59 protein-coding genes and 1 tRNA gene (2 of these 60 only partly in view) are annotated in these 55,941 nt (G+C 62.5%); 35 read left to right on the top strand and 25 right to left on the bottom strand.

Going from position 1 to position 55,941, the window contains the following annotated elements:
* Positions 1–100, top strand: the 3' end of a protein-coding gene (locus G9U53_RS17665; RefSeq protein ID WP_165638967.1) for a putative quinol monooxygenase. It extends 224 nt beyond the left edge of the window; 100 of the gene's 324 nt are visible here — the last part of the coding sequence; its start codon lies off the left edge, out of view; it ends in the stop codon at positions 98–100.
* Between the two features lie 138 nt (positions 101–238).
* On the opposite strand, the gene G9U53_RS17660 is transcribed toward G9U53_RS17665, so the two are convergent.
* The 5 genes from G9U53_RS17660 to G9U53_RS17640 form a co-directional block, all read right to left on the bottom strand.
* Positions 239–487: a hypothetical protein gene (locus G9U53_RS17660; RefSeq protein ID WP_165638966.1), complete on the bottom strand. Its 249-nt coding sequence runs from the start codon at positions 485–487 to the stop codon at positions 239–241.
* Between the two features lie 370 nt (positions 488–857).
* Positions 858–2,771, bottom strand: a complete 1,914-nt coding sequence (locus G9U53_RS17655; protein ID WP_165638965.1) for an ABC transporter ATP-binding protein — start codon at positions 2,769–2,771, stop codon at positions 858–860.
* The gene (locus tag G9U53_RS17650) at positions 2,772–3,623 is read right to left on the bottom strand and encodes an ABC transporter permease (protein ID WP_047272016.1); all 852 of its coding nucleotides are present in this window, start codon (positions 3,621–3,623) and stop codon (positions 2,772–2,774) included. It abuts the gene before it with no gap.
* A gap of 1 nt (position 3,624) precedes the next feature.
* Positions 3,625–4,578, bottom strand: coding sequence for an ABC transporter permease (locus tag G9U53_RS17645; protein ID WP_165638964.1), 954 nt, complete (start codon positions 4,576–4,578; stop codon positions 3,625–3,627).
* Between the two features lie 36 nt (positions 4,579–4,614).
* A complete protein-coding gene (locus tag G9U53_RS17640) occupies positions 4,615–6,252 on the bottom strand; it encodes an ABC transporter substrate-binding protein (RefSeq protein WP_165638963.1) in 1,638 nt (545 codons plus the stop codon).
* 662 nt (positions 6,253–6,914) lie between these two features.
* Here G9U53_RS17640 and G9U53_RS17635 point away from each other — a divergent pair.
* From G9U53_RS17635 to G9U53_RS17620, 4 genes are all read left to right on the top strand, one after another.
* A complete protein-coding gene (locus G9U53_RS17635; protein ID WP_165638962.1) occupies positions 6,915–7,955 on the top strand; it encodes an FAD-binding oxidoreductase in 1,041 nt (346 codons plus the stop codon).
* Positions 7,956–8,424: 469 nt separating this feature from the next.
* Positions 8,425–9,612, top strand: coding sequence for an ATP-binding protein (locus tag G9U53_RS17630; RefSeq protein WP_042924931.1), 1,188 nt, complete (start codon positions 8,425–8,427; stop codon positions 9,610–9,612).
* Positions 9,609–10,328 (top strand): M50 family metallopeptidase, encoded by a 720-nt coding sequence (locus tag G9U53_RS17625; protein ID WP_054188435.1) that lies wholly within the window; start codon positions 9,609–9,611, stop codon positions 10,326–10,328. Before G9U53_RS17630 ends, G9U53_RS17625 begins: the two co-directional genes overlap by 4 nt.
* Positions 10,329–10,501: 173 nt before the next feature.
* The gene (locus G9U53_RS17620; RefSeq protein ID WP_047272023.1) at positions 10,502–11,338 is read left to right on the top strand and encodes an NAD(P)-dependent oxidoreductase; all 837 of its coding nucleotides are present in this window, start codon (positions 10,502–10,504) and stop codon (positions 11,336–11,338) included.
* A 54-nt stretch (positions 11,339–11,392) separates the two neighbouring features.
* On the opposite strand, the gene G9U53_RS17615 is transcribed toward G9U53_RS17620, so the two are convergent.
* Both G9U53_RS17615 and G9U53_RS17610 read right to left on the bottom strand, forming a co-directional pair.
* Positions 11,393–12,400, bottom strand: coding sequence for an NAD(P)H-dependent glycerol-3-phosphate dehydrogenase (locus G9U53_RS17615; RefSeq protein ID WP_003940093.1), 1,008 nt, complete (start codon positions 12,398–12,400; stop codon positions 11,393–11,395).
* Between the two features lie 97 nt (positions 12,401–12,497).
* Positions 12,498–13,226 (bottom strand): FCD domain-containing protein, encoded by a 729-nt coding sequence (locus G9U53_RS17610; protein WP_030536531.1) that lies wholly within the window; start codon positions 13,224–13,226, stop codon positions 12,498–12,500.
* 133 nt (positions 13,227–13,359) lie between these two features.
* On the opposite strand from G9U53_RS17610, the gene G9U53_RS17605 reads away from it, so the two are divergent.
* The 4 genes from G9U53_RS17605 (at position 13,360) to G9U53_RS17590 (ending at position 16,920) form a co-directional block, all read left to right on the top strand.
* Positions 13,360–14,748 carry a gluconate:H+ symporter gene (locus G9U53_RS17605; protein WP_003939838.1) on the top strand — a complete coding sequence of 463 codons (1,389 nt, stop codon included), beginning with the start codon at positions 13,360–13,362 and terminating at the stop codon, positions 14,746–14,748.
* Positions 14,749–14,760: 12 nt separating this feature from the next.
* A complete protein-coding gene (locus tag G9U53_RS17600; RefSeq protein WP_003940404.1) occupies positions 14,761–15,291 on the top strand; it encodes a gluconokinase in 531 nt (176 codons plus the stop codon).
* A 76-nt stretch (positions 15,292–15,367) separates the two neighbouring features.
* Entirely contained in the window at positions 15,368–15,805 is a 438-nt protein-coding gene (locus tag G9U53_RS17595; protein WP_007729979.1) for an SRPBCC family protein, read from the top strand.
* A 143-nt stretch (positions 15,806–15,948) separates the two neighbouring features.
* Positions 15,949–16,920: an alpha/beta hydrolase gene (locus G9U53_RS17590; RefSeq protein WP_030536535.1), complete on the top strand. Its 972-nt coding sequence runs from the start codon at positions 15,949–15,951 to the stop codon at positions 16,918–16,920.
* Between the two features lie 9 nt (positions 16,921–16,929).
* On the opposite strand, the gene G9U53_RS17585 is transcribed toward G9U53_RS17590, so the two are convergent.
* Genes G9U53_RS17585 through G9U53_RS17575 form a run of 3 tightly spaced genes read right to left on the bottom strand, consistent with a single transcriptional unit; the run spans position 16,930 to position 19,203 of the window.
* The gene (locus tag G9U53_RS17585; RefSeq protein WP_081558486.1) at positions 16,930–17,733 is read right to left on the bottom strand and encodes a transglutaminase-like domain-containing protein; all 804 of its coding nucleotides are present in this window, start codon (positions 17,731–17,733) and stop codon (positions 16,930–16,932) included.
* 58 nt (positions 17,734–17,791) lie between these two features.
* Entirely contained in the window at positions 17,792–18,358 is a 567-nt protein-coding gene (locus tag G9U53_RS17580; RefSeq protein WP_007729982.1) for a nucleotidyltransferase family protein, read from the bottom strand.
* A 2-nt stretch (positions 18,359–18,360) separates the two neighbouring features.
* A complete protein-coding gene (locus G9U53_RS17575) occupies positions 18,361–19,203 on the bottom strand; it encodes an alpha/beta hydrolase (protein ID WP_019745522.1) in 843 nt (280 codons plus the stop codon).
* Positions 19,204–19,349: 146 nt separating this feature from the next.
* Here G9U53_RS17575 and G9U53_RS17570 point away from each other — a divergent pair, with 146 nt between their 5' ends.
* A complete protein-coding gene (locus G9U53_RS17570; RefSeq protein WP_081558485.1) occupies positions 19,350–20,459 on the top strand; it encodes a DUF6670 family protein in 1,110 nt (369 codons plus the stop codon).
* A gap of 18 nt (positions 20,460–20,477) precedes the next feature.
* Entirely contained in the window at positions 20,478–21,053 is a 576-nt protein-coding gene (locus G9U53_RS17565; protein WP_064073890.1) for a hypothetical protein, read from the top strand.
* Here G9U53_RS17565 and G9U53_RS17560 read toward each other — a convergent pair.
* Both G9U53_RS17560 and G9U53_RS17555 read right to left on the bottom strand, forming a co-directional pair.
* The gene (locus G9U53_RS17560; RefSeq protein ID WP_063316032.1) at positions 21,036–21,680 is read right to left on the bottom strand and encodes an SUMF1/EgtB/PvdO family nonheme iron enzyme; all 645 of its coding nucleotides are present in this window, start codon (positions 21,678–21,680) and stop codon (positions 21,036–21,038) included. The two genes, G9U53_RS17565 and G9U53_RS17560, sit on opposite strands and share 18 nt — an antisense overlap.
* A 26-nt stretch (positions 21,681–21,706) precedes the next feature.
* On the bottom strand, positions 21,707–23,227 hold the full coding sequence (locus G9U53_RS17555; protein ID WP_232329926.1) for a PucR family transcriptional regulator: 1,521 nt from the start codon (positions 23,225–23,227) through the stop codon (positions 21,707–21,709).
* A 175-nt stretch (positions 23,228–23,402) separates the two neighbouring features.
* Between G9U53_RS17555 and G9U53_RS17550 the strand changes: the two genes are divergently transcribed.
* Positions 23,403–23,867, top strand: coding sequence for a nucleoside deaminase (locus tag G9U53_RS17550; protein WP_003940577.1), 465 nt, complete (start codon positions 23,403–23,405; stop codon positions 23,865–23,867).
* A complete protein-coding gene (codB, locus tag G9U53_RS17545) occupies positions 23,864–25,195 on the top strand; it encodes a cytosine permease (protein WP_064073891.1) in 1,332 nt (443 codons plus the stop codon). Before G9U53_RS17550 ends, codB begins: the two co-directional genes overlap by 4 nt.
* A 94-nt stretch (positions 25,196–25,289) precedes the next feature.
* On the opposite strand, the gene G9U53_RS17540 is transcribed toward codB, so the two are convergent.
* Entirely contained in the window at positions 25,290–26,135 is an 846-nt protein-coding gene (locus G9U53_RS17540) for a mechanosensitive ion channel family protein (RefSeq protein ID WP_003939801.1), read from the bottom strand.
* Positions 26,136–26,221: 86 nt separating this feature from the next.
* Here G9U53_RS17540 and G9U53_RS17535 point away from each other — a divergent pair, with 86 nt between their 5' ends.
* The 4 genes from G9U53_RS17535 to G9U53_RS17520 all read left to right on the top strand — a co-directional run bounded on the left by G9U53_RS17535 (position 26,222) and on the right by G9U53_RS17520 (position 29,948).
* Positions 26,222–26,860 (top strand): DUF2461 domain-containing protein, encoded by a 639-nt coding sequence (locus tag G9U53_RS17535; protein WP_003939783.1) that lies wholly within the window; start codon positions 26,222–26,224, stop codon positions 26,858–26,860.
* A gap of 428 nt (positions 26,861–27,288) precedes the next feature.
* Positions 27,289–28,281 carry an ABC transporter substrate-binding protein gene (locus G9U53_RS17530; RefSeq protein WP_165638961.1) on the top strand — a complete coding sequence of 331 codons (993 nt, stop codon included), beginning with the start codon at positions 27,289–27,291 and terminating at the stop codon, positions 28,279–28,281.
* Between the two features lie 83 nt (positions 28,282–28,364).
* Positions 28,365–29,150 carry an alpha/beta hydrolase gene (locus tag G9U53_RS17525; protein WP_064687776.1) on the top strand — a complete coding sequence of 262 codons (786 nt, stop codon included), beginning with the start codon at positions 28,365–28,367 and terminating at the stop codon, positions 29,148–29,150.
* A 69-nt stretch (positions 29,151–29,219) separates the two neighbouring features.
* Positions 29,220–29,948 (top strand): Clp protease N-terminal domain-containing protein, encoded by a 729-nt coding sequence (locus tag G9U53_RS17520; protein WP_082931264.1) that lies wholly within the window; start codon positions 29,220–29,222, stop codon positions 29,946–29,948.
* Positions 29,949–30,017: 69 nt separating this feature from the next.
* On the opposite strand, the gene G9U53_RS17515 is transcribed toward G9U53_RS17520, so the two are convergent.
* On the bottom strand, positions 30,018–30,221 hold the full coding sequence (locus tag G9U53_RS17515) for a cold-shock protein (protein WP_003939930.1): 204 nt from the start codon (positions 30,219–30,221) through the stop codon (positions 30,018–30,020).
* A gap of 346 nt (positions 30,222–30,567) precedes the next feature.
* Between G9U53_RS17515 and G9U53_RS17510 the strand changes: the two genes are divergently transcribed.
* Positions 30,568–31,617 carry an ABC transporter substrate-binding protein gene (locus G9U53_RS17510; RefSeq protein WP_347570817.1) on the top strand — a complete coding sequence of 350 codons (1,050 nt, stop codon included), beginning with the start codon at positions 30,568–30,570 and terminating at the stop codon, positions 31,615–31,617.
* Positions 31,618–31,663: 46 nt separating this feature from the next.
* A complete protein-coding gene (locus tag G9U53_RS17505) occupies positions 31,664–32,383 on the top strand; it encodes a dienelactone hydrolase family protein (protein ID WP_050654570.1) in 720 nt (239 codons plus the stop codon).
* Here G9U53_RS17505 and G9U53_RS17500 read toward each other — a convergent pair whose 3' ends face one another.
* Positions 32,384–33,109, bottom strand: a complete 726-nt coding sequence (locus G9U53_RS17500) for an SDR family oxidoreductase (protein ID WP_165638960.1) — start codon at positions 33,107–33,109, stop codon at positions 32,384–32,386.
* Between the two features lie 72 nt (positions 33,110–33,181).
* Here G9U53_RS17500 and G9U53_RS17495 point away from each other — a divergent pair, with 72 nt between their 5' ends.
* Entirely contained in the window at positions 33,182–33,721 is a 540-nt protein-coding gene (locus tag G9U53_RS17495) for a MarR family transcriptional regulator (RefSeq protein WP_232329925.1), read from the top strand.
* Here G9U53_RS17495 and G9U53_RS17490 read toward each other — a convergent pair whose 3' ends face one another.
* From G9U53_RS17490 to pcaH, 6 genes are read right to left on the bottom strand one after another with little or no spacing between them, the layout of a single operon-like run.
* Entirely contained in the window at positions 33,722–34,933 is a 1,212-nt protein-coding gene (locus tag G9U53_RS17490) for an acetyl-CoA C-acetyltransferase (RefSeq protein WP_030536550.1), read from the bottom strand.
* Positions 34,934–34,957: 24 nt separating this feature from the next.
* Entirely contained in the window at positions 34,958–35,782 is an 825-nt protein-coding gene (locus G9U53_RS17485) for an IclR family transcriptional regulator C-terminal domain-containing protein (protein WP_007730008.1), read from the bottom strand.
* Positions 35,779–36,960, bottom strand: coding sequence for a 3-oxoadipate enol-lactonase (gene pcaD, locus G9U53_RS17480; RefSeq protein ID WP_063315726.1), 1,182 nt, complete (start codon positions 36,958–36,960; stop codon positions 35,779–35,781). The genes G9U53_RS17485 and pcaD overlap by 4 nt, the downstream gene beginning before the upstream one ends.
* Positions 36,957–38,285, bottom strand: a complete 1,329-nt coding sequence (gene pcaB / locus G9U53_RS17475; protein WP_081558478.1) for a 3-carboxy-cis,cis-muconate cycloisomerase — start codon at positions 38,283–38,285, stop codon at positions 36,957–36,959. Before pcaB ends, pcaD begins: the two co-directional genes overlap by 4 nt.
* A 10-nt stretch (positions 38,286–38,295) precedes the next feature.
* The gene (gene pcaG / locus G9U53_RS17470) at positions 38,296–38,937 is read right to left on the bottom strand and encodes a protocatechuate 3,4-dioxygenase subunit alpha (protein WP_081558477.1); all 642 of its coding nucleotides are present in this window, start codon (positions 38,935–38,937) and stop codon (positions 38,296–38,298) included.
* The gene (gene pcaH, locus G9U53_RS17465) at positions 38,930–39,649 is read right to left on the bottom strand and encodes a protocatechuate 3,4-dioxygenase subunit beta (RefSeq protein WP_165638959.1); all 720 of its coding nucleotides are present in this window, start codon (positions 39,647–39,649) and stop codon (positions 38,930–38,932) included. The genes pcaG and pcaH overlap by 8 nt, the downstream gene beginning before the upstream one ends.
* 171 nt (positions 39,650–39,820) lie before the next feature.
* Here pcaH and G9U53_RS17460 point away from each other — a divergent pair, with 171 nt between their 5' ends.
* Together G9U53_RS17460 and G9U53_RS17455 are read left to right on the top strand one after the other, a co-directional pair.
* Complete coding sequence (locus G9U53_RS17460) at positions 39,821–40,567, top strand: CoA transferase subunit A (protein ID WP_030536554.1); 747 nt, start codon at positions 39,821–39,823, stop codon at positions 40,565–40,567.
* Positions 40,564–41,211: a CoA transferase subunit B gene (locus G9U53_RS17455; RefSeq protein WP_007730017.1), complete on the top strand. Its 648-nt coding sequence runs from the start codon at positions 40,564–40,566 to the stop codon at positions 41,209–41,211. The genes G9U53_RS17460 and G9U53_RS17455 overlap by 4 nt, the downstream gene beginning before the upstream one ends.
* A gap of 63 nt (positions 41,212–41,274) precedes the next feature.
* Here G9U53_RS17455 and G9U53_RS17450 read toward each other — a convergent pair whose 3' ends face one another.
* The gene (locus G9U53_RS17450; protein WP_165638958.1) at positions 41,275–42,153 is read right to left on the bottom strand and encodes an AraC family transcriptional regulator; all 879 of its coding nucleotides are present in this window, start codon (positions 42,151–42,153) and stop codon (positions 41,275–41,277) included.
* Between the two features lie 154 nt (positions 42,154–42,307).
* On the opposite strand from G9U53_RS17450, the gene G9U53_RS17445 reads away from it, so the two are divergent.
* The 4 genes from G9U53_RS17445 to G9U53_RS17430 all read left to right on the top strand — a co-directional run bounded on the left by G9U53_RS17445 (position 42,308) and on the right by G9U53_RS17430 (position 46,409).
* Positions 42,308–42,880: a peroxidase-related enzyme gene (locus G9U53_RS17445; protein ID WP_081558475.1), complete on the top strand. Its 573-nt coding sequence runs from the start codon at positions 42,308–42,310 to the stop codon at positions 42,878–42,880.
* A 133-nt stretch (positions 42,881–43,013) separates the two neighbouring features.
* Entirely contained in the window at positions 43,014–44,711 is a 1,698-nt protein-coding gene (locus G9U53_RS17440) for a hypothetical protein (RefSeq protein WP_081558474.1), read from the top strand.
* On the top strand, positions 44,683–45,300 hold the full coding sequence (locus G9U53_RS17435) for a sortase (RefSeq protein WP_007730021.1): 618 nt from the start codon (positions 44,683–44,685) through the stop codon (positions 45,298–45,300). Before G9U53_RS17440 ends, G9U53_RS17435 begins: the two co-directional genes overlap by 29 nt.
* Before the next feature lie 26 nt (positions 45,301–45,326).
* Positions 45,327–46,409, top strand: a complete 1,083-nt coding sequence (locus G9U53_RS17430) for a M20/M25/M40 family metallo-hydrolase (protein WP_058037939.1) — start codon at positions 45,327–45,329, stop codon at positions 46,407–46,409.
* Here the strand turns inward: G9U53_RS17430 and G9U53_RS17425 are convergent.
* Positions 46,370–47,395: a LacI family DNA-binding transcriptional regulator gene (locus G9U53_RS17425; protein WP_003939717.1), complete on the bottom strand. Its 1,026-nt coding sequence runs from the start codon at positions 47,393–47,395 to the stop codon at positions 46,370–46,372. The genes G9U53_RS17430 and G9U53_RS17425 overlap by 40 nt on opposite strands.
* Positions 47,396–47,629: 234 nt before the next feature.
* Between G9U53_RS17425 and G9U53_RS17420 the strand changes: the two genes are divergently transcribed.
* From G9U53_RS17420 to G9U53_RS17385, 8 genes are read left to right on the top strand one after another with little or no spacing between them, the layout of a single operon-like run.
* Positions 47,630–48,472, top strand: a complete 843-nt coding sequence (locus G9U53_RS17420) for a BtpA/SgcQ family protein (RefSeq protein WP_003940276.1) — start codon at positions 47,630–47,632, stop codon at positions 48,470–48,472.
* A 2-nt stretch (positions 48,473–48,474) separates the two neighbouring features.
* Positions 48,475–49,374: a PfkB family carbohydrate kinase gene (locus tag G9U53_RS17415; protein WP_165638957.1), complete on the top strand. Its 900-nt coding sequence runs from the start codon at positions 48,475–48,477 to the stop codon at positions 49,372–49,374.
* Complete coding sequence (locus G9U53_RS17410; RefSeq protein ID WP_003940447.1) at positions 49,374–50,378, top strand: substrate-binding domain-containing protein; 1,005 nt, start codon at positions 49,374–49,376, stop codon at positions 50,376–50,378. Before G9U53_RS17415 ends, G9U53_RS17410 begins: the two co-directional genes overlap by 1 nt.
* A 2-nt stretch (positions 50,379–50,380) precedes the next feature.
* Entirely contained in the window at positions 50,381–51,151 is a 771-nt protein-coding gene (locus G9U53_RS17405) for an ATP-binding cassette domain-containing protein (RefSeq protein ID WP_003939830.1), read from the top strand.
* Positions 51,148–52,191 carry an ABC transporter permease gene (locus tag G9U53_RS17400; RefSeq protein ID WP_007730024.1) on the top strand — a complete coding sequence of 348 codons (1,044 nt, stop codon included), beginning with the start codon at positions 51,148–51,150 and terminating at the stop codon, positions 52,189–52,191. Before G9U53_RS17405 ends, G9U53_RS17400 begins: the two co-directional genes overlap by 4 nt.
* On the top strand, positions 52,146–53,237 hold the full coding sequence (locus G9U53_RS17395) for a phosphotriesterase (protein ID WP_007730025.1): 1,092 nt from the start codon (positions 52,146–52,148) through the stop codon (positions 53,235–53,237). Before G9U53_RS17400 ends, G9U53_RS17395 begins: the two co-directional genes overlap by 46 nt.
* Complete coding sequence (locus G9U53_RS17390; RefSeq protein ID WP_003939869.1) at positions 53,230–53,982, top strand: glutamine amidotransferase; 753 nt, start codon at positions 53,230–53,232, stop codon at positions 53,980–53,982. The genes G9U53_RS17395 and G9U53_RS17390 overlap by 8 nt, the downstream gene beginning before the upstream one ends.
* A complete protein-coding gene (locus G9U53_RS17385) occupies positions 53,979–54,605 on the top strand; it encodes a TenA family protein (protein ID WP_058037937.1) in 627 nt (208 codons plus the stop codon). Before G9U53_RS17390 ends, G9U53_RS17385 begins: the two co-directional genes overlap by 4 nt.
* Positions 54,606–54,702: 97 nt before the next feature.
* Here the strand turns inward: G9U53_RS17385 and G9U53_RS17380 are convergent.
* Positions 54,703–54,776, bottom strand: a tRNA-Met gene (locus tag G9U53_RS17380).
* A gap of 53 nt (positions 54,777–54,829) precedes the next feature.
* Positions 54,830–55,540 carry an FCD domain-containing protein gene (locus G9U53_RS17375; protein ID WP_165638956.1) on the bottom strand — a complete coding sequence of 237 codons (711 nt, stop codon included), beginning with the start codon at positions 55,538–55,540 and terminating at the stop codon, positions 54,830–54,832.
* 98 nt (positions 55,541–55,638) lie between these two features.
* Between G9U53_RS17375 and G9U53_RS17370 the strand changes: the two genes are divergently transcribed.
* Positions 55,639–55,941, top strand: the 5' portion of a protein-coding gene (locus G9U53_RS17370) for a (Fe-S)-binding protein (protein WP_162114553.1). It continues 447 nt past the right edge of the window; the window shows 303 of its 750 coding nt (coding positions 1–303); it begins with the start codon at positions 55,639–55,641; the stop codon falls past the right edge of the window.

Raw genomic sequence — 55,941 nt, 5'->3', positions numbered from 1 at the left:
CCGAACATCGCCGCACTTCATATGTATCGGCACGGACAAGATCCTTCCACTTCTCACTGATCGCATCGTGCGCACGTACTCAGACGAGGGTGATCGCTGATGGCCAAGGCCACCGAGTCGCGTCCCATCATCCTTACAATCGCCGGCCCGGCAATCGTCGGCCCGACTGGTGGCATGATGGAGGACCGAATTTTCTCGCCAAGAGATCCCGACGAGTAGACGCGTCCTCCGACGACGCTCACGCGATGTTCGGCAAGAGCATCGCTGCAGCCGACTGGCACTCGAACCGACGGAAGGCGTCGGGTTCAACGGAGCCGAAATCAGACGAGTCACGTACGTCCCGAACGAAAAGTTCGCCGCCGACACGCGTTCCACCGCGAACCAGATGCAGGGTGGCGTCCGATGCCATTCGGCAGCAATGCTTCTCAGATTCGTCACCATGCCCGTTGTGCCCGGCGCCGGTAGCAGCCATTTGCAGGATCGCCACTGGGTGTAGATGACGGGCGCTGGGTACAACGCGCAACAGTGCTCGCCCGCCACGTGGGGCGGACCTACGGGCTCGCCGAGATGGCCGATGACGGCGTGGATGGTCCTCTTTCGTCGGACTCTGCGATATCCGATCTCGAGCTGGATATCGTCTGCAGCCTTGCAAGGCCTCGGCGATGCTGTACGTCGATGTCTTTCGGCGTGACGGATTCGGGTTCACGACGTGGTGTTTTCTGTGGCAGTCCGTGCATCTGTGTCGGTCCGTCGGGAGGTGCAGGATCGGCGGATGTTTCATGCAAATCCGAGGTCGGCATTCGGTGTTGCATGCTGGCAGTTCAAGAGTGGTTGCCAGGTCGCCGTATCCAGCAGTGCTACCTCGGGATTGCATCTGAACTACGTTGCACAACTGCTGAAATGGAGGATGGAACCGATGCGAGCAGTCGTTGTGTGTACTGGTGATTTGGTGCGTCGAGCACGGCCTCTGTCTCGCCGGCTTCTACGATTTCACCCCGGTAGAGAACCACTGTTCGATCGGTCATCTGCCTCACGACTGCTAAGTCGTGAGTGATGAAGAGCATGCTCATGCCGTTCTCCGCTCTGATAGAGCGAAGCAGCTCGAGAATTTGGGCTTGCACGGAGACATCCAGGGCGGCAACAGGTTCGTCGCAGATGAGCAGCCTGGGTCGAACGGCAATTGCCCGGGCAATCACGGCGCGCTGACGTTCGCCACCCGAGAGCGCAGCCGGACGGAGAGCGGCGTAGCTGCCCGGTAGTCCCACCTTGCCGAGTAACCCCGAGACTTCCGAGGCTACGGAATCGCTATCGCGTTTGTCCGCTCCGGTTCGTACGGCTACAGCTTCTCGCAAGGCTGCACCGATGGTTCGGGATGGATTGAGCGCTGCGTACGGATCCTGAAACACTACTTGGATCTCCCGGGCCAACTCGACTCTGGTTTTTCGCGCAGTGGATGCAGTGGGCGCGAGCTCTCTGCCGAATGCCGATATCCGGCCGGAGGTGACGTGCTCCAGACCTAGGAGGGCACGAGCGATAGTTGTCTTCCCTGAGCCGGATTCACCTACCAGTCCCACTGATTCGCCGGCGCGGATCGAGAAAGTCACGCCGCGGAGGGCGTGCGAGTCCTTGGGCTTGCCGAACATCGCTTTGGCGCGATATACCTTGTGTACGTTCGCAACCTCGACTATCGGTGGGCCGATGGTGTCGAAAGATCGTGACTCGGATTGTTGAGGTAGAGGTGGTTCGAACTCGGAACCGCGGGGAAACTCGTCGTGAATCCGATCGATCCGGATGCAAGCCGAAGCGTGTTCGATCGTGATGGGAGTAAGAGCTGGTCGGGCTGAAAAGCATTCGCCGACAGACCATTCGCATCGGTCAGCGAATGCGCAGATCGCCTCGACGGCTGCGGCTCGAGGCACACTGCCGGGAATCGACGTCAACCGTTCGACTCGACGATCGACAGGGGGACTGGCCGACATCAGCCCACGTGTGTAGGGATGCGTCGGGGTGCGGGCAAGATCGGCGACCGTAGCCTCCTCCACCACGCGTCCGGCGTACATGACCTGGATCCGATCGCAGACGTCCATCGCCACGTGCAGATCATGAGTGATCAAGATGAGCGCCATGTTTCGTGACTTCTGTAGACCGGCGAGAAGTCGGAGGACTTCGTCCTGGGTGGTCACGTCCAGTGCAGTTGTCGGTTCGTCGGCGATCAGCAACTCCGGATCGCCGGCAAGCGCGGCCGCCATGGCAACTCGTTGCCGCATCCCCCCGGAGAGCTGAAAGGGGTACTTTTGTGCGACGGCGGGATCCAAGCCAACCTCCGCGAGACGCGCAGCAACTTCGGCCCGAACTTGTTGGCGTCCGCCTTTTCTGACATTTGGCGGGAGTGTCTCCCGCACGTGCTCGCCTACCGTGTGGATGGGGTTGAGCATGCTGAACGGGTCCTGCATCAAAAGACTGATTCGGGAGCCCCGTAACGATCGCAGTTCACGTTCGCGTGTGCCGATCAACGGGATTCCGTCGAAATCTGCTGCTCCTCGTGCATAGATTCCCGGCGGTAGCAAACCGACAAGCGAACGAACTGCCATCGATTTTCCACTGCCAGACTCGCCGACTATCCCGAGAGTCTCGCCTCGGGGGACCGTGATGTTGACATCGCTGACGAGCACCTGCGACCTGTTCGCGTACACCGATAGCCCGGAAACTTTCAGGAGGGGGCCATTCGCATCGGCCGTTTCCGATTGTACTGTCACATCTTCCACAGTCATCTACTTCCGTTCTCCTGAGTCTGACAGCCGTTTGAAGAACCAGTCGCCGAAGATAGTTGCGGCGCTGCCGGTCAGGATGAGACAGGCTGCGGGGGCAACTGCGACCCAGGGGTTCTCGGAGATCATCGATTGCCCCTGGGAGAGCATCGATCCCCAATCTGCAGCCCCGGGGGCGATACCGATACCGAGAAATGACAACGACGAGAAGGCGACCAACGCTCCGACGAAATCCAGCAGGAAGACGGCGAGCACGGTGGGCGCGATGTTGGGCAGCACATGGCGGATCATGATCCGTGAGTCGGTCAATCCGAGGGTCTTCGCAGAGTCGATGTACGGCAGACGAACCTGGACGCGCGTCACACTGCCGACTATTCTGATGGCGCTCGGTACTGACAGGAAAACCAGAATCGCCACAGTCAGCCAGTAGCTCCCGCCGAGAATCCCCAGGAGCACGATGGCGACGAGGAGCGCGGGCAGGGCATACACGAGGTCTGCGAATCGGTTGAGGACGTTGTCGAGTGCACCGCCGTTATATCCGGCGACCAGCCCCGCGGATGCGCCGGCTATCACTGTTCCCATCGCTACGCACAGCGGTCCGAGCACGGAGCGGCCGGTACCGTCGATCAAACGGGAGAGGACATCGCGTCCCATATCGTCGGTGCCCAACCAGTGTGTGCGATCGGAACCGGTCACACCGCGGAGAAGATCCTGAGTGTAAGGGTCGTAAGGGCTTATGAGCCGACCGGCGACAGCCGCGAATACCATCACACCGAGGATCACCAGTGCAATCACAACGGTGATGGGAATTCGCGATCCCTGCCTGCTCTTTTCGCGATCGGTGAGTGCAGTCATGTCATCCCTTTCCTGCGTACCGCATGCGCGGGTCGACGAGGAGAGCTACCACGTCCACCGCCAGGTTGACGACAATCACGAAGGCGCCGAGACACACGGCCAACCCTTGTACGACGGGTAGGTCCTTTTCGGTGACCGACTGCACCATCAGCGAACCGACTCCCGGTACGGAGAACACGGTCTCGACGAGTACGGCGCCGGACAGCGCAGCGATCAGTATCAGACCGGCCGCAGTCACCACCGGCATTGCGGAGTTCCGTAACGCATATCGGAAGAAGACCCGTGAGGGGTCGAGACCACGAGCTTTCGCGAATGTCATGTAGTCCTGCCGGAGCACGTTGAGCGCTCCGGCGCGTGTCTGCCGGATCAGCAGTGCGATGAGCGCGATGCCGAGTGCTGTTGCTGGCAGGGTGAGGTGCACCAAGCGATCGAAGAATCCATTGCCCACGCCGTAAACGGGGAACAGTCCGAGCTCGAGTCCGAATACGAAAATCAGCAACATTCCGACTGCGAAACCTGGTGCACTCATACCTATTACGGAAGCCATCGAGATCCCTCTGTCCACCCATTTATCGCGCTGATACGCCGCTGACATTCCGCAGGGGACCCCGATCCCGACCACCAAAACAAGTGTGTACACCGCCAGTTGGATCGAGACCGGTAGGTGATCGGTGATGATGCCGGTCACCGGCGCACCTGATCTGGTCGACGTCCCGAAATCGAGCTGCAGTGCATCGACCAACCAGTGCCAATACTGAACAAGGAAAGAATCGTTGAGGTGATGTCGTGCCTCCAGGGCCGCGATCAGTTCGGGTGTGCTCGGACGAGAGCCGACAAGGACGGCAATTGCAGAGCCTGGCGTCACCGACAGCAGACTGAACACCAGAAAACTGATTACCAGAAGCAGCGCGGCCGACACCACGAGTCGCTTGCCGATGAACGCCGCTACTGCCATCTCAATCGAACCTCGTTGTGTGGGAGAGATAGTCGTTCACGACGTTGCCTTCACTGCGGTAACCCACGAACCGTTGACGAAGTCGTAGAAGGACATGTCGCGATCGAAGGCGAACCCGTCGGCAATTGCGTAGACCAGATTCGGATTGAACAGCGGGACGTACGGAAGTTGTTCGTGGATGCCGGTCAAGATGGTCTGGGCGGCAGTCCATCGGTCCAGGGGTGAGGTCGATCCGTTCAGGACGGGCAGCGCCTGTTCGACGGAATCGGTAGACCAATTCGAGGCGTTGAATTTCGGTGCGACAGCGTTCTCCTTTCCGACGACGGAGCCGATCAATTTGGGGTCGGGCGTCGATGCGGTAATCGACAGGAATCCGATTCCGGGAACCTTGTGGGCGTACAGGTCGGAAATCCATTGGGTCTGGGTGATGGGCTTTGGAACAACGGTCACACCGAGTGGCGCCAGGTTTTGTTGCAGGTTGAGTACCGTCAGTTCCGTCCAGTTCACGTTGTCGGTGTAGGGGACCTCCACCGTGAATCCCTGGGGGTGCGACGAGGCGGCAAGTTCTTGCGCCGCAAGGTTACTGTCGAACTCGATTCCGCCGAGTCCGTCCAGGAAGGATTGCGCGTTCCCAGGGGAACCGGCGACACCGGTCAACATTTCCGGAGTTGCCAAACCCTTCAATATCGCGGAGTCGTTGCCGAATGCCGCCTCTGCGATTCCTTTTCGATCGATCGAGTGCGCGACGGCCTTCCGCACGTGGACATCGTCGAACGGACTCGTACTGGTATCGAACGTCAAATACGTGAGCTTGGTCAGAGGGACCTCGATCGTGTCGATTCCACCGATCTGCTTCCACTGTGACTGCTTCTTGATGTCGGCCACATTCGCAGCTTGGATGTCGCCGGATCGCATTGCCAACTGAGCGGTGTTGCCGTCCGGAATCACGTCGAACTTCAGAGTTTCCGGTGCAGGTTGCTCAGACCAGTAGTCATTGTTACGGACAAGTTGCACACCGGAACTTGAATATTCTTGGACCCGGTACGGGCCAGTGCCCACCGGAACCGCTTGCGCAGTACCCAATTCGGCAGCATGTTCTTCAGCGAACCTTGCCTGTTGGATCAGTCCGAATAGCGCGATGCTCTGCCTGGCAACCGGATCGGGATGCGACAACTTCACAGTCACCCGCATCGGTCCGGTTTGTTCGATGCTTTCGAGACTTTCCAGCTCGCCGGCAGTTTGCGCCCCGGCTGCGGAATCAGAGACGTGCCGAAGGCTCCAGATCACGTCCTCCGGGGTCAGTAGAGTTCCGTCGGAGAATCGCACGTCGGACCGGATGACGTAGTCGATGGTCGTCGGGTCAGGAACCGATACGGCTTCGGCGAGATGAGGTCGCAACTCTCCTTCAGCGGAAAGCCGTTCCAGCGGTTCGGTGAACAGGGTCTGAACCTGCATGGAAGGACCGAAATCCTTAGTGATATCTAAGGAGATCGGAGCCGCTGCAAGAGCGAAGGTGAAGGCGGGTATCGGATCGTCGGTGATCGTTCGAGTCTGTGTGGCGCCCGGTGCGGAGCCACACGCGGAAACCACGAGGACGAGTGCTGTTGCCGATACCGCGTACGTGGCGGTTCGCGTGTAAGCGCGCATCGCGCGATGTAGAACTGGCTTCTTCAAGCGTCAACTCCCTGTTCACGAAAACCCAACCGGATATGACGGATAACGCTACGGAGATGTAGGTCACATATCGTTAGACGATTGTCGAATCCAGCGCGGATATTTTTCGACGATCGGAAGAGTGCTTTGGAAAGTCCCGAGATACAGAGTCAGAGCAAAGATTGCACGCCAACGCGTTCAGGCGGAAGCCGGGATTTCAGTATCGGTGTTCTGGGGGTGATGCGACCTGAAGTCGGGATCGGTTGTTGGAGGGCTTCTTTAGGGCCTCGGCCACGACTGGGCGTTCACCAGTGCGACCCGTCGCCAATGTCGACAGCCTCAAAGCATCAGCGCGCGGATGACCTCGGGTTACCTGATCGGCGACTTGGCGACAAGACTGGGCGGGCTTTACGCCCGGTCTGGCGGGCCTGTCGGTGCCCACGGGCGGTTGTTGTTCTCTTTTGGGAACTGCTGCGTGTACTCCGATGACTGGTGACCGCAGGTTCACCGCGTGGGGAGTGGCTCGAGTTTAGGGTGCTCGGCGTGCAGTGCTCGTCCATACCTTCGAACGGGCGGTCGCTCTCGCCGCCGAGCGGGAACAGGCCTAGTCCTCCATTAACCGCCGAAGTCCTCGCATCCAAATCGAGTGGATCCAGGTTGCGGCTCGCAGATATGGTCCACTGGTGACGCATCCGAATGGTCGAAACGACAGCCCGATCCTGGTGATTGGTGCCGGTGTCGTCGGCGCGTCGATCGCGTATCACCTGGCGCGCGTTGGTCTCCGAGTCACCGTGCTCGAGCGGGGCTCGGTGGCGGGAGGGGTGACCGGCAACTCGTTTGCCTGGGTCGGCCTCTCGAAGAGTGCAGCAGAAACCTACTCCGATCCGTGCCGACATGGCGCCGCACCCGAGTTCGACCGGCTGGAGCGCGAACTCGTCGAGCCATTCGGTCTGCGCCGCAGAGGCGCGATCACGTGGGAGACGACGGAAGCGGAGACTCGAAAGTTCGTCGACGCGCATCGCGCACTCGGTCATCCAGTCGAACTCATCGGTGAAGATGAGGTCTTTGCTCGTGAGCCGGGATTGCGCACAGCGCCCGCGGTAGCGGCATATGCGCCTGACGATGGTGGAGTTGACCCGGTTGCGTTCGCTCGATCGCTCCTGCGGGGTGCCGAAGCATACGGTGCCACAGTGCATTCCGATGTCAGTGCGCTCTCGATGTACACGGAAGGCAAGAGAGTGTGCGGAGTAGTGACTGCCGACGGTCCCGTCTACGGATCGACCACAATCCTCTCCGCGGGCACTGCTATCCCCGGCCTCGCGGCGTCGGCGGGAGTCGACGTCGCGGTCGGCGCCTCACCGTGTTGCCTCATCAGATTCTCGACGCCGCACCGATTGGTGAGCGGAATCCTCTCCACCCCGGACTTCGAGATCAGGCAATTGGACGACACGACACTGATTGCGGCTGAGGATGTTCCGTTCGGGTTCTCCGGAGACACTCATGAGCTTGCCGAGCCGACCCTGCAGGCGGTCCGCAGTCAGCTCGTGGGCGGTGAACACGTGGAACTGATCGAGGCGGTAGTCGCTGACCGTCCCATTCCACGCGGTGGCCGGCCACTGCTGGGCTTCGCCGAAGACGTGTCGGGGCTCTATCTGGCCGCGGCGCATCCTGCGATCATTCTGGCCGGAGCAATTGGGGCCCACGTGGCCGGGGACTTCATCTAGCGGTCGGGCTCGAACAGGTAGACGGGATGCTGGGCGCTCAGTTTTCGGTAGGGCGTTTTAGGGTTAGCAACGAGACCACCACGAGGGTAATGCCGAGAACCCCCAAACTGGCCATCGGCCAGTCCACGACGACCGAGGTAGCCGTGGAGTCCACATCGACTAGATGTGTCGTGCATCTGGCTGCTGGCACAGGCAGCGGAAGACGATGTGCCTTCCACACAGCTGAAAAGTATCCCGGACCAGGCGAGTCGGGGGCGGGATAGTTGTCCTGGCAAAGCGTGTCTGGTGTGGACGCGAGCAACGACATGACCCATAGCGCGCCCCCCGCGATGATTCCGATCCCCGCCCGAAGCCATTGCATACGGCGATAGTACGAGGTTCACGGGGTGCAATAGCAGTTACTAGTTCTCTCTAGGACACGCGCTAGAGAGCGGGATATTCGTCTACCCTGCTTGTACCGTCGATGGGCATGGACCCCGTGCGCAATCCGTATGCCCCCGGTGCCGGTCAACGCCCGCCGGAACTCGCTGGGCGCGACAAGCAGATCGACGCCTTCGACGTCGTTCTCGAGCGAATTGCGCGTGGCCGCCCGGAACGAAGTGTTGTCCTCACCGGCTTGCGTGGCGTCGGCAAGACCGTCCTGCTCAATCAGTTGCGTTCGGCCGCGATCTCCCGAAGCTGGGGGACAGGCAAGATCGAGGCGCGCCCCGATCAGGATTTACGACGCCCACTCTCGTCAGCGCTCCACATGGCAGTCCGAGAGATCGCGGTCTCCCATCGCGATCCGGAGCGAGTCGAGCAGTTCCTCGGAGTCCTCAAATCGTTTGCCCTACGCGCCACTGCGGACAAGGGAATGCGCGAGCGCTGGCAACCAGGCATCGACGCACCTGCGATCAAAGGTCGCGCGGACAGCGGCGACATCGAGATCGACCTGGTCGAGTTGCTGCTCGACGCGTCGTCGCTGGCCAGGGATGTCGGCGTCGGGATCGCAATCTTCATCGACGAGATGCAGGACCTCGGTGCCGCGGATGTCTCGGCGATCTGCGGGGCATGCCACGAGTTGAGTCAGGACGCGGCACCGTTGATCGTCGTCGGGGCGGGGCTTCCGCATCTGCCTGCTGTGCTGTCGGCGTCGAAAAGCTACTCGGAGCGCCTGTTCAGCTACCACCGGATCGACCGCCTCGAGCGTGAAGCTGCAGATCAGGCACTGATTGCGCCTGCCGAGCGTGAGGAGGTCGAGTTCACCGAATCCGCGCTCGACGCTCTGTACGAAGCGGCTGACGGGTACCCGTACTTCGTTCAGGCCTACGGGAAAGCCACGTGGGATGTGGCGGCGTCGAGTCCGATCACGGCAGAAGACGTGCGCGTCGGCGCGCCGACGGCTGAGGAAGAACTCGCTGTCGGTTTCTTCGGATCGCGGTACGAGCGAGCAACGCCCGCGGAGCGTGAGTACATGCGCGCCATGGCCGATCTCGCCGGTGACGACGGGCCCGTCGCAACCGCGAAGATCGCCGTCGAGTTGGGGCGCAAACCGGCTTCCCTGTCGCCGGCACGCGATGGACTGATCAAGAAGGGGCTGATCTATTCGGCAGAACGTGGATCCATCGGATTCACGGTCCCGCACTTCGGCCGATACCTGCGCGGACAAGCGGAGTGAACGCGCTCGAAACCGCGTGGGATCGGGTGGCGGCGCTCAGTCCCAATCCGCCGGCCTGGGTGGTTCAACTGGCCGCGTTGATCGCCGTGATCATCGTTCTCGAACCACACCTGTGGCGGATCGCCCGCAACGTCGTCACCATCGCACACGAGGGCGCTCATCTGATCGTCGCCGTCCTGGTCGGTCGACGGTTGAAAGGTCTTCGCCTGCATTCGGATACGTCGGGTGTCGCGATTTCGTCGGGCAAACCGACCGGCTTCGGCGTCATTCTGATGACGTTCGCGGGGTACGTCGGACCGTCGATTCTCGGACTCGGCGCGGCCGGGTTGTTGGGCGCGCAGCGTGCGGTCTCGGTGCTGTGGATCGGCGTATTCGTCATCGCGGTGATGATGGTCCTGATCCGAAACCTCTACGGAGTCTTCTCACTTGCAGTCGTGGGAGCCGTGTTGTTCGGGCTCGTCTGGTTGGGGACCCAGGAGCAGCAAGTGGCCGCAGCGTACTTCCTGACGCTCTTCCTCCTCTTTGCCGGACCACGCCCGGTCGTGGAACTTCAACGGCAGCGAATGCGACGAGGCGGGGCACCGGACTCGGACGCCGACCAATTGGCCAGGCTCTCACCGATACCCGCGATCGTCTGGGTCGGGTTGTTCCTGCTCGTGAACGTCGCGGTGCTCGTGCTCGGCGGATGGTGGATTCTGCGCCCGGTGGGTGGCTGACCGGATTGGTCCGTTGTCCCGTCAGGACAACGGACCAACGATTGTTGATGCTCTGCGGACGTAGTCATCGCATGAAGGCGCTCATATCGTGGAAGTCGACGAGTGGTCGTGCCGGGACTTCCCGCGGCCACACCCGCAACGACGAAGACCGTCGACGATGACAAGGATTCGTTTTGGACGACAAGAACTTCCGCGGACGAACCGCGATCATGTCCGGGGGAAGCCGTGGCATCGGACTTGCCATCGCCCGTGCGATAGCGCGCCGCGGCGGAAATATCGTGTTGCTCGCCAAGACCGATACGCCGGATCCCAGGCTGCCCGGAACTATCCACACGGCTGTGGACGAGTTGAACGAGCTCGAGGGTCATGCCGTTCCGGTCGTCGGCGACGTGAGGAACGACGACGACATCGCGCGGGCCGTGGCTGCAGCGGTAGAGCACTTCGGTGGCATCGACATCGTGGTCAACAACGCGAGCGTCCTCGACATCTCGAAAACCGAAGATCTCGCGATGAAGCGATTCGATCTGATGCAGCAGGTCAATGTCCGTGGTACCTTCGCGCTCACCCGCGCGTGCCTTCCGTACCTTCGGGTTTCGGCCAATGCGCACGTGTTGACGCTGTCGCCGCCGCTCAACTTTTCGCCGCACTGGTTGGGTGCTCATCCGGGCTACATGTTGGCCAAATACGGAATGACATTGGCGGCCTTGGGTATCGCCGCAGAGTATTCAGGTGCACCGATTTCGAGTAATTGCCTGTGGCCGGAGACCATGATCGCCACGGCCGCTGTCGGAAACCTGCTCGGGGGAGACGACAGTATCGAGCACTCGCGTTCACCCGAGATCATGGCCGATGCGGCTGTCGAGATTCTCGGGCGTCCCGCCGGCACGGATACCGGTCGTACAGTGCTCGACGTCGAGATCTTGCGCGAGGCGGGGATCTCGGATTTCTCGCAGTACGGCGGTCAGTCACCGTTGGCGATCGACATCTTCGTCGACGCTCCAATTCCGTGATCTCGGGCGATCTACAGGTATCTAGCCAAATCGCTAGATACCTGTAGATCTTCCTCACGCCACTTCGTGCTCGCCGCCCGGGGCAACCTTCTGAAGTCCGCGATATGCGTCGCTGGCACTTTGGCGACCGCCGATGACGGCCTCGACCTCCGCGGCAATCGGCATGTCGACACCGTATTCACGGGCCAGATCCATGACGGTGGGGGCAGTCTTGACGCCCTCGGCAACCTGGCCGAGCTTGGCGACCGCCTCCTCGACGGTCAATCCCTGCGCCAGAGCTTCGCCGACGCGACGGTTCCGAGAAGTCGGAGCCATGCAGGTGGCAATCAGATCGCCGACGCCCGTCAAGCCGGCAAAGGTGCGCGGGTTGGCGCCCATCGCTTCACCGAGTCGAGTCATCTCGGCGAGGCCGCGTGCGAGCACCATCGCACGAGTGTTGTCACCGACTCCCAGGCCGTCGGCCATGCCCGAGGCGATGGCAACGATGTTCTTGAGGATGCCGCCGAGTTCGCAGCCGAGCACGTCGGTGTTGCGGTAGACGCGGAAGACCGACGACGCGAACAGGGGTTGCAGCGCGGCGGCGACGCGATCGTCCTGGGTGGCCACGACCGATGCCGCGGCCATGCCGTCGACGATCTCCTTGGCGATGTTGGGGCCTGCGAGCAATCCGACGGGATGGCCGGGCAGGCACTCGGCGATCACTTCGGTGGGGCGCTGCCGGGTGCCGGGCTCGAGACCCTTGGACAGTGACAACACCGGGACCCACGCCCGAACCTCGTTGGCGATCTCGGCGAGGGTGGAGCGAACGGCGTGCGATGGCACCCCGCATACGAGTACGTCCGCTTCGCGGGCGGCTTCGACCAGATCCGAGGTTGCCTTGAGCCCCTTGGGAAGTTTGCGCTCACCAAGGTATTTGGAGTTGGTCCGTTGCGAATTGATCTCGTCGGCTGCTTCGGAATTGCGTGCCCACAACAGGGTCGGGGTGTTGCGGGCAGCGAGGCCGGCCACCGTGGTTCCCCACGATCCGGCACCGAGGACGACGACGCGTACCGGGCGGGCCATCAGAGTGCGCTGTTCTGGGTAGCGAGTGCTGTCATGGCGCCAAGCGTTCCACTTGCGGAGCAGTTGCGGGCCAATTCCGCCGAGTCTGTGGCTCGACTTACAGATGAGGCGGCGGTTCGGGGCTTTCGCGCATTGTTTCGACCGCTTCTGCGGATTCCGCGACGATCGAGCGCATGGCGGCTTCCGCGGCGTCGGCGTCCCCGGCCTGAATAGCAGATGCGACCACTCCGTGCAGGTGAATCGCTTCGGGGTCGGCCTCGTGGGGCATCAACGAGTGGCGGGTGCGGCCTTCGAGTATCTCGACGACGATCTGCGACATCGCCCGCAGCATCGGGTTACCGGAGGCGGCGAGCAGGGTGCGGTGGAAGTCGGAGTCATGGCCGAGATAGGCGCCGGTATCGGCAGCGCGAGAGGTAGCTGACATGCCGATGACGGCTGCAGTGAGAGCGCCGCACTGCTCAGGTGTGGCGCGAGTTGCGGCCAGTCGCGCAGCCAGAGGTTCGATGCCGGAACGGAGTTCACTGAGGATCGAAAGTTGCTCGAACCGATCAGGACCGGCCAGTTGCCAGCGGATGACATTGGGGTCGAGCGAGTTCCAGTGTTCGGAGCCCAGGATGGTGATTCCGACGCGTCGACGAACCGAGGCGAGTCCGAGGGATTCGAGAACGCGGACAACTTCGCGGATGACGGTTCGCGACACGTCGTATCGCGTTGCCACCTCGTCGGCGGAGATCGTGGTTCCCGGAGCGAGCACACCACCGACTATGTCTTGGCCGAGCTGTTCCAGCATCGAGTCGTGTAACTGCTGAAACGGGACAGAAGGCATACGTAGATCGTCCCATGCGTATGGAGTAAGCCCGGTGGAAGCCGAATAAATACTACAAATTAGTGTCTGCTCTTGAAATTGTAGGTTAATTAAGGAACAGTGACCTCAATCACTCATCGGACTGGGAGTCCCTATGAACACCACAGCATTGCTGGCGGCCGAGGTCGTCCCCGCTGGTAGCGACGCACGATTGATCATCGCTGCAGTCGCCGGCGTCGCGGTCATCATCGCGTTGATCACCTGGCTGGACCTGCATCCCTTCCTCGCGCTGTCCATCGGCGCGGTGGGCGTCGGTCTGGCGGCCGGCCTCGGATCGGCCGAGTCGGTCGCGGCATTCGCGACAGGCTTCGGGTCGACAATGGGAAGCGTTGGAATCCTGATCGGTTTCGGCGCGATGTTCGGCAAACTCCTCGCCGATTCCGGCGGTGCCGACCGAGTGGTCGACACGCTGGTCGGCCGTTCCAGCACCAAGGCGCTTCCGTGGACCATGGCTCTGGTCGGCGCAGTGATCGGTCTGCCGATGTTCTTCGAAATCGGTCTCGTCCTGTTGATGCCGGTCATCATCCTCGTCGCGCGGCGTTCCGGCTTGTCCCTGATGCGCATCGCGATCCCCACCCTCGCCGGCCTCTCGGCCATGCACGGTTTGGTTCCGCCGCACCCCGGGCCACTGGTTGCCGTCTCGGCTTTGAACGCAAACCTCGGCCTCACCCTCGCTCTCGGTGTCCTCGTCGCGATCCCCACGGTTGTTCTCGCCGGACCGGTCTTCAGCAAGTACGCCGCGCGGTGGGTCGACGTGAAGGTCCCGGATCTTTTTGTCACAGGCGAAGATCGAGGCGAGGAAGAGAAGAAGCAGCGTCCCTCGTTCGCGGCTACCCTCGCAGCGATCCTCCTGCCGGTTGTTCTCATGCTGGGCAAGGCATTTGCAGACGTGATCGCACCCGATTCCGAGGCACTCCCCAAGTCCGTCCTCGACTTCCTCGGAACACCCGTTGTGGCTTTGGGTCTCGCGGTTCTGGTCGGTATGGTGCTGCTGGGTCGCGGCGGCGGAATGGACCGCAAGGCCATCTCGAAGTCACTCGAGAGTTCCCTACCTCCCATCGCAGGCATCTTGTTGATCGTCGGCGCCGGTGGTGGTTTCAAGCAGGTCCTGATCGACACCGGTATCGCCGGAGTGATCGCCGACGCGATCAAGGGCAGCAGCCTCCCCGTGCTGTTCCTGGCCTGGCTGGTAGCGGTATTGATCCGCGTCGCAACGGGTTCGGCAACGGTGGCAACGGTGACGGCGTCGGGCATCCTCGCTCCGGTTGCGGCAGACCTCTCGTCCGCACATGTCTCGCTGATGGTCTTGGCGATCGGTGCGGGCTCGCTCTTCCTCTCGCACGTCAACGACGCCGGATTCTGGTTGGTGAAGGAGTATCTGGGCGTCAGCGTGGTACAGAACCTCAAGACCTGGACCGTGATGGAATGCATCATCTCGGTATCGGGCCTGGCCGGAGTGCTCGTGTTGAGCGCATTCATCTAGGTAGGCGAGCACATGAACAGCGAAGCGGCACAGCAGAAGCAGTATCCCGTGCTCGTCCTGATGGGTGTCTCGGGTTCGGGAAAGTCGACGGTCGGCGGCATGCTCGCCGGAGCGATGGGTTGGGACCTTCAAGAAGGCGACGATCTGCATCCGCAGGCGAACATCGACAAGATGGCGACCGGGCATCCGTTGAACGACGAAGACCGCTGGCCCTGGCTCGACAAGATCGCCGTCTGGATCAAGAGCCATACCGACGCCGGTCAGCCGGGCATCGTCACGTGTTCGGCACTCAAGCGCAGCTACCGCGACGTGCTTCGCGGTGAGCACGTCGTGTTCGTGCACCTCGCCGGTTCGCGGGATCAGATCGGCCAGCGATTGACCGCTCGCCTCGATCACTACATGCCCGCCTCGCTCCTCGACTCCCAGATCTCGACACTCGAGGCCGTCGACCCGGACGAACAGGCCATCGTCGTCGACGTGGGCGGGAGTCCCGCCAAGATCGCGGAGGAGATCCTGCGACGCGTGGAGACATTCGAATACTGAGCAAGCCCGGCGTGTAAGCACCCGAGGTTCGGGTTACGGTGCTTGGGTGACTGCTGCTGCGCAGACGGACTGAACCGTGACCGACTTCGACTTCCACAGCGTCTGGACGCTTCCTGCCTCTGCTGACCGCGTCTACGAGGTTCTCGCGGATGCCGAACGGTATTCGCAGTGGTGGCCTCAGATACGCCGAGTCGGGACGATCGACGAGCATTCAGGCTCCATGTCCATCCGCAGCGCTGTCCCTCTGACGCTGCTGGTCTTCGGGCGACGCGAGGTGGAAGACTCAGTTGACCGCTTTCTGAAAGTGCGTCTCACCGGCGCAATGACCGGGTGGAGTAGCTGGGCGGTGCGCCCCGCTGGATCTGGTTGCACAGCCGAATTTCGGCAACAGGTAGCGGTGTCCGGAGCGCTTGGTCTGGCCGCGAAGGTCGCGAAGCCGCTGTTCGAGTGGAATCATGAAGCGATGATGCGTGGAGGGCACCGCGGACTGTGCGCATATCTCTCCCGGCCGTGATCGCGACCAGAACTTGCACACGCTCGAGCAATTGATCCATACCCGTCGTGTCATTTTGACGCAGCGTCAGTTATCGTTCACATCAGCAGCCGACAAGTATGTGTAACTCAAATGCACAAAACGGCTTGACCTGGGAGGACGCTATGCGGACGCGAGATTCGACGGTATGGCATTGGAACGTGAGTCCGCGAGCGCGGGTTATCTTCTGCCTGACCAGGACGTTCGTGAAGCCGATGTTCACCCTGTGGCCGACCACCGAACGTGGTATCCGCCAACTCGAGCGACTCGACGCGATGGCGGACAAACTGCCGAAGCCGAAGAACCTCGATATCGAGCCTTTCACGCTGGGTGGTGTGCCCAGCGAGAAGGTGCAGCATCCACGCAAAGCGCAGGGCGAGTTGGCCGGCGCCACGATCCTCTACTTCCATGGAGGGGGATTCGTCTTCTGCGGTCTGGCAACGCACCGGGCACTGTGCGGTTTGCTCTCTGCGAAGGCCGGAGTACCTGTGATCTCCGTGCGCTACCGCCAGCTGCCGGAAGGTTCCATCGGCACCTCCGTCAAGGACGCAATGGCCGCGTACACCGCGTTGCTCGAGACAGCCGAAGACCCGAACAAGATTGTGGTTGCCGGTGACTCGGCGGGCGGATACCTGGCCATGAAGGTCGCCGAAATTGCCGCACTGCGCGGAATCACGCGGCCCGCTGCCGTGGTGGGATATTCCCCTCTTCTCAACGTGAACCTCGAGGACCATGATCCCGATTTCATGAAACGTGATGCCTACCTACCGATGTCACAGGTGGAAAAGCTCAAGGACCGGTGGCTCGAGGGGCCGGACGAGATTCCTGGTGCGCAGTCGCCGATCAACGCCGACGCCAGTCTGATTCCGCCGTCGTTCCTGGTGTCCGCCGAATACGAACTGATGCGTCCGGACGTCGAGATCATGACCGAAAACTTGATCAAGGCAGGACAAGCCGTCGAAACGCACATCTGGAGTGGGCAGATCCATGCTTTCCCGGTGATCGGGAAAGCTCTTCGGGAGGGGAAGGCGATCGTCGATCTCACGATCAAGTTCCTCGAGCGAACGATGGCCTCGCAGAACCAGATCAGCGCCTGACGCTGCTTTTCAGCCGATCGATGTGAGTGTTGCGTAGTCGTCGTTGTCGAGAACGCCGTCGACGACTGCGCGAACTTCCGAGGCATGCAACGTGATCGAACCGCCGTGATTGTCGAGGAAGGCTGTGTCTGCGGCATCTCGGCCGGTCGAGATGCGCACAAGATTGCTGCGCGGCGCCAACTGCGTTGCATCGACCACGCGCCAGACGTGGTCGATATTGGCTTCGACTACGGCGTGAAAATCCATCGGATCGCAGCCCGGCGCGTAGACGGCCACCAGTCGAGCGGGAATCCCCACGGCGCGCAGCAGTGAGATGGTCAGGTGCGAGTAGTCGCGGCACACTCCGGCGCCGGCGAGCAAGGTGTCGACCGCACTGTCGGTGCCGCGACTGGTGCCGGGAACATAACTCAAATGTGTACTCACCCAGCGAGTGACTGCGAGGAGGAGTTCGGCCGGGGGAGTGGCGAGATCGAATTGCCCGGCGACAAAACCGAAGAACTTGTCGGCCTCGGCATACCGGCTGGGGCGCAGATATTTCGACACGTCGTAGTCGCTGACCGACGCCGGTTCTGCGCGGCCGATGACGGTTGCGTCGTAGCTGACGATCAGTTTGCCTGGGGCACAGTCGAGTAGGTGAATCCGGGTACCGTGTTCGGCGGTGATCTCGCGGGGTTCGAGCGGATTGCCGTCATGGACGAACGACATCGTTTCCAGCAGTTCGACACCCGGCGCGCGCGTCACCGCGATCTTGAACTCCAGGTTGGTCGCCTCGTCGATCTCGATGTCGAGCAGGGCGGCGACGGTACGTTTCATCGGGCCATCTTTACACCGAATACGGACACCCACCACCTGGGAGGATTGTGACGTGCGATCAGGCTTCGGGATAGTCGACGTCGACGCCGCTGCTGAGGTCGCTGCACTCCACCAACTCGACCCCGTGTTCGCGTAGGTAGGTGTTGGCGCCGCCGTCCCCGGTGAGTGACTTTGCAAGCGTCGGCCAGTGGTCGCGTCCGATCAGGACGGGATGGCCGGGTCTTCCGTGAAAGACAGCTCTTCGCAGTATGTTTCGTGATGGGGAAATCTGACCCACGATCCGCGTCACGGTGTCGGCGTTGAGGTCCGGGACGTCGACCAGAGAGATCGCTGCCGCATCTGCGTCGTCGATTCGCATGGCGGCTTCGAGTCCGCAGCGCAGTGACGCGCTCATTCCGTGTTGCCAATCCGATATCACCACAATGACATCGGTGGTGGGCAGTAGTTCGAGGGCGTCCTCTGCCTGCGCGCCGAGCACCACGATGACCGGTGAGAGGCCTGCGGACTGCAGTGTCGTCACCCCGTGGTGGAGCCAAGACTGACCCTCGGTGTTTGTGACGAGCGCTTTGGGTTTGCCCATGCGGGATCCGGCCCCGGCCGCCAGCAGGATCCCGCACGTAGACATGACTATGCTCCGGTGACCCGCGGACGCAGCCACTCGATCAGATCGTTCAGAACTTCTTCCTGCTCAGGCTCGTTGAAGATCTCGTGGTACAGGCCGTCGTACACCTTCAAGGTGACATCCGAAGAGCCGGCCAGATCTGCGACGAGCTTGCTGCCGGCCGGGTCCGTCAAACGGTCGTCCGAGCCGTGTTGAAGCAGTACGGGAATGGTGAGCGAGGGCAGGCGCGCCGGGAAGCCTTCCGCGGCGGTGATCATGCCGCGCGCGATGCCGGCGGGAACCTTGCCGTGGTGAACCAGCGGGTCGGCGTTGTACTTGTCGACGACCTTCTGATCACGCGATACGGCAGCAGCTTCCAGGTTCTCGACGGGCACGTCCGGGAGGTATTTGCCGACGATCTTGCCCAGCTGCATCACGATCTTCGGAGTGCCGGTTGCGATGATCACCGCAGGTCCGGACAGGGCGAGGGCTTTGAGATCGGCCTGATGGTCGAGGGCGTAGGAAAGGGCGATCGCGCCGCCCATGCTGTGCCCGAGCAGGAACTTGTCCTTGCCGGGATGTGCCGCCGTCACGATCGAGAACAACGTGTGGACGTCGTCGGTGAAGTCGGAGAATTCCTTGAGGTGAACGCGCTTGCCGCCAGAGCGTCCGTGCCCGCGATGGTCGGGTGCGTACACGATGAGCCCGAGTTCCCCGAGCCGCGCAGCAACATGGTCGTAGCGCCTCGCGTGTTCGCCGAGTCCGTGGCACAGGACGAGAACCCCGGTGGGTTCGCGGTCCGGTGTCCACACGTCGTAGACGATCTTGGTGCCGGCCACTCCGGTGAACGACGACTCTTCGTGCTGCATTGTTGCGCCCTCTCTGCGACCGGTTCCGGTACGCGGATTCTCACATGCTATTCGCCGCGTGCGCAGGGCGCGGGTGTTCAGGGTGTGAGGTCGTCGAGGAAAATTCGACACTTGTTTGTTACGTCTGGTTACATTAACTTAGGGGCGTGACCGGACAAACCGTTGATCGTTCCGACCCTGTTCCCGCCACCCGCTCGCGCCGATTGTGGCGACCCGCGGTTCGGGCCTTGCTGGACGGCGCGCTACCGCTGATCGACAAGCGAATGGCGGAATCGGTACGCCCGTTCGATCGGCCCGACATGATGCGTCCGCACCTGGCTTCGCGGAAGTTTGCGTGGACGCACTACGGGATCTTCGTTCCCCGGCTGCCAGGGCCTCTCCGTTACCTCAACACCATGACGTTGATCGGTGCAACCGGGACGGTGGTGTTCGACAACGACTATCTCGCTGCACCAGACGCGCGAAACACCGCAACCGTGCTGAGTTCCACCTCAGCGCCGGGCCATCACTTCTACCGGGCGTACGACGCTGCCGATGAGTGTGCATTCGAAGAAGATGGTTCGCGAATCGCCTTCGGTGACAACCTGATCATCGAGAACAGCTATCCGAACTTCCGTGTCACCGGGCGATACGACTCATTCGACGTCGATCTCGAGATCGTGGCAACGGACCAAGCGTCGTGGTTCGTGCGTAATCCCGTCTACGACCACGTCAGTCTGCTGGCACAGTGCTCCGGAACAATTGCGAGTCCGGATGGACCGGTGAGTATTTCGGCTCCGTGCACCGTCGAGTACGCGCGGTGCATGACACCGCAATCGTTGACTCGCCGCGCGCTTCCCGAGTCGTGGAAGCTCCCGGCCGACTTTTTCACCTACCAGATCGTTCAACTGGACGACCGGCATCAGTTGTTGCTCACCGATGTTCGAGCGTTAGGGGTTACGGCGTGCAAGCTCGCCTACATTCGGACTGTCGACGGTAGTGCGAAGGTCTTCGACGACGTCGAGTTCGACGTGCTCGAGTACGCCGACGCATTGCACGTCGACCCACAGGGTCGCGAGATGCGTGTGCCGCGCGTACTGCGTTGGCAGGTACGCGATCACGGCAGGACGGTCGTGGAGTTCGAGGCCGAGATCGACTCGGAGTGGCGCTACGGTCACGGCAAGGGATACGTCGGCGCGTATACCTACCGGGGAAGCTTCGACGGTGCGTCGATCAACGGCACCGGTTACATCGAATGGGTGGACTGCGAAGTGTAAGGCCCCTAGGGTGTATCGGTGCCTTTCGTAGACCCCGCCGCGCTGACGATTCGTCCGCAGAAGATCCTTGTCGCGGGGACTTCCGGTGCCGGAAAGACGACTCTCGCCGGTCGAATCGGGCGGCTTCTCGAGATCGAACACACTGAGCTGGACTCGCTGTTCCACGGGCCCGGCTGGATTCCGCTCGACAGTTTCGAAACCGAAGTACGACGCTTTTCCAGCGAGCCGGCCTGGGTGACCGAGTGGCAGTACGGTGCGGTGCGTCGACTTCTGGCCGAGCGTGCGGACCTGATGCTGTGGTTGGATCTGCCTCGGCGGACGGTGATGCGCCAGGTGATCACACGAACCGTGCGTCGGCGATTGCAGCGAGAGGTGTTGTGGAATCGCAACATGGAGCCGCCGCTGCATACCATTCTGTTCGATCCGGATCACGTGGTGCGCTGGGCCTGGCGAACCGACGGACGCAACGAGGAGCGAATGGCCACGGTTCTTGTCGATGTGCCGTCGTTGCCGATAGTTAGGCTTCGCAGTCGAGAAGAGATCGAGGCTGTGCTCGAAGTCCTCGGCCGTCTGCCCTCAGATCGTCTGAGCTAGGCGAAATCCCAAGTCGTCGATAGCAAACGTCGGGTGGCTTCGCCTCCTTACGGTAGCGCCGCAACCGCGCTCACTTTCGGCCCAACTGCCGCCGCGGAAGATCCGGTACGTGCCGTAAACCTCGGGGTCGTAGAGATCCCAGCACCATTCCCAGACATTGCCGATCATGTCGTACAGGCCCCAGTTGTTGGGTGTCTTGGTTCCGACGGGATGCGCTCTACCCTCTGAATTGTCGCTGTACCAGGCAATCTCGTCGATCTCGCCGTAGCGGTAGCCGGAGGTGCCGGCCTTGCATGCGTACTGCCACTCGGCCTCGGTGGCGAGCCGGTAGCCAGTTGCGCCCCGGTCCCACTGCGGAGAATCGGTGTCGACGTCTCGATATGCGGGTGTCAGACCGTCCGCGGCCGAAAGTGTGTTGCAGGTTGCGATGGCGTCCTTCCATGAAAGGTCGACCGCTGGTTTGCTCGAATCGTCCGACGAATCTCCGTGAAGCAGCGCCCTGGTGGTGAGATGGCTTGCGAGGCGGAAGGATTCGACTTTCGAGGTCCACGACGTACCTTTGCGGTCGTCCCGAAGGTGCACCTCGCCGGCAGGGATCTCGATCATCAACTCCGCTGCTCCGGTCATTCGTTCATCATCGCAGAGGTTGTCGCTCACCCGGGGAGACGCTCGAACGCTGCTTGTGGATCAAGGCCGGTGCGCATGCGCCATGCGGTCAGCGCAAGCCCGAGGCAGACCACCTGTGCCGGATCGTCGAGGGAAACACCCATCAGCTTCTCGATACGCGTGAGCCGTGCATAAAGCGACTGACGCCGAATGCCGAGGAAATCCGCGGTTCTCGCCTTGCCGCCCCGATGTGCGAGGTACGCGTCGAGCGTTCGGACGAGGTCGGCGGAATGTGCTGTGTCGTATGCGATCAGCGAACCGAGTTGCTCGGTTACGAACACGGACAGCGAAGCGGGTGTCGTTCCGGCGGCGAGCAGTCGTTGGACGCCGACGTCCCTCGCGAGGATCACTCCGGTCCGGGAGCCGAAGCGCCGCGCGATCTGGACGACTTCGCGAGCTTGCGCGACCGCAGCCCCGACGCCCGACAGATCCGCGACCGGCGTCGCCACTCCGAGCGTGCGTACCGCGGAACCGCCCGGCCCGCGGCGTAGCAGCTCGTCGGCTTCGGTGAACGCAGTCCGCACTCGAGCGGGGGATGCGGACGCCCACCCATGCGCGAGCACGATGACGTGATTGGCCGCAGTCCCGACGACACAGGAGCCGAGCACGGCCCGCACGGCGTCGCGTACTTGGTCAGCGAGCTCTCGAACCGGGGTTTGCCGATCGATGTCGACAGCGGCGACGAGGACGTGGTGCCCCTCCGACAACGGCGTCCACCCGGCCGCTGTCAGTCGCTCGGACAAGTCGCCGTGCGATGTGAGCACACCGCCCACCACGTCGGTGATCACCGATTGGGCGAGTGACTGTCTTGGGCCGAGATCGCCGTGACGGCCGAGTTCCAGAGCTACCGCGACGGCGGCGCAGTTTGCGACGGCGGTTCGGCGTGTGGTTGCCGGCCCGCACAGGACAAGTCGACCGAGTGAGTTCGTCGGGCCGCGTACGTCGTGGATAGTGCGTTCGGTCTCGGATCGCTCTGCGCCGGTTGTGCTGCGCTCGACGGTTCTGCCATCCGCGTCGAGCAGATCGACGCCGCACCCCGCGAGTCGTGACACTTTGTCGAGCAGCGCAGTCATGCCCTGGCCTGCAACCACGAGACTCAGAAGTTCTTGCCAGACAGGCTCGCCCGCTTGCGCCGAACCGAGAGTGCGGCGGAGCATGAGGTCGTGAAAGTCTTCGACCATCCGCTCGAAGGGCACTACTGCGTGCAGGGCCAAGAACGCGAGTCCCCGTCGGCGCGAAGCTTCGACGAGTTCGGGAGGGGCCGTGAGGAACGAGCGCCCGACTTCCATCACGAGTGCGACGCATCCCGCGTCCGCCAATTGGTCGATGTAGGCGGTGAGCTGCTCGGGAGACCGCCCGTGGAGACCGAGGCCCGTGGTCAGAAGGACCTCACCTCCGGACAGCAGCCCACCCATCTCGTACACCTCGGACGAATGGACCCAGCGGACCACCGCGGTATCGATGTCGCCCGCGAGCACCTCGATTGCGGCGGCCTTGAACGAGGGCATCGCAAGAACTTGTCGCAGAGTCGGGAGCATTTCTATATCGTCCGCCGAGGGGGCACTTCGTCATAGAGCTAGTTCTGCCGAACTGACAGGTTGTCCCTTGTCGGGCTGTTACCACCGTGGTCGGATTGTGACACGAGCCACAATCGACGATTTTGGTCAGACTCCAGGAGCGCACATGAATCATCCGGCACACACCGATGAGTATTTTCTCGGACTTGCGATCGAACAGGCGAAGATCGGTTGGGAGGAGGGCGGCGTGCCGATCGGCGCGGCGCTGATTCACCGCGGCGAGGTTCTCGCAGTCGGACGTAACCGTCGGGTCCAGATGAACAGCGCCATCCGTCATGGAGAGACCGACTGCATCGAGCGCGCCGGACGACTGCCGGCCTCGGTGTATCGCGAGTGTGTCCTCTACACGACTTTGTCGCCGTGCTTCATGTGCGCCGGAACGGCGCGCCTGTACGAGATCCCGCGAATCGTGGTCGGCGAAAATCGTTCCTTCGAGGCATCGGAGGAATGGTTGCGCAGCAGCGGAATTCAGGTCGACGTCGTCGACGACGCGGAGTGTGTGGCACTGATGGACCGCATGCTGGCCGAGCGCCCGAGCCTGTGGCTCGAAGACATCGGCGAAGTTGTATGAGCAGCGCCGTCGAACCTGCCACGGTCGCAGGCGATTCGGAGAGCCCAGGCCACCCGGTCGATCCTGACTATCCCGTCACTCCGGTTCCGCTTCATGCACGAAAGCCGTTCTTCTCGCTCGCGGTGGTGTTGTTGGGGTTCACCATCTTCACGCCGACGATGTTGGCCGGAGCAGCGCTCGGTACCGCGTTCTCGTTCTGGAAACTGATGGTGGTGATCGCCGCCGGATCCGCCATCTTGGGAGTCTACGTCGCCATGATGGGGTTCGTCGGAGCCCGAACCGGACTGACTACAGTTGTGATGGCGCGCTACAGTTTCGGCACTCGCGGGTCCAAGCTCGCTTCGATCCTGCTGGGCGGTACTCAGATCGGCTGGTACGGAGTCATCATCGGCACGATCGGTGATCTCACCGCGCAGGCATTGGGCTGGGAGTCCTATCTCGCGCGGGCGTCGGTGATGATCGCGGCGAGCATCTTGATGTGCGTCACCGCCTGCTACGGCTACCGCGGAATGTATTGGGTCTCGCTCGTCTCGACGCCCTTGATCCTGGCGTTGGCCTGCTGGGTCGTATTCCGGTCCCTCGAGGAAGTCGGTGGGTTCTCCGGCCTGGTCTCGGTTCAACCGCAGACGACCATGACGATCGCGCTCGCAATCACCACTGTGGTCGGCACGTTTGTATCGGCGGGAACGCAAGCGCCCAACTGGACCAGGTTTGCCCGTTCCGGATCACAAGCGGTGTGGGCCTGCGTTATCGGGTTCCTCCTCGGAAACGGATTGATGATCCTGTTCGGTGCCATCGGAGCTATCACGTTCCACGAGGGTGACTTCGTGTTGATCCTCTACAACCTCGGGCTTGTCGGCTGGGGCCTGGTCTTGCTGTTCGGAAACCTCTGGAAGAGCAACGCAGACACCGCATACGCATTCGGAGTGGCCGGTGCCGAACTGTTCAGAAAGCCCCGCAAGACCCCGTTCGTCATCGGTGGATGTGTGATCGGCACGGCGCTCGCTCTGACCGGTGTGCACAACCATCTGGTCGACTACCTGAGCCTGCTCGGAACTTTCATCCCGCCATTGGGCGGCGTGATCATCGCTGACTTCCTGTGCCGGTGGCGGCGAGGCATCCCCGAGGGGTACACCCCGCAGCCGGTCCACTGGCGAAACCTGGCCGTCTATGCCGTCGCAGCGTTCCTCGCTTGGCTTTCCGGTGAGTTCGAGGTGGGAATCCCGCCGCTGATCGGAATCGTGGTAGCCATTGCACTGACGATGTTCCTGCACAAGGCGTTTGGCAACAGATCGGCAGATCGGGAGGTCTCGACCTCCACCGTCTGAATCATGCTTCAGGCACCAGCGAGCCCCCGGCGGTATCGACCGCGCCGGGGGCTCGCGTAATTGATGGAAAGGGTAGACGATTCCGTCTCAACCGTCAGCGCAGAACAGGCAGGTAAGGTGCCTCGATTCCCTGCTCTTCGAACGCAGTCAGCGCCGAGCGTGCAAATGCGCGCTGGACTGCCCATTGGCGCCCAGGCTTGACCTGCGCCGTCACTCGAATGGTAATTGCCTCGGCAGTAACCGAATTGACTCCCAGCATCTCCGGCTTGTCGATCATGTCCGCCCTGATCGGTTCGGACTCTGCCGCCTCGAGGACAGCTCGCGTCGCCACCTCACACGCTTTGTGCACGTTCGCATTGTGGGCGATCGGGAGATCGAGAACTGCAGTGGCGTAACCCTGACTCATGTTACCCACTCGCAGGATTTCGCCGTTGCGGCAATACCACAAGGTGCCGTTGACATCTCGAATCGTGGTGACGCGCAGGCCCACTGTTTCGACGGTGCCGACCGCGTCGCCGAGATCGACGACGTCGCCGACACCGTACTGATCCTCGAGCAACATGAAGATGCCGGAGAGGAAGTCACGCACCAGGTTTTGTGCACCGAAACCGATGGCAAGGCCGATGACGCCGGCGGATGCGATGAACGGCGCGACGTTGATCCCGAGGATGCCGAGAATCTGCAGCACACACCAGACCAGGATGACGATGGACACCGTCGATTTGAGTACCGAACCGATGGTCCGGGCTCGCTGCGATCTGCGCTCGTTCACCTTGGCGTTCGGAGACTTGCGAGGCTTCGACATTCGATCGATCCCGCGGTGCAGTGCGAAGCGCAGAACGACTGCGAGTGCCACGTAGATCGCGATCTCGACGGGTCGGTGAATCAACCAGTCTCGGTTGGTATCGGTCAGTTCCCATGCTTGTATTTCGGAAATCATCTCCATACAGTCTACGGATTCGGGCCGATCCGGGCATCGGTGCAGGGCAGACGGTCCAAAGCCGAACAGGCAGCTAGGCTTACGCCATGGCTGCGTTCACTGGCATACCCGTTGCTGCACTCGACTTCTACGAAGACCTGGAAGCCGACAACAGCAAGACCTGGTGGGCAGCGCACAAGGAGACGTACGACGAAGTGGTTCGTCGTCCGATGGCGTCGTTGACCGCGGCGTTGGAGGACGAATTCGGCACGGCCAAGCTCTTTCGGCCGTATCGTGACGTTCGATTCTCGAAGGACAAGATCCCGTACAAGACGCACCAGGGAGCGTTCGTCGGTCTCGCCGAGAGCTGCGGCTACTACGTGCAGATCGACGCGGCAGGGTTGATGGTGGCCGGTGGTTTCTACGCCAGCAGTTCGGAGACCATCGCGCGTTATCGTGCGGCTGTCGACGACGACGTTCGAGGGCCGGAGCTCGAGAAGATCCTGGCCTCCGTCGAGAAGGCCGGATTCACGATCGGCGGCGACAAGCTCAAGACGGCGCCTCGCGGATACACGGTCGATCACCCGCGGATCGAATTGCTGCGTCACAAGTCGCTGACTGCTGGTCGTAGTTACCCAAGCCCGTCGTGGCTGGACAGCGCCAGGACATTGAAGGAAGTTCGCACAGCGTGGCGCGCACTGACGCCTTTGGTCGAATGGTCCGGACAGGTGCTCGGACCGAACTGACCGTCCGACAGAAAAGTGTGACGTAGCCGTAGGAGAGTTCACCTCGAGTTCATCGAAACTCGAGACGCCTGGGGCTAGCGTGGTGTGTGTAACCGAAAGTTTCGGCCCCGCTTCGAGTCGCAGCGCCGCAGTTCGAAGCCATTTTCTCTCGATCGACATCGTGAACAACCCGTGTCAGTGGAGACCATCATGGCTATGTTTCTCGCTCTCGTTCTGATCATCTCGGTCCTCGGAATCGTCGGCACCTACCTCGCGTTCAGTGCGGTCTACTTCGTCGAGATGCGCAAACTCGACAAGTAAGGGGTGCGAATTGGCCTGATTCGACTATTTCTGGGCCGATCGCGACGACCCTCCCTGCGTACGCTGTTAGGGCATCCTTATCCGCTCGCAACAGTGGATGATTCATTTCTTTTGGAGGTTCGACACGCATGCCCGCTCAATCCAGGCTCTTGCTTCCCGAGGGCTACTCCGACAACCGCCTCGTTTCGGACCTCACACGTCGGCAGTTCGGCTTCGGTGCCGGGATCGCCGGGCTGGGCGCGTTCCTGGCGGCCTGCGGTGACAGCGGGAGCAGTTCGGGTGAAACCGAAATGCGTTCTGTGACGACACCTCTCGGAACGTACGACATTCCTGTCAATCCGAAGAGGGTTGTCGCGATCGACTCGCGGCTCGATCTGGAACCTGCTGTAGCTCTGGAACTTCCGCTCGTCGGCTACACGTACGCCCAGGCGACACCGTGGGTGCCTATCGATTCGTCGGTACCGTTCCTGTCGGAGATCCCCAACCGCGAGCAGATCTTGGCGCTCGAGCCCGACCTGATCGTGTGCCTGAACTACGAGAGCGAGTGGTGGCCGGTGGCCGAGATGTCCACCATCGCACCGGTTTTGACGACAGAGTTCACCGACGACTGGCGCACAAACCTCTCGCGGTTGTCGGGCTGGCTCGGTCGAACGGCCACACTCGATCGATTGACGCTCGACTACGACAATCTGATTTCTGACATCCGCAGTCGTCATGCCGAGAAGATTGCGTCCAAGACCGTCGCCAGTGTCTCGTTCATGCCGGACACGAACACGCTGTACGTCACGAGCATCCGTACCTCCGAGAAGGGCGACAAGCCCAGCGACATGACGCTCGGCGACATCGGTGGCAAAACCGCCACCTCGGAGGGGCTCGATCCCGAGGGCGGCGTCAGCCTCGAAGGCCTCGACGTGCTGGCCGGCGTCGACGGCTTCATGATCACCGAGAACGAGGACAGTGCCGCGTACCAGGCATTGGTGGCGAGCAAGCTGTGGCAGCGACTCCCGGCAGTGCAGGCGGGCAACGTCACCAGTCTGGGTGGCTCCACGTTCTACGGTTCGATCTACACGATTTCGTACGTGGCACAGGGTTGGGATGCCCTGTACAACAAGATCAGCTGAAGCCTCTGCCGACCGGACCGATGAGTTTAGGTAACGCGGGCGGTCTAATCAGGTAGGCATTGACCAGACCTGAGGAGATCGACGTGCAAACAGAGCAATCCCCAGCGGTAGTGCAATCCCGCGACGGTACGACCATCGCATACGAACGCTCCGGTGCCGGACCAGCAGTGGTCCTGGTCGCCGGAGCGTTCTGCGACCGCGGATGGTTCGATTCCCTGGCTGCAGAGTTGGCGGCGGACTTCACGGTGTACTCGTACGACAGGCGCGGACGCGGGGACAGCGGTGACAGTCGCGCGTTCTCGATCGACGCCGAGGTGGAGGACTTGCGGGCGGTCGTCGCTGCCACCGGTGAAACACCGCTCGTTTACGGATTGTCGTCGGGTGCCGCGCTGGCTTTGGAGGCCGCTGCGCAGGCCGTTCCGATGCGTAAGCTCGCCGTCTACGAGGCGCCGTACATGGACGACGACCAGCGTGACGAGACTGCCCAAAGTGACCTGGAGCGATTGATTGCGGGCGGCGACAGGGAAGGTGCTGTGACGCGTTTTCTGGATCTGACCGGCGCGTCTCCGGAGATGGTCGACGAGATCAAGCGGAGTGCCGATTGGCCCGACATGTGCGCCATCGCGCACACCTTGCCTTACGACGTCGCGGTGTGTGATCACGGCTGCGAGTCGCTCGATTGGCTGGCCTCGATTACCGTCCCCACGTTGGTCATGTACGGCGGTGACAGTGGTCAATGGGCGCCTGCTTCGGCAATGCGAATTGCCGCACAAGTCTCGGGGACAAAGACTCTGGAGATCCCCGGTCAGGGCCACGGCGTCGCCGACGACGCTATTGTCCCGGCTCTGCGTGAATTCTTTTCCGGCTGAGCACTGGGCGGCGAAACGATCGTCAACCTAGGGTTGACGTTTTCGGTTGCGTCAACCTATGGTTGACGCATGAGTAAACCAGTGGAAATGACCAACAAGGTTCGACTCGACGACCTCATCGACGCGATCAAGAAGGTGCACACCGATGCTCTCGACCAACTTTCCGACGCCGTGATTGCCGCTGATCATCTCGGTGAAGTTGCAGATCACCTGATCGGTCACTTCGTCGACCAGGCGCGCAGGTCGGGAGCGTCGTGGACGGAGATCGGCGCGAGCATGGGTGTCTCGAAGCAGGCTGCGCAGAAGCGTTTTGTTCCCAAGGCGCCGAGTGATCAGAAGCCGATGGATCCGAACGAAGGGTTCAACCGGTTCACTCCCCGGGCGAAGAACGTCGTCATGGCCTCGCAGAACGAAGCCCGCGCCGCCGGTAACGCAGAGATCCAGCCGGAGCACCTGCTCCTGGGGCTCGTCGAGGAGCCTGCCGGGTTGGCTGCGAAGGCGATAGTGGCGCAAGGGGTGGAGCTCGAATCCGTCCGAGCTGCAGTGGCCGGTGTACTACCGACTCCGACTTCCGAACTACCAGAACTCATTCCGTACGACGCTCGTGCGCGCAAGGTCCTGGAACTGACGTTCCGTGAGGCTCTTCGCCTGGGCCACAACTACATCGGAACCGAGCACATCCTGCTCGCGCTGCTCGAACTCGAAGACGGATCAGGTGTTCTGGCTGATCTCGGAATCTTGAAGTCGGTGGCGGAGTCGAACATCGTTGGAGCACTGGCCGTCATTCAGGATCAGTGATTCAGAGGTGAATCCGATGCAGAAGAGGGCCGCACCCTTGCGGGTGCGGCCCTCTTCTTGTGTCACTGATCAGACAGCGCGCACATTGGTGGCCTGAGGACCCTTCTGGCCCTGGCCAACCTCGAACTCCACACGCTGGTTCTCGTCGAGCGACTTGTAGCCGTTGCCCGAGATTTCAGAGTAATGAACGAACACGTCCGGTGTTCCGTCGTCGGGAGCGATGAAACCAAAGCCCTTTTCGCCGTTGAACCACTTCACGATGCCCTGTGCCATACCGATACTCCCTACAAACTCGATCCGGGCCCTCACATCGAAGTCCCGATCTCGATATGTCTATCCTCCCACGCCGCGCAAGTCGAACGGTGGGCGACGTGCAAAAGACGGTAATTCGGAAGCTTTCGAGGAGGGAATGGCAACTGATCTTCGACTGATTTTCGACGCTGGAGCGACCCGATCGCCGAAGGCAGGGACTGGTGGCTCGCCCAACTGCCTGCGGTGATAGATCAGCGGGAATGTACTTGTCCGCTCGAGAACGGTCCATTTTTATCGCTCCGATCTCTCGGAATCGCAAACGTAGGAACCCTATGGAAGATGAGGGTGGGCTAACCTCTCTTTCGCTGTGCCCTCGGCGCGCGCAGCAGTCGCCGAGAAGGAGAGTGCATACATGTACGGAACGATTTGTGAATCCACGACGTCTGAACTTGTGGACCAGCTCAGTCGCCGTGGGTTCTTCGGGGTCGGCGCAGTGGCAGCGGCCGCCATCCTTGCGGGTTGTTCGACGGCGTCAGATGCCGCAGACGCCGGTGAGCAACGCCAAGTCGTCAATGCGCTCGGCACCACCACGATCTCGGGGAAGCCGGAAAGGATCGTTGTTGCCAGCGACTTCACGGATCTGGAATTCCTGCTCTCGCTCGGCGTTCACCCAGTCGCCTACGGCAACACAGGATCGTGGGACCGCGGTTCACTGCCTTGGCAGAGCACCGCTGGAATAGCCGACCTCGAAAGCTTCGGCACCACAGGCGAAATCAACCCGGAAATCATCGCGCGCTACTCGCCGGACCTCATCATCGGAATGAAGACTTATCTCGAACCGGCAGCCGAGAGGCTCAGTCAGATCGCGCCGGTCGTCGCGCTGGACTGGACCACGTCGTGGCGTGACGGCGTTGCCACGGTCGGGCAGGCCGCTTTTGTCGACGAGGCTGCTGCTGCAGCGATCGCCCGGACCGACGCCCTGATCTCCGACACCGCAGCTTCGCTGAACGGCTTGGGTGGCAAGACGATCATGATCGGCTCGATGTACGGCGATCAGTTGTATGTGCAGGGGGATGCCAGTGCGCCCGGGGTTCTGCTGCGCGAACTCGGACTCGACTATCGCGGATACAACGCCGAGCAGATGACTGCGCTGTCGATGGAGCAGGCGGAGGTACTCGCACCCGCAGACATTTTGCTCAGCCTCGCTTCTGATCAGGAAGCGACGACGAGGTTGGAGAACTTCGCAGTTTTCCAGAACCTCCCCGCGGTGAAGGCGCGAGCCTATGCGCCGGTCGAACTTCTGCTCTCGAATGCCTTTGTCGACAATTTCGGTCCACTGAGCGCACCGTACGCCTTGCCGCAGCTCGCCGAGGTCTTGACCGGGCTTGCGGCGGGCCAGGGAAAACAACTCCCCTGACCTCGCTTCCGAGCGTACGGACCCTGCGTCGGCCTAGCATCGAAACATGGTGGACATAGATCTGACGGGCCGCGCCGCAGTAGTCGGCGGATCACAACCGCTGCGAGCGATACTCGAAACCCCCACTACCCCCGGCCCGTGGCCGGGGGTAGTGATGATTCACGAGGCCTTCGGGCTCGAGGAGGTGATGCAGCGGCAAGCCAAGCGGCTGGCCGCTGCGGGGTTCTTGACGCTTGCTGTCGACCTCTACAGCGCGGGCGGGGCGAAGCGGTGCCTAGTGCCCACCATGACGTCGATGCTTCGAGGACACGGCAAGGCGTTCACCGACATCGAAGTCGCTCGCAGTTGGCTGGTGGAATCCCGGGACTGCACCGGAAAGATCGGTGTCATCGGATTCTGCATGGGCGGCGGCTTCGCGATGGTCAGCGCCGGAGATTTCGACGCTGCCTCGGTGAACTACGGTCAGCTTCCGCGCAAACTCGATGAGGCCGTGGTGGATGCGTGCCCGATCGTCGGGAGTTTCGGAGGCAAGGACTTCTCGCTCCGGGGCGCGGCAGCGAAGCTGGAGACGGCGCTCAGCAATGCCGGTATCGAGAACGACGTCAAGGAGTACCCCACCGCCGGCCACGCGTTCCTCAACGACGCGGAGGCCGGACCCAAGGTGCTTCGTCCTTTGGAGCGCATTCTCGGAATCGGTCCCGATCCTGTTGCAGCACAGGATGCCTGGAAGCGAATCGACTCGTTCTTCGAGCGCCACCTGGCGTGATCAGCGACTGGTTCTCTCGCCGCCGTTGACTGCCAATACCTGACCGGTGATCTGCCGGGCACCCGGTGAGGCCAAGAAATGGACGGCTGATGCGATGTCGTCCGGGGTTCCGGCGCGCTTGGTGCTGGTGGATTCGATCAGCATCGCGCGACGCTCGTCCGTCAGAAAGTCCCGGAAGAACTCGGTGTCGGCGATGTAACCGGGGGAGACGATGTTCGCGGTGATGCCTTCTGGGCCCAGTTCGGCGGCCAGATCGATATTCCACGTGGCAACTGCTGCTTTGGCAGCGCCGTACGCTCCAGCTCCCTTGTCGGCGGCAATCGATCCGATGGTGATGACGGCACCGCCACTGGGGATTCGATCTCGAACTGCTGCTGTGGTCAACACTGCCGAGATCAGATTGGAGTCCAGATTGGCCCGCCACCCGGCGGCCAGGGATTCCAGATCTGACGGCGCTTCACGATCGAAGTCCGTGTTACCGCCGGCGCAGTGCGCCACGACGTCGATGGTTCCCGGAAGCGAATCCTGCAGCCGCTTCAGGTCTTTCGGGTCGGAGTTGTCACAAGTCAAGGCGTGAACATTATCGCCCAACTCCTCCGCGGTCTTTTCGAGTGGTTCCGTGCGTCGGCCGGTGACAAAAACTGTGTCTCCGTCTCGGGCGAACGCCGCTGCAACTGCGCGTCCGATCCCTGTTCCGCCGCCGGTTACCAGAACTGTGCGTGTCATGCCTACCTCCGTGAGCTACGTTTAGACCTATACGAAGAACGTATCATTTAGAGCTAAACGAGGTGTGCAGTGGTGGGCGACTACAACCCGGACGACGCGGTGGACGCGGTCGCGTTGGCCTGGCTTCGCGAAAGGCCGGGCACGCCGGTAGAGGGCATCGGCATCGTGACCAGGCTGTGGATGTGCGCCAAGCTGCTCGGTGAGGATCGCCGACGGGTACTCGCCTCGGCCGGTGCGGACACCGCGACGCTGGACCTGCTCAGTGTCCTGCGGCGATCCGGCGAGCCGTATCAGTTGACGACTCGCCAGATCACCGAGCAGACCGGAGTCACGGCCGGTGCGATCTCGCAGCGACTCGCGCGCGCGGAGAATGCGGGTCTGGTGGAGAGGTCTTCCGCCGCGGAAGGGTCACGAATAGTGCTCGTGACCCTCACTGCCGCCGGTCACGAACTGGTGGAGCAATTGGTGGACCGAGTCCTCGGCCGTGAAGCCGGACTGACGTCGATTCTCACCGAGCAGCAGCAGGCCGAACTCACCGACCTGCTGCGTGTCTTTCTCGACGGCCTACGCGGCGAACTCGGTGACTCCGGCGTCCCGCACGTCGGGGCTTGATCAGGACAGGCGCTCGAAGACCGCAGCCAGGCCCTGCCCGCCGCCGATGCACATCGTCTCGAGGCCGTAACGCGCTTCGCGACGGTCCATCTCGCGCAACAGGGTGGCCAGGATTCGTCCACCCGTAGCTCCGACCGGATGTCCGAGGGAGATGCCGGAGCCGTTGGGGTTGATGCGTGGGTCGTCGGCCTCGAGATTCCAGCTCTGCAGGACTGCAAGTGCTTGTGCCGCAAAGGCTTCGTTGAGTTCGATGACGTCCATGTCCGCCAGGGTCAATCCGAGGCGGCCGAGTGCCTTCTCCGACGCCGGTACGGGGCCGATGCCCATGGTGCGCGGCGGAACGCCCGCAACGCTCCAACTCGCGAGGCGTGCGAGCGGTCGCAGTCCGAGGGTACGAGCTTTGTCGGCGGTGGTGACGATCGCCAGTGCTGCGCCGTCGTTCTGACCGCTGGCATTACCTGCAGTCACGGTGGAGTCGGGGTCGATCTTTGCGCGCATGGGACGAAGGCGCGCAAGCGATTCCATCGAGGTGTCGGCGCGTGGATGCTCGTCGGTGTCGACGAGCAGGGCCTCGCCCTTGCGCTGCGGAACGGATACCGGAACGATTTCTTCGGCGAAGACGCCGTTCTTCTGTGCGGCGACTGCACGCTGATGGGATTGAACCGCGAGTGCATCTTGATCCTCGCGGCTGATGGAGAACTCGGCGCGCAGGTTCTCTGCCGTTTCGATCATTCCGCCGGGAACCGGGAAGTCACGTCCGCCGGCTGTGACGCGGGCCCGCGCGAGACGATCGCTGAGCGCAACTCCTTCACCCTTGACGCCCCAACGCATTCCGGTTGCGTAGAACTCGGCCTGGCTCATCGACTCGGCACCGCCCGCGAGGACCAGGTCACTGCCACCGGACTGAACCTGCATGACGGCCTGGATGACTGCCTGTAATCCCGACCCGCACCGGCGATCCACCTGCATGCCGGGAACATCGATGCCCAGACCCGCGTTGAGCGCCGCGATGCGTCCGATCGCCGGAGCCTCACCGTTCGGCGAAGCCTGGCCGAGAATGACGTCGTCGATCTCCGCGCCGGAAATGCCGGTACGCGTGACGAGTTCGGTGATCAGCGTCGAGGCGAGATCTTCCGGGGCTACGTCACGGAAGACACCGCCGAAGCGGCCGACAGGGGTACGGAGCGGTTCACAGATGACAACGTCAGGCATTGGTTCTTCCTTGGGTCTGCTCGGTCAGCGGGTGGCAGCCGAGTGATTGTTGGACGACTGAGTACGTCCGAGATCGACGGAGATGGCGTCCGCGGTGGCGACTGCGGCCGGAACCAGTTCACCGCGAACAGCTTCGGCGCTGTAGCGGGCGGCTTGGGTGGAGATGTTGACGGCCGCGACCACGTCACCGGTCGCGTCCCGGATGGGTGCGGCGAGCGAGCGCAGACCCTCTTCGAGTTCCTGATCGACAATCGCGAACCCGTCGGCGCGAATCTTCTCGAGTTCGGCACGCAGTCCGTCGGCGGTGGAGATGGTCTTGCCGGTCAGGCGGGCGAAGGACACTCGGGCGAGGTAGGCGTCCAGTGCGTCGTCCGGCAAGCCTGCGAGCAGAACTCGACCCATGGATGTGGCGTACGCGGGAAAGCGCGTGCCGATGGTGATGGACACCGTCATGATGCGGCTGACCGGAACACGAGCCACGTACACGACGTCGTCACCGTCGAGGATCGACACGGACGTGGATTCACGGACCTTGGCGGACAAGGCTTCCAGATGCGGCCCGGCGATCTCGGGAAGGGACAGACTGGAGAGGTAGCTGTAGCCGAGTTCGAGGACACGGGGCGTCAACCAGAACACCGAACCGTCAGTACGTACGTATTCGAGTTCGACGAGTGTGAGCAGGAAGCGGCGAGCGGTCGCACGCGTGAGATCGGTGTGCCTGGCAACCTCGCTGAGGGTGCGACGCGGGTGCTCACCGTCGAAAGCCTTGATGACGGAAAGCCCACGGGCCAGCGACTGCACGTAGTCCGGGGACGGTCCCGGCGCCTGCTCGCTGCTGTTCTCACTCATGTTGTCTCGTTCTCCTCAGGTTCGGCCGAGAGGTCCGCGAGTGCTTGCTTTCCCAGCGCAAAAGCCAAGTTGCTGTTCGGCACACCCGCGTAGACCGCGGTATGGAGAAATACTTCCACGAGTTCGTCGGGATCGATCCCGGCACGCAGCGCAGCGCGAATGTGCATGTCGAGTTCGTGTTCGTTGCCGACGGCGGTGAGGATCGCGAGAGTGAGGAGCCTGCGGGTGTGGTGATCGAGGCCGGGGCGCGACCAGATGTCACCCCACGCCGTGCGAGTGATGAAGTCCTGGAAAGGGGCGGTGAACTCGGTGGCACCGGCAATGGAACGGTCGACGTGGGCGTCGCCGAGCACCTGGCGTCGTACGGTCATGCCGGCCGACACCGCGGCGCTACGTTGGGCGAGCGCAGATGTGTGCGAGGCAATATGCGTTGCAAGTAGTTTGGTGACGCGCCCGGCTTGTTCGACGTTGGCCAGGTGTGCGCCCGGATCGACCACGTGCAGTACCGCATCGGCGATGCCGTCGGCGATCGCGCTCAACGTCGACGGAGGCGTCGCCGGATCCTGCTCGCCAGCGATGAGGAGCGTCGGAGCGACGATGCGGGCCAGGTCGTTGCGGCCGTCCCACGTCGAAAGCGCCTCGCAGCAGGCGGCATAGCCCTCGTCGGGTGTGGCTTCGACCATCGCGACGTGACGGGCGACAAGCTCCGGATCGTTCTCGGCCAGTCCCGGCGTGAACCAGCGTCCGACGACGGCGGCCGCGATGGATGCAATACCGTCCGCACGGACAGCCCGAGCACGATCGATCCACGGTTGAGCCGGGGCGAACTGCGAGGACGTGCACATCAATGTCAACGTCTCGACGCGAGTGGGGTGGTGCGCGGCGATCCATTGGCTGACAGCGCCGCCGAGGGAGAGCCCGACGAGATGTACGGACTCGAGTTCGAGCGAATCGAGGAGAGCGATGACATCGCCGGCGAGATCGGCAATTGAGTAGGGGCCCGTAGGCACCGGTGACTTGCCGTGGCCGCGATGGTCGACGGCGATGACGCGGTAGCGATTCGACAGCGCGTGAATCTGCGGCTGCCACATGGACAGATCGGATCCGAGTGAACCCAGGAGAACCACTGCCGGGGCATCGAGATTGCCGGTCTGTTGAAAGTTGAGCGCGACGCTCATCGAGATCCTCCTGTGGGGCGTTCGGCGAGGGCGCGGTCGACCAGATCGGTGGCGTGGCCCAGATAGTGTGCGGGGTCGAGTAGTTCGGCGATCTCGGTTTCGCTCAGGTGCTCTGCGATGGCGGGATCACGATCCAATCTGGTTCCGGAAGTGGCTGCCGCGGTGACGATGTCGCGCGCTCGATCAGTGTGTGCGGACAGGGCCTTGGTGACACGCTCGGCGAGAATCAGGCCACCGGTGATGTCGAGATTGCGAGCCATCGACTCGGTGTGTACTTGCAGGCCGGTGAGGCTCACGGAAAGCTGGTGCGCCGCTCCGCCTGCCAGACGCAGGAGATCGGTGACGGTTTCCCACTCGGCGTGCCAGGGGCCTGCGGCGCGAGCGAATTCGTGATCCATGTTCGACAGGGCTGTGGCCACCAGCGCGGGAGCACGTCGCGCTGCCGCGCGGGCGGTGATCGCGGCAACCGGATTCTGCTTGTGCGGCATGGCCGATGAGCCGCCCGGAGCGCTCTCGGCAACCTCGGACAGTTCGGTGGACGCCATGACGGTGATGTCGGTGGCGGGCTTGGAAACGGCGCCGGCGACGATACCGAGTGTGGTCGCGAGTTCTGCGATGGTCACGCGGTCGGTGTGCCAGGGAGCAACCTGCCTGGCCAGGCCGAGTTCGTCTGCCAGTGCATCGGCGATCCTGAGCCCGTCGGGATACAACGCAGCGAGTGTTCCTGCGGCTCCGCCGAATTGAACCGGCAACGTGGACAGCACGATCTCGAGGCGAATCGCTGCGGCGTCGAGTGCGGTGAACCAACTCGATGCCAGTAGCCCGAAGGTGGTCGGAAGTGCTTGTTGTCCCAGGGTTCTCGCGACCATAGGAGTAGAGCGATGGAGGCGGGCGAGGTGGGCGGCGGAATCGGCGGCGCGCGTCAGGTCGGCAAGAACGACCGCGCCCGCGCGTCGCGTCAACAGCATGAGAGCATCATCCATGATGTCCTGGCTGGTGGCTCCCGGATGCACCACGGAGGCAGGCACACCTTCCTGTCCGACCCTTTCGCGCAGCATCTTCACCAGCGGAATGACGGGATTTCCGCCGGCGGCCGACGCGCGGCCGAGCGCCACGATGTCCAGACCGCCCGGTTGTGAGAGTTCGGCCGCGGCAGCAGCCACCGCGGCGCAGTGTTCCCCGTCCGCCAATCCGACTGTGGCCATCGCACAACTCAGCGCGGCTTCCACGTCGAGCAACGCGGTGACCCACGCCTGGTCGGACAGGTGTTCCGCTACTCGGGTGGCCCCGAACACCGGATCGAACAGTGCGCCGCGAGTGGGCATGTGTACTCCTCTACAGTTCGAAGAAGGGCGTCTCGACGCCGTTCGCGTCCTCGTCCTGAACATAGACCGTCCAGGAGTACCCACCGTCGACCTTGGTTGCAACCAGCTTCGCGCGTTCGGTTTCGCTCAGTGAGGACAGCACCGGATCTGTTGCGTGTGCGTCGGTGTCCTCGGGGAAGTACAAGCGGGTGACCAGGCGGTCGAGCATGCCGCGAGCGAAGACCGACACGTTCACGTGTGGGGCCTCGTTCGCATCCGTTTCAGTGGGCTGCGCACCGGGCTTGACAGTGTGGACCAGTGCAGTGCCCGTGGGATCCGCTGCGCTGCGGGCGCATCCGCGAAAACCAGCCGGAGTGAGCTCCACTGCGCCACGGGGATCGTCCGGATGGTTGAAGCGTCCGAGCGTATCGGCCTGCCATGTTTCGATCATCGCGTCGGCGACGGGTGTACGGGCGCCGTCGATCACCGTGATGGCCAGCGTGATTCGTCCGGGGGCATCGGCGGGAGCGGCGTCGGGGCCGTCCGTCCAGGGGAGGCCGATGTGCCAGTACGGCCCGACGGTCTGAGAGGGCGTGACACCGAAGGGGGCGGTGGTGAAGTCGCCGGGGACGACCGGATAAGTGGGTGCGGGCTTCGCGGTGTGATCAGTCATCGTGGTCTTCCTCGTTCTCGAATACGGAGGCGTTACGGCCGCGCAGGACGATGTCGAAGCGGAACCCGAGAGCCCAGTTGGGGACTGTGGCGTCGTAGTCGAAGACGCTGACCATGCGGTGACGTGCTGCTTCGGGTACCGCGTTGTAGATCGGGTCCTGGAAGAACATCGGATCGTCGGGGAAGTACATCTGCGTCACGAGGCGCTGCGTGAATGCCGTGCCGAACAGCGAGAAATGGATGTGTGCCGGTCGCCAGGCGTTGTCGTGGTTCATCCACGGGTAGGCGCCCGGCTTGATCGTGGTGAAGCTGTAGTGGCCGTTCGCGTCGGTGACGCAGCGACCCAGGCCGTTGAAGAACGGATCCAGCGGCGCGGGCCAGTTGTCGCCGGTGTGGCGGTAGCGTCCACCGGCGTTGGCCTGCCACACCTCGAGCAGTGTGTGGGGGACGGGTTTTCCGTCGCCGTCGAGTACGCGGCCGTGAACGACGATGCGCTGTCCCTGTGCTTCGCCGCCGTTGGCAATGGTCAGGTCGTTTTCGCCGGCGCCGACGCGATCTTCGCCGAATACCGGCCCGGTGAGCTCCGTGAGCCGCTGGGGGAGCAGCTTCAGCGGCTGCTTCGGGTGGCGAAGGGAAGTCGTCTTGTGGTCCGCGAAATCGGCCGGGGCGTTGACGCCAGTCGGCCGCTGGTACCTCGGCGGTAGATGCAGCATAGGGAACCTCGTCGTTCGGTTACGTGAAGTTGTTCGCAATGTGTACATGTGTTGCGCTCTGCGAACAGAATAGTTCGTAGATGTGACCCAGGCAATGCCGGGGGCGAAAAATGTTCGTTATGCGGACGGGGGTTCACAATACGTACGGGTCGCGCTACTGTGATCGACATGATGGACAAAGTCATTCCCACTGCTGCCGAGGCCGTCGCCGACGTGCCGGACGGCGTCACGATCGCTGTCGGAGGTTTCGGGCTCGTCGGAGTGCCGGAAATCCTCATCGATGCGCTCCTCGAGCAGGGCGCGACATCACTCGAAACGGTGAGCAACAACTGCGGCACCGACGGGTTCGGGCTCGGAGTGCTTCTGGAGAAGGGGCGTATCCGTCGTACTGTCAGCTCGTACGTCGGCTCCAACAAGGAGTTCGCGCGTCAGTACCTTTCTGGTGAGCTGGAAGTAGAACTCACGCCGCAGGGCACGCTCGCCGAGCGCATGCGCGCCGGGGGAGCGGGCATCCCCGCGTTCTTCACCCCGGCCGGCGTCGGCACCCAGGTCGCCGACGGCGGCCTGCCACTGCGTTACGACGGCAGCGGCGGCATCGCAGTTGCCAGTCCGCCCAAGGAAACTCGTGACTTCGACGGCGTCACCTACGTGATGGAGCGCGGCATCGTCGCCGACTATGCACTGGTCCATGCCTGGAAAGGTGACCGGCATGGCAACCTCGTCTACCGCGCGAGTACCCAGAACTTCAATCCGGCTGCAGCAACGTCGGGGCGCATCACCATTGCGCAGGTCGAGCACCTCGTAGAGCCGGGTGAGCTCGACCCCGCCGAGATCCACACGCCGGGCATTCACGTTCAGCGTGTTGTCCACGTCGGCCCCGTGACGGTCGGCATCGAGAATCGGACGGTACGAGCATGACTTCTGTACTACCCACCAAACTTACCCGCGAAGAGATGGCGGCCCGCGTCGCGCGCGAACTCGAGGACGGGCAGTACGTGAACCTCGGCATCGGTATGCCGACGCTGGTTCCGAACTACCTCCCGACCGATATCACCGTTGTATTGCACTCGGAGAACGGCGTTCTGGGCGTGGGGCCGTACCCGACCGAGGACGAACTCGATCCCGAGCTGATCAATGCGGGCAAGGAGACCATCACCGTTCTCCCCGGTGCGTCGTTCTTCGACTCCTCAGCGTCGTTCGGCATGATCCGCGGCGGCCAGGTTGACGTTGCCGTGCTCGGTGCCATGCAGGTCAGTGCCACCGGAGACCTCGCGAACTGGATGATCCCTGGCCACATGGTCAAAGGCATGGGCGGCGCGATGGATCTGGTCCACGGCGCAAAGCGCGTCATCGTGATGATGGAGCACGTCTCGAAGAAGGGTGAGCACAAGATCGTCGAGGAGTGCTCGCTTCCGCTGACCGGTAAGGGCTGCGTCCAGCGAATCATCACCGACATGGCCGTGATCGACGTGACTGACGACGGTCTCCGCCTGGTGGAGACGGCGCCGGGCATCAGCGTCGAGGACGTGGTTGCTGCTACCGGAGCGAAACTGATTCTTTGACAGTCTGTTTCATCTGATGGCTCAGCCGCCGGGTCGTGACTTCCATCCGACCTGGCGGCTGTTTTACGCCCCGACGTCGCTCGGCTCGCTCTCGACCGGAATCCAGAGCTCGAACCGTGCGGCGGTGAAATCGTCGTTGTATTCGGTACGCATGATCTCGGGACCAGGTACGGAGCGAAAAGGGTTGGCAGGGAACCATTCCGTGTAGATATCTCGCCACAAATACTGCACAGATTCGATTTCCGACCCGTCGGCGGTGAAGACGGCCCACGTGTGCGCGTCGACCGTCAGCGCATCGAAACCCGTGGGTGAAGGTTTGCCGGTGACCACTCCCAGGTAGTAATCCAGTTCTGTGCCTTCGGTTCTGGGATGCGCCAAATTGTCGACGACACTGACGATTCCCGCCGGGTCCTGATCGGAGAGCTCGCGCAACCCTCGCAACGCAACCTTGTCCACGGAGCGGGTGAAATCTTCGATCGCAGAATTGGGACCTTCGTGAACCAATGGAACCCGGGTCTTGAACCCGACTACCGTCAGGGCAGGTTTGTCCACAAGCATGTAGTCCATCGGTGTGGCTCCTTCCAGTGTCACGTGAATGACAAGTTTCTGTTGGGATTTGAGAACGGCGGGAGCGCGTTTGACCGCGCCGGGGCTCACGCCGTGAAATGCGGTGAACGCTCGTGTGAAGGCCTCCGCGGACGAGTAGCCGTACTTCACGGCGGTCTCCAACACTCCTGATCTACTGACGGACAACTCGGCACCGGCTAGGGTGAGTCGACGTCGACGGATGTATTCGGATACGGGAATGCCGGCCAGGGCCGAGAACATCCTCCGAAAGTGATACTCCGAGGTGGTTGCCAGCCTTGCCATCTCGGCTGTCTCGATCTCGTCGCTCAGATTGCTTTCGATGTAGTCGAGCGCGCGGTTCAGTCCGTCGATCATCGTGTCTTCCTGTTCACGGGTTTCACGCTACGCAGATCACTTGGGCCGTACCCGACTATCCGTGCCCGAAAAAGTAGGGCAGGAAATGCATCTGGACAACTCAGTTAATCATCATTATCTTGAATCGAACATCGATGGTTGACCAGGAGGCACAGTGAGCACCCGTTTTCCGCAGGCTGAATTGACCGAGGTGCCCGAGGACATCGCCGCCAAGATTCTCGAGATCCAGGAGAAGTCGGGGTTCGTGCCCAACGTCTTCCTGATGTTCGCTCGGCGCCCAGCCGAGTTCCGGGCATTCTTCGCATACCACGACGCGATCATGCTCAAGGAAGATCCCGCACTCACCAAGGGTGATCGAGAAATGATCGTCACCACGATCTCTGCGGCCAACAAATGTACGTACTGCGTTGTCGCGCACGGCGCAATTCTGCGTATCTACGAGAAGAAGCCGTTGGTTGCCGACCAGGTTGCGGTCAACTATCGCACCGCAGAGATCTCCGATCGTCAGCGCGCGATGCTCGACTTCGCCACCAAGGTGAACTCCGCCTCGCACGAAATCGCCGACGCCGACTTCGACGCCCTTCGTGTGCACGGCTTCGGCGACGAGGACGCGTGGGACATCGCCGCGATCACTGCATTCTTCGGGCTGAGCAATCGCATGGCGAGCTTCTCCGGCATGCTGCCCAATCCGGAGTTCTACCTGATGGGGCGCGTTCCGCGGTCCTGATTCCTGCGGTTAGCGCAGCAGCTCTCAATTTTTCGGACCGACCGGTCGTAACGTCTGGAAGTCAGCCGACGAAGTAAAGGCTGTCCACGCCGGAATTGCCGTCTTCGTAAAGAAGGCCGAAAGGTTGAGCGCTATGTCGGAGAAGTCCATCGCCCATTCTCGGAGGGTCCGCTCTGCGGCCGCCGGTGCCGTACTAGCTCTCGGATTGGCGGTGGGCGGCACGGGAATTGCATCGGCAGAGCCGGAAACCGTGTGTACCCCGAGCGCTGATCCGCTGGTGACCTGCGCCGAGGAAGAGGCAGCCGCCACCACCGACGCCGACGCGGCGACGAGCACCGAGACCACGCCGGAGAAGGTTGAAGCCGGGGTCGCGGGCACGGGCAGTGCCGAAACCGCTGGTACGGACGCTGCAGCACTGGCGGAAGCCGAAGCAAAAGCCAAGGCAGCTGCCGACGCGGCAGCGAAGGCCGCCGAAGCAGCCGCGACGGCAGGGGTCGACTCGTCCGCAGCGACAGACACTTCGGTGAAGGCGACCGAGGCAATGACCCAGGCGAGCGTCGAGGCAACCAAGGCGGCGGTCGAATCGACCAAGGCCAAGGCGGAGGCCGGGGCCGCGGAACAGTCTGCCAAGGAAGCCGAAGAGGCAGCCAAGGTTGCGGAGTCCGCGGCGGCCGATGCGAAAGAGGTAGCAAAAACAGCTCAGGCAGAAGCCGACGCGGCCGCAGCCAAGGCTGCTGAACTCGAGGAGGCTGCGAAGGCCGCCGGTTCGGGGCCCAAGACCGAAGAGGCAGCAAAGGCGCGCGCCGAGGCTAATGCTCTGCAGGCCAAGGCCGATGAGGCGAAGGCTGCCGCGGATGCAAACGCCAAACTGGTAGCGGACAAGAACAAGGAAGCCGAGGAAGCCTTCAAGAACTGGGATTTCGCGAAGGCAGCCGTCGCTAAGGCTCAGGCGTTGGCCGCAGCTTGGAATGCCAAGCAGCTCGCGATCACCGTCAAGGAAACTCAGAAGGTGGCCACCGCCGCTGAAACCACGGCCAAGGCAGCCGAGTCCGCAGCTGCCACCGAGGTAGAAGCTGCTACCGCCGCCCGTAAGGCCGCAGATGAAGCGGCGGCTACTGCGGCTTCCGCGCAGAAGGATGCCGACGCTGCGCAGAAGGCCGCGGAGACGGCCCAGGCCGAAGCCGATGCTGCGGGCGAGGCTGCCACCGACAAGCGAGCCATCGCCGACGAAAAGGCTGCCGAAGCCGCCAAGAAGGCCGAAGCTGCCGAAGCGGCGAGCAAGAAGGCGCAGGATCTCTACCTGGCCGCCGAAGACGCGAAGGCGGCGGCCGACGCCGCGGCAGCAAAGGCCAAGGAAGCTCAGGCCGCTGCAGCCGCCGCAAAGGCCGAAGCGGATGCAGCGCAGAAGATCGTCGACGAGCTCAAGGCAAAGGGCGAGAAGGAGATCGACAACGGAACAGGCGTCGGCGGTGAAGTGATCATCGGTGAGCACACCGACGACGGCTCCGGGGTCACGAAGGTCGACGAGACCACCGCTGTAGTGAACAAGACCGGCGTCAAGCTGGTCGGCTACTACAACAACAAGGGAGCCTTCGACGTCGTCGACTACTACGTCACCGATGCCGACGGCGATCCGGCGCTCGCCGGAAGCCTGCCCCCGGTCGACCTTGCTCTCGGTGACACCGCAAGCAGCAGCACCAGCGGTAGCAGCAACTCCAACCTGCCGGCTGTATTGATCGGCGTCGGAGTCGTGGGCGCTGCCGCCGCAGCAGCTACGACGGTGGTTGTTCGTCGCAAGCGTCATGACGGCCCGGGCAACACGTCTGCGTAGCGCCGGTCTCTCGGCGGTAGCGATCCTCGCCCTCCTCGTATCCGGATGTTCGGGCGAGAACGCGGGATCGCTACCTGACCGCTCGCCGGTGCAGTCGCATATCGCGGCTGCACCGGCTTCGGTGACCGTCGATCCGGCAGAACCCGAGAGGATCGAGTTGAGGTCTGCGTCCGGGGTCACGTACCTGAGCAGTCCGTTGCACTCGGAGAAACTGATGCGCGGCGGCGAGAGTGGGCAGCAACTGAATCCCGTCGACGAACTGCCGGTGTGGTGGGGTGAAAGCGGAATGCCGGGAACGTCGACCACACAAACAGTTGTCGTGGTCGGCCACAACTACACCACTCGCGAAGCACCGTTCCGGGCGCTCCGGGTAGTGGAGCCGGGCGATCGAATTCTCCTGGGTACACCGAACGGCACGCTTGAGTACGACGTCGAAACAGTCGGACCGCTGCACAAAGGTTCGCTGCTGGGCGCTCACGAGTTGCGCGAATCGGTTCCGGGACGGCTGATCCTCGCCAATTGTGATGTCGTCGAAGGAGAGTCGACCGACGACAATTACGTCGTCATCGCCCAGCTGGCAGCGCACTGAATCCGTGGCAGTGCAAGAATAGGTACATGGATTCCCTCGGACTTCTCTCGGAACTGGTAGCTCTCGACACGGTCTCGGGGGAGGCCGCTCCTCAACGGCGGGCGATGGATTCGATTGTCTCGTTGGTTCTCTCACGTGCGCCACAGGCGAAGGTGGAGTCAGACCTGACCGGCAATCATCCCTGGGCCTTGATCACCAACGAAGCTGCACCCTCGGCCGCGAGACTACTGTTCGCCTGCCACGTGGACACGGTGCCAGTGGGCACTGTCTCCGACTGGGAGTTCGACCCGTACGCCGCACAGGTCGACGGCGAATTGTTCCTCGGCAGAGGGACATCGGATATGAAGGCCGGCCTTGTTGCCGCTACTGCCGCGGTTGTCGAAGCCTTCGAACGTGGAGTCCCGGTCGCGCTGTTGCTGACGAGCGACGAGGAAATCGGATCGCTCGGGGCTGTTCGTTCGGCCGACGCCGTGGCGAATCTCGAGGTCGGGGCCGTCATCGTTCCCGAGGCGACGGGCAACCGAATCAACCTGGGGCACCGCGGCGCACTGTGGCTCGAAGTGTCCGTCAAAGGAAAAGCCGCGCACGGGAGTACACCGCAGCGAGGAACCAACGCCGTCCTCAAACTGCTTGACGTCGTCGACCGAGCCCGGCGTGAGCTTCCGCTGTCGTCCGACGCGTTTCTGGGTGCCGAAACCTGGAACCTCGGCTTGGTCGGCGGGGGTTCGGCTCCGAACATCGTGCCGGACAGTGCACGTGCGGTGATCGATCACCGCACGGTGGGAGACGGCGCCGACCTGCTCGCGTGGTGGCGAGCCCAACCAGAAGTCGACTCGGTGGAGACGTCGATTCATCTGGGAGGTGTGCGTACCGACGCGTCGGATCCGTGGTTGGCTACCTTGCCTATCCCTGTTGCAACCGAACCGGTTTCGTACTTCACCGACGCTTCGGTACTGGCCGCCGCCGCCCCTGGTGCTCCCGTCGTGATCTGGGGCCCTGGCACTCCCTCGCTGATGCATGCGGCCAACGAAAGCGTCAAGGTTTCCGAACTGGACGATGCGATCGCTGCTTACGGTGCGGTTGCCGCCGCTTGGCCGACGGTGGACTGACGGACAATCAGTTCAGGAGCAAGCGCGATGTGGGCTGTCGACTCGGAAGAGTTGTTCATCGCCTGATCCAGAAGTCGCACAGCTTCTTCCGCGATTCTTTCCTGCGGCTGCCCGACGGTGGTCAACGGCGGGTTGCACAATTCGGAGAATGGGATGTTGTCGAAACCGGTGACCAGAACGTCGCCGGGAACGTCGATGCCCAATGTGTGACACGTCTGCAACACGCCAAGTGCGATCAAGTCGTCGGCGCAGACCAGGGCGTCGGGGCGAGTTTTGCCGGTCAGGATGATGTTGGATGCCGTGCGCCCCCACTCGATCGAGTACTCGCCGAGTTGTGTCCACTCGTCACGAGTTTCGATGCCCATTCGATCCGCGTGGCGGAAGAAGCCGGCCCGGCGAAGTTCTGTTGACGAATTGGTCAGCTCGGAACTGATGAAGGCGGCTGATTGCGCGCCACGCTCGGACAGATGCTCCATCACCAGGGATTGAGCGGCGTCGTCGTCGACGCCGACCCAGTCCGTCTGGGTATCCATTGCAAACCGGTCCAGTTGAACGACCGGAAGCGTTGCCGCGCTGGCTCGGACGGCTTCGGCACTCAGTTCGCCGTGGCACGGGCTGATGATGATTCCGTCCACTTGCCGGGAGACGAGCGACTTGAGTCGCTGCGCTTCCACGTCGGGATCGGAACGAGAATCGCACAGGAACAGTTGTAGTCCGCGCCGAGCGAGGACGTGTTCGACGTTGACCACCAGCGAAGTGAAGAAGGGGTTCGCGATACTCGGAACCACCATTCCGACGGTGTCCGTCCGATTGCGACGCAGTGAGCTGGCGATGATGTTTCCCGAGTATCCGAGAGAATCCGCGGCTCGTTTGATCGTCGCTGCAAGCTCGTCCGAGACAGGGCGGGAGCCGGACAGTGCCCGCGACACGGTGGCCGTCGACACCCCGGCCAGTTCCGCGACATCGCGAATGGTCGCCTTGCGCATGCGTCCCCCGTTTTCTGCTCGATTCGGGTCCGAGGTTATCGAACCGCACGGTCCAGTGTCCCGCATGTAACGCGATTGAGGCAATCGTTTACAAATTCGAATTGTGAAATCCTTGACACAACCCGGTGTTGATCGCATAACCTGCTAATTCATCAAGGCAATCGATTACATCGTGTGCAGATCTTGTGCATGGACATACAGCGCAAATCTTGCGCATGGAATGGGGTAGCTGAAGTGACCGCATCACCGCTCGGAGTCTTTCCGCCCAAGCCCTCGGCGCTGGCAGAGATGTTCACCGGCACGCCATCTCTCATCGGGGCCATTCACCTCCCGGCCCTGCCGGGCAGCCCGCACTACACCGGGCAGCCGGTTTCGGAAATTGCTCGCTTCGCCGTCGAGGAAGCACACGCGTATGTCGACAACGGTTTCGACGGGGTGATCGTCGAAAATCACTGGGACATACCGTTCCTCAAGCCCGGCGAACACGGATACGAAACCGCCGCGAGCATGGGAGTCATCACGGCAGCGGTGGTCGGCGAGTTCGGCAAGGCCGTCGGCGTCAGCATCCTGTCCAACGCCGGCGAGTGCGGAGTGGCCGCAGCGTGGGCGGCAGGCGCGAGTTTTGTGCGCGTCAATCAGTGGGCCAATGCCTACATTGCCAATGAGGGCTTCATCGAGGGCCAGGCCGCCAAGACGACGCGCTTCCGCCATCGCATCGGCGCCGACCCGGTCCGGATCTTCGCTGACGTGCACGTCAAGCACGGTGCGCATGCCATTGTCGCGGACCGCACTGTCGCGGAACAGACCGAAGACGCCGAGTTCTTCGACGCAGATGTTCTGATCGCGACGGGTTCGCGCACCGGTGACGCCGCTTCGGTCGACGAGGTTTCCGTGATCCGAGACAACACCGTTCTTCCCGTGATCATCGGATCCGGCATCACGGCTGCCAATGTCGCAGCGCTGATGAAGGAATGCGACGGCGCCATAGTTGCATCCTCGGTGAAGGACAATGGACGCTGGTGGGGACGGGTCGCAGGCGAGAAGGTCCGCGAACTGTCCCGGGCCGCAGGAAAGTAACCATGATTGTCTTTTGTGGATACGCCAACAACGATGTGACGGTACATGTCCCACACGTACCGGTACTCGGTGAGCGCGTTCAGGCAACGGCCATCAGTCAGATCGACGGTGGAATGAATGCAAATGCTGCGGTATCCGCGGCCAGAATGGGCGCGCAAGTGATCTTTGCCGGTGCCGTGGGCCCGGACGCGCGGTCCACCGAGTTTCTCGAATCCCTCGAGGCAGACGGCGTCGACACCAGTTGGTCGCCGCGAGATGCGTTCCTGTCGACGGCAGTTGTTCTCATCGCGCAGGACGGCGATCGCTCAATCATCAGCCAGGACGACCCGAACGATGCCGAACGAATCGGGGTTGTCATCACCCGATTGGCTGCTGCCGGTGGTGGACGGCTGTTCCTCGACGGATACCGTGCGGGCTTCCTGCCAGAGGGATTGCCGGGAAGCGTAAGTCTGGTAATCGATCTGGACGGTTGTGAAAACAAAGCCGCGGCACTGCGCGCGTTCGCTCTGGCCGACCACGTCGTCGTAGGGCGTGCCCTGTGGGAAGGCGAGTTCGGGATCGGTTTCGACCAGTGGCAGACTCTGGCCGCCGAGCACCACACCCACCTGCTGGTGACCGACGGCTCGCGAGGTTGGACACTGGCCACACCGGACGGCGAGGTGACGAGCGAACCGGCAGTAGTGGTCGACGTCGTCGATGCCGTCGGGGCCGGTGATTGCTTCGGCGGTACGTACATCGCTTTTGTCGACGCCGGGCGCTCACCGGTGGACGCCGCACGACTCGCCGGGGCATCGGCTGCATTGGCTTGCGCCACCGCAGGCCCCCGCGGATGCCCCACCCGAGATGAATTGGACAGCTTCACAGCAACATTGACCCCTCACACCCTTTTGGAGACTCGATGATGAAACGTGCATTGCCTCTGGCGCTGGGAGCTGCAGTCGCGCTCACGCTCACCGCTTGTGACTCGGCTTCGTCGAGTGACTCGAAGGACGCATCGGGGGGCTCGTCCATCCCGCAGCCGACCCGGGTCGCCGAAAGCTGTGACGGGACGAACGGCAAGCTCAAGGTCGGTCTGGTGACCATCAACCTCCAGGCGCTGTACTTCAACCAGATCAACAATGCCGCGAAGAACGTCGCGGACAAGGCAGGCGTCGACCTGCAGATCATCAGCGGCAACGACGATTCCGTCGCGCAGGCCAACGCCTTCGACAATCTGATCGCCGCCGGAGTCGACGCGATCATCGTCGATGCAATCGACACGGACGGAATCAAGCCGTCGGTGGTCAAGGCCAAGAACGCGGGCATCCCCGTCGTCGCGGTGGACGCGACCATCGACGATCCGGCACTGTCGACTCAGGTCGGTACGGCCAACGCCGAGGGTGGTGCCAAGATCGGAAACACCTTGGCCGACGTCGCGAACAACACCGGAACGGTCGGTATCGTCGGCGCGCTCAACAGCACTGTTCAGTTGGAGCGGCAGAAGGGCTTCACGGAGACCGTGACCGGCCGCGGAATGACCGTCGGCACCGTCGTGGACGGACGTAACATTCAGGAGAACGCACAGACCGCGGCGGAGAACCTGCTGACCGGCGGTGGCGACATGAAGTACGTCTACGCAACCGGTGAGCCGGCACTGATCGGTCTCGTCGCGGCGGTCAACAGTCAGAAGGCGCAGGATCGCATCGAAGCAGTCGGTTGGGATCTTTCGGATCAGGCGGTAGGCGGACTCAAAGCCGGTTGGCTTAAAGGCGTGGTCCAGCAGAACACCTTCGAATTCGGCCATGAGGCAATGAATTCGGCAATCGACCTGGCTTGCGGACGCGGCGCTCCGGCAAACATCCCGGTTCCCACCCAGATCGTGACCCCGGAGAACGTGGCCGACTACATGTACTACTTGGAGAAGTAATCATGGCACCTCCACTGATCGAACTCTCGGGCATCACCAAGTCGTACGGACCGGTGAAGTCCCTTCAAGGAGTGGACCTTCGGCTGGCGAAGGGTGAAGTACTCGGAGTGGTCGGCGACAACGGCGCCGGTAAGTCCACTCTGATGAAGATTCTCGCCGGTGCGGTTCAGCACGACGGCGGCGAAATGCGCGTCAACGGTGAACCAGTGCGCTTTTCGACGCCTCTCGACGCCCAGCAGAAAAAGATCGGAATCGTCTACCAGGATCTGGCTCTGTGCGACACGCTGGACGTCGCCAGCAACCTGTTCCTCGGCAGAGAACCGCGAAAAGGCCCCTTCCTCGACCGGCATGCCATGCACGAGAAGGCGGCTCACATTCTTGCCGACCTGCATGTCAAGGTGAAGTCGACCTACCAGGAGATCGGGCAACTGTCCGGCGGACAGCGGCAAACCGTCGCGATCGCCCGCGCAGTCTCCTTCCGCCCAGACGTACTGATCCTCGACGAGCCCACCGCAGCGCTTGCCGTCGCCGAGGTCGAGTCGGTGCTCAAGCTGATCACGGACGTCGCAGCGGCCGGCGTGGGCGTCATTCTCGTGACACACCGCCTGCAGGACCTGTTCCGCGTGTGTGACCGAATCACGGTCATGTACGAGGGGCAGAGTGTCGACGACGTTCCGATCGGCGACCTCAACATCGAGTCCCTCGTCGGACTCATCACTCGAACTCCGGTGCCGCAACGGACATCGGCAGCAACACAGGGAGCCACGGCATGACCACTCTCGAGAAGACCCAGGCGCCGATCGAGCGCAAGCTCGCCGCGAAACCCTCCTTGTGGGACAGCGTCAACAAGCCCACCCTCGCGATGCTGGCGGTGACAGTTGCTGTCGCAGCCGTCTTCTCGGCGACCACGTCGTCGTTCCTGACATTCACGAACCTGTCGAACCTGGCAACCCAGATCGCTCCGGTTCTGATCATCGCGGTGGCGATGACTTTCGTGATCACGGCAGGTCAGATCGACCTGTCCGTCGGTGCGATCGTCGCGTTCGTCGCGGCGATGAGTGCCGAGCTTATCCAGGCCGGCGTCGATTCGTCCCTGGTCTTCGTCGCCGCCCCGGTGATGGGTGCGGCCTGGGGCCTGGTCAACGGATGGCTCGCTGCCTATCAGGGTATTCCGCCGTTCATCGTGACCCTGGCGACGATGTCCGTCATTCGCGGTATCGCGCTGTATCGGACCGAAGGATTCTCCGTTCCGGTTCCGGCCGACACCTACTTCGCGAAGCTCGGAACTTCGGAATTCCTCGGGTTCTCCGCCAGCGCCTGGATTGCTCTCGTCGTCGTGGTCATCGGAGCAATTGCGCTCAACCGCATGCGCTTCGGGCGCTACGTCACCGGTATCGGTTCCAACGTCGAATCCGTACGACGGTCCGGTGTCAACACGCGTCGTGTGCTCATGATGACGCTCGTCTTCACCGGCCTGGCTGCTGGCATCGCGGGACTGCTGATCGCGGCTCGACTGGGCTCGGGTTCGGCCAACTCCGCAACGGGATTCGAGCTCACCGTGATCACCGCGGTGGTTCTCGGTGGCACCAATCTCTTCGGCGGTCGCGGCACCGTGATCGGTACCGTCATCGGCGCCGTCCTGACCGGAATCATCGCCAACGGATTGACCCTGCTCGGCGTGAGCCCGTTCCTGACGCCGATCATCACCGGTGTCGTTCTGCTACTGGCCATCTGGATCAACATGCGCGGACACACGCTGAGCGCGCTGTGGCGACACCTGCAGTCCGCACCGTCGGGGCCCGCACGCTCATGAGCAAGGTTCGTACTGTCACGGGAACTGTGGACAGCTCGGAACTCGGACTGGTTCTCCCACACGAACATCTGCACAACGACGTCACCGGTGCGTACACCGAGGCCCCGGATCCGGTTGTGGCACAGCGGTTGGCCGGTCCGGTACGCGCCGAGGATGCCTGGCTTCTTCACGACAATCCGTACTACAGTCTCGACAATTGTCGAGTCGACGACGGATCGGCCGTGGTGGAAGACCTTGCGGACTTCGCCCGCCTCGGTGGTCGGACGATCGTCGATCTGACACCGCCGGGACTGGGCCGGGCACCGGAGAAGTTGGCGGAGTTCTCGCGAAAGTCAGACGTGCGAGTGATCATGGGTTCAGGGTGGTACCTCGAGACGACCCATCCGGTCGAGGTCCACGAACTCGGTGTCGACGATCTGGCAGGTTCGCTCGTCGAGGAGTTCGATCCGGCAAAGGAATTGGCTCCTGGCGTGATCGGGGAGATCGGAGTCTCCCCGCTCTTCACTCAGAACGAGGCGAAAGCGTTGCGGGCGGCATGCATCGCCCAGCGCGAGGTGGACGTGCCCCTGTTCGTCCACCTTCCGGGCTGGCAGCGCGTGGGACATCACGTCGTCGACATCGTGGTCGACGAGATGGGCGTCGATCCGCAAGCAGTGGTCCTGTGCCACATGGACCCGTCCGGACACGACGCCGACTACCAACGATCGCTCGCCGACCGCGGTGTCTTTCTCGAGTTCGACATGATCGGGATGCCTTTCGATTTCCCCGGCGAGGGTCTTTCTCCGCATCCGGCGGAAACAGCCACTGCGGTAGCCGGATTGGTCACCTCCGGTCACGCATCACAGCTCCTGCTCAGTCACGACCTCTTCCTCAAATCAATGCTCAGAAAGCACGGCGGAAACGGATTCTCCTACGTACCACTCGCCTTCGCCGCCCGATTGGTGCGCGCAGGCGTAGATCCCCAGCAAGTGTCCGCATTGATGCGAGACAACCCGAGGTCGCTCTTCGAGCAGGCCGCGAAAGGAAACAGAAGCAGTCATGGGTAAACGAGTACTGATCGCCGGCGAGAGCTGGATGACGACGTCGACGCACGTCAAGGGCGTCGACGAGTTCAGTGTCCATTCCTACGTCGAGGGAGTCGGCCCGCTTCGGGATGCGCTCACCTCACGTGGCCACGACGTGACACACATGCCCGCACACCTGGTGCCGACGCAGTTCCCCGGTACCGCAGAAGCACTGTCGCAGTTCGACGTCGTCGTACTCTCCGACATCGGAGCGAACTCGCTGCAGCTGGCTCCCGGCGTGTTCGACCAGTTCCGCGCCGGCGAGGATCGCCTTGTCGCGCTTCGTGACTGGGTGAACGCCGGCGGCTCACTGATGATGATCGGTGGTTACCTCTCGTTCTCCGGGTTCCAGGCGCGAGCAGCTTTCCGCCAGACCGCGATCGCCGAGGTACTGCCCGTGACGATGCTGGCCGAAGACGATCGCGTCGAGACACCGGCTGGGATCGTTCCCACCGTCGTCGATGCTGCTCACCCGGCTCTCGGTGGTGCCGGCGATTCCTGGCCGGCGCTCCTGGGATACAACCGCGTCGTCGCGAAGGACGGTGCCGTGGTTCCCGCCACCATCAACGGCGATCCGCTTGTCGCTGCCGGTGAATACGGCGCCGGACGGTCGATCGTCTTCACCTCGGACTGCTCGCCGCACTGGGCTCCGCCGGAGTTCTGTGAGCAGTGGCCCGGATACACCGACCTGTTCGACGGCTTGATCAGTTGGGTCGCCGGCGAATGAGTCGCTCCTCAGACCTGCTCGCGCGGCAGCAGAGTAATCTCGCTGCCGCGCGGGCGGTTCCATTCATCGAGGACACCATCGGCGGGACGTTGAGTGATGAGGGATTCCGCCGGTACCTCGTGATCGAAGAGGCATTTGTACTGACGGCCGTCAAGGTGTTGGGGTTGGTGGTCGCCGAATCCCCGACGCTCGACGACGCGCTCGACCACGTGACGTCGATGTCGAACCTGGTGGGCGAGCAGCGCGAGTATTTCGCGCAGTTGCGTTCCCGCTTCCCGTACGAGGGTGACGCAGCGGCGCTGGTCGAGGAGTCGGCCGTGCTGTCGACGCACGCCTTGACTCTCGCTCGCGAAGAGGGCAGGGCGGCGGCGCTGGTGGGCATGTACGCCGCGGAAACCCTGTATCTGTCGTGGTGCCGGGAGGCGGCGGCAGTGAAGGTAGATCGCGAACCAGCGTTGCAGGACTGGGTGGACATGCATGTCGCTCCGCCGTTCGTGTCTCAGGTGGCAGTGCTGGCGTGCGAAGTGGACGCCATGCCCGAGTCCGTCACCGACGAGGACCTGGATCGGTGGTTCTCGGGCATGCTGGTCGCAGAGATCGATTTTCACAACGTGGTGGTGTGAACCACTGCTGTGCGCCTTTATTAACCCCCGGCGGTTAATAAAGGCGCACAGCAAAAGGCCCGTAGGTCGCTTTCGCAACCTACGGGCCTCTTCTTTGTAGCGGGGACAGGATTTGAACCTGCGACCTCTGGGTTATGAGCCCAGCGAGCTACCGAGCTGCTCCACCCCGCGTCGGTGTGAAACCAACAGTACACGACTTCTGGAGGCGCAATTACCACCCCCTGTCACCAGCCGGAGTGGGCGCTTTCCGAGTAGTAACCGCGGATGTGTCCGACTATGCGCTGACGTGCGAGTTCGCCGTCACCCGCGTTGACCGCATCCACCAATCCTCGGTGTTCGTCACGCAGTCGCATGCAGGTGCTCGGCCAGCTGTCGATCTGGACGCCCGCGAGAACGTAGGCCTCGATGGACTCGCGCAGGCCGGTCATCATGGCTGCGATCACCTGATTGCCCGCCGCGTCGGCGAGCGCCACGTGGAACTGTGCGTCGAGTAGCAAGAATTCCTCGGCCGAGAGAGCTGCGTCCTCCATCGAGTCGAGCAGTTCGACGGCCGCGCGGAGGTCGGGCGTCGGAGTCCGCGATGCCAGGGATTGCATCACCTCGGATTCGAGAACGAGTCGTGTCTTCACCACATCCGAGACCGGAAAGCCCTGTGCTGCAACCTGCATCCGCATCAGCATGGTCATGCCGCCGGTCGGTTTGGCGACGATCATCGCGCCGGACGTCGGGCCGGATCCAGTCTGCGCCTTGAGGAGGCCGAGTGCTTCCATGACCCGCAACGCTTCTCGGACCGATGACCGTCCGACGCCCAACTCTGCTGCCAGAATTCTCTCTCCCGGCAGGCGCTGGCCAGGAGACACCTCGCCTGAAACGAGCCGACGTTCGAGGTGGCTCAGTACTTGTTCCCACGCTCGCGGGCTCGGCTCGGTCGGCATGAGGCAAGAGCATAACCGGGAGGACGCCGTTTATGGGGTGGCCTGTCCGGGGATGTATTACTGTGGTCAGACCACACCGACAGATTGCGGGGAACCACATGCGAGTAGCGCTGTTCGCCACCTGCATCGGGGACACGATGTTTCCCGACGCCGTCAAGGCCACCGCCCTCCTGCTCACCCGTCTCGGGCACGACGTCGTGTTTCCGTCCGGGCAGACCTGCTGCGGGCAGATGCACGTCAATACCGGCTATCAGCCGGGAGCACTGCCGCTGGTCGCGAACTACGCCGATACTTTCGGCGATGCGTCGATCGACGCCGTTGTCGCACCATCGGGGTCGTGCGTCGGCTCGGTCCGTCATCAACACGAGATGGTCGCCGAGCGCTACGGCACCGCGTCGCTG

This window comes from Rhodococcus sp. D-46, from assembly GCF_011290655.1.
Taxonomy (GTDB): Bacteria; Actinomycetota; Actinomycetes; order Mycobacteriales; family Mycobacteriaceae; genus Rhodococcus_F; species Rhodococcus_F qingshengii.
This window is presented reverse-complemented; position numbering and strand designations above follow the sequence as displayed.

Coding starts and splice junctions, on each gene's coding strand:
- G9U53_RS17655 (WP_165638965.1), bottom strand. CDS start 2,771: ATGACTGTGGAAGATGTGACAGTACAATCGGAAACGGCCGATGCGAAT.
- G9U53_RS17650 (WP_047272016.1), bottom strand. CDS start 3,623: ATGACTGCACTCACCGATCGCGAAAAGAGCAGGCAGGGATCGCGAATT.
- G9U53_RS17645 (WP_165638964.1), bottom strand. CDS start 4,578: ATGGCAGTAGCGGCGTTCATCGGCAAGCGACTCGTGGTGTCGGCCGCG.
- G9U53_RS17630 (WP_042924931.1), top strand. CDS start 8,425: ATGGACCCCGTGCGCAATCCGTATGCCCCCGGTGCCGGTCAACGCCCG.
- G9U53_RS17615 (WP_003940093.1), bottom strand. CDS start 12,400: ATGGCCCGCCCGGTACGCGTCGTCGTCCTCGGTGCCGGATCGTGGGGA.
- G9U53_RS17610 (WP_030536531.1), bottom strand. CDS start 13,226: ATGCCTTCTGTCCCGTTTCAGCAGTTACACGACTCGATGCTGGAACAG.
- G9U53_RS17605 (WP_003939838.1), top strand. CDS start 13,360: ATGAACACCACAGCATTGCTGGCGGCCGAGGTCGTCCCCGCTGGTAGC.
- G9U53_RS17600 (WP_003940404.1), top strand. CDS start 14,761: ATGAACAGCGAAGCGGCACAGCAGAAGCAGTATCCCGTGCTCGTCCTG.
- G9U53_RS17590 (WP_030536535.1), top strand. CDS start 15,949: ATGCGGACGCGAGATTCGACGGTATGGCATTGGAACGTGAGTCCGCGA.
- G9U53_RS17585 (WP_081558486.1), bottom strand. CDS start 17,733: ATGAAACGTACCGTCGCCGCCCTGCTCGACATCGAGATCGACGAGGCG.
- G9U53_RS17580 (WP_007729982.1), bottom strand. CDS start 18,358: ATGTCTACGTGCGGGATCCTGCTGGCGGCCGGGGCCGGATCCCGCATG.
- G9U53_RS17575 (WP_019745522.1), bottom strand. CDS start 19,203: ATGCAGCACGAAGAGTCGTCGTTCACCGGAGTGGCCGGCACCAAGATC.
- G9U53_RS17560 (WP_063316032.1), bottom strand. CDS start 21,680: ATGACCGGAGCAGCGGAGTTGATGATCGAGATCCCTGCCGGCGAGGTG.
- G9U53_RS17555 (WP_232329926.1), bottom strand. CDS start 23,227: ATGCCCTCGTTCAAGGCCGCCGCAATCGAGGTGCTCGCGGGCGACATC.
- G9U53_RS17550 (WP_003940577.1), top strand. CDS start 23,403: ATGAATCATCCGGCACACACCGATGAGTATTTTCTCGGACTTGCGATC.
- codB (WP_064073891.1), top strand. CDS start 23,864: ATGAGCAGCGCCGTCGAACCTGCCACGGTCGCAGGCGATTCGGAGAGC.
- G9U53_RS17540 (WP_003939801.1), bottom strand. CDS start 26,135: ATGATTTCCGAAATACAAGCATGGGAACTGACCGATACCAACCGAGAC.
- G9U53_RS17535 (WP_003939783.1), top strand. CDS start 26,222: ATGGCTGCGTTCACTGGCATACCCGTTGCTGCACTCGACTTCTACGAA.
- G9U53_RS17530 (WP_165638961.1), top strand. CDS start 27,289: ATGCCCGCTCAATCCAGGCTCTTGCTTCCCGAGGGCTACTCCGACAAC.
- G9U53_RS17520 (WP_082931264.1), top strand. CDS start 29,220: ATGAGTAAACCAGTGGAAATGACCAACAAGGTTCGACTCGACGACCTC.
- G9U53_RS17515 (WP_003939930.1), bottom strand. CDS start 30,221: ATGGCACAGGGCATCGTGAAGTGGTTCAACGGCGAAAAGGGCTTTGGT.
- G9U53_RS17505 (WP_050654570.1), top strand. CDS start 31,664: ATGGTGGACATAGATCTGACGGGCCGCGCCGCAGTAGTCGGCGGATCA.
- G9U53_RS17500 (WP_165638960.1), bottom strand. CDS start 33,109: ATGACACGCACAGTTCTGGTAACCGGCGGCGGAACAGGGATCGGACGC.
- G9U53_RS17490 (WP_030536550.1), bottom strand. CDS start 34,933: ATGCCTGACGTTGTCATCTGTGAACCGCTCCGTACCCCTGTCGGCCGC.
- G9U53_RS17485 (WP_007730008.1), bottom strand. CDS start 35,782: ATGAGTGAGAACAGCAGCGAGCAGGCGCCGGGACCGTCCCCGGACTAC.
- pcaD (WP_063315726.1), bottom strand. CDS start 36,960: ATGAGCGTCGCGCTCAACTTTCAACAGACCGGCAATCTCGATGCCCCG.
- pcaB (WP_081558478.1), bottom strand. CDS start 38,285: ATGCCCACTCGCGGCGCACTGTTCGATCCGGTGTTCGGGGCCACCCGA.
- pcaG (WP_081558477.1), bottom strand. CDS start 38,937: ATGACTGATCACACCGCGAAGCCCGCACCCACTTATCCGGTCGTCCCC.
- pcaH (WP_165638959.1), bottom strand. CDS start 39,649: ATGCTGCATCTACCGCCGAGGTACCAGCGGCCGACTGGCGTCAACGCC.
- G9U53_RS17460 (WP_030536554.1), top strand. CDS start 39,821: ATGGACAAAGTCATTCCCACTGCTGCCGAGGCCGTCGCCGACGTGCCG.
- G9U53_RS17455 (WP_007730017.1), top strand. CDS start 40,564: ATGACTTCTGTACTACCCACCAAACTTACCCGCGAAGAGATGGCGGCC.
- G9U53_RS17450 (WP_165638958.1), bottom strand. CDS start 42,153: ATGATCGACGGACTGAACCGCGCGCTCGACTACATCGAAAGCAATCTG.
- G9U53_RS17440 (WP_081558474.1), top strand. CDS start 43,014: ATGTCGGAGAAGTCCATCGCCCATTCTCGGAGGGTCCGCTCTGCGGCC.
- G9U53_RS17435 (WP_007730021.1), top strand. CDS start 44,683: ATGACGGCCCGGGCAACACGTCTGCGTAGCGCCGGTCTCTCGGCGGTA.
- G9U53_RS17430 (WP_058037939.1), top strand. CDS start 45,327: ATGGATTCCCTCGGACTTCTCTCGGAACTGGTAGCTCTCGACACGGTC.
- G9U53_RS17425 (WP_003939717.1), bottom strand. CDS start 47,395: ATGCGCAAGGCGACCATTCGCGATGTCGCGGAACTGGCCGGGGTGTCG.
- G9U53_RS17415 (WP_165638957.1), top strand. CDS start 48,475: ATGATTGTCTTTTGTGGATACGCCAACAACGATGTGACGGTACATGTC.
- G9U53_RS17410 (WP_003940447.1), top strand. CDS start 49,374: ATGAAACGTGCATTGCCTCTGGCGCTGGGAGCTGCAGTCGCGCTCACG.
- G9U53_RS17405 (WP_003939830.1), top strand. CDS start 50,381: ATGGCACCTCCACTGATCGAACTCTCGGGCATCACCAAGTCGTACGGA.
- G9U53_RS17400 (WP_007730024.1), top strand. CDS start 51,148: ATGACCACTCTCGAGAAGACCCAGGCGCCGATCGAGCGCAAGCTCGCC.
- G9U53_RS17390 (WP_003939869.1), top strand. CDS start 53,230: ATGGGTAAACGAGTACTGATCGCCGGCGAGAGCTGGATGACGACGTCG.
- G9U53_RS17385 (WP_058037937.1), top strand. CDS start 53,979: ATGAGTCGCTCCTCAGACCTGCTCGCGCGGCAGCAGAGTAATCTCGCT.
- G9U53_RS17375 (WP_165638956.1), bottom strand. CDS start 55,540: ATGCCGACCGAGCCGAGCCCGCGAGCGTGGGAACAAGTACTGAGCCAC.